The 57,671-nt window shown below is 70.8% G+C and carries 49 protein-coding genes, 1 rRNA gene and 3 pseudogenes; 31 read left to right on the top strand and 22 right to left on the bottom strand.

The window, feature by feature from the left end; translation table 11 throughout:
• Positions 1-96: 96 nt before the first annotated feature.
• Positions 97-2,121, top strand: coding sequence for a cellulase family glycosylhydrolase (locus tag CUT39_RS08185; RefSeq protein WP_198586967.1), 2,025 nt, complete (start codon positions 97-99; stop codon positions 2,119-2,121).
• A gap of 131 nt (positions 2,122-2,252) precedes the next feature.
• Positions 2,253-3,257 (top strand): SDR family oxidoreductase, encoded by a 1,005-nt coding sequence (locus CUT39_RS21095; RefSeq protein ID WP_100445484.1) that lies wholly within the window; start codon positions 2,253-2,255, stop codon positions 3,255-3,257.
• A 3-nt stretch (positions 3,258-3,260) separates the two neighbouring features.
• Here CUT39_RS21095 and CUT39_RS21090 read toward each other — a convergent pair.
• A pseudogene (locus CUT39_RS21090) lies at positions 3,261-4,181 on the bottom strand (S66 peptidase family protein); the annotation flags it as partial.
• Between the two features lie 2 nt (positions 4,182-4,183).
• Positions 4,184-6,154, bottom strand: a complete 1,971-nt coding sequence (locus tag CUT39_RS08170) for a prolyl oligopeptidase family serine peptidase (RefSeq protein WP_100445499.1) — start codon at positions 6,152-6,154, stop codon at positions 4,184-4,186.
• 191 nt (positions 6,155-6,345) lie between these two features.
• Between CUT39_RS08170 and CUT39_RS08165 the strand changes: the two genes are divergently transcribed.
• From CUT39_RS08165 to glpK, 3 genes are all read left to right on the top strand, one after another.
• Positions 6,346-7,062, top strand: coding sequence for a hypothetical protein (locus CUT39_RS08165; protein WP_157930547.1), 717 nt, complete (start codon positions 6,346-6,348; stop codon positions 7,060-7,062).
• 7 nt (positions 7,063-7,069) lie between these two features.
• The gene (locus CUT39_RS08160) at positions 7,070-8,392 is read left to right on the top strand and encodes a DNA polymerase Y subunit UmuC family protein (RefSeq protein WP_100445482.1); all 1,323 of its coding nucleotides are present in this window, start codon (positions 7,070-7,072) and stop codon (positions 8,390-8,392) included.
• An 80-nt stretch (positions 8,393-8,472) separates the two neighbouring features.
• Positions 8,473-9,999 carry a glycerol kinase GlpK gene (glpK, locus tag CUT39_RS08155; RefSeq protein WP_100445481.1) on the top strand — a complete coding sequence of 509 codons (1,527 nt, stop codon included), beginning with the start codon at positions 8,473-8,475 and terminating at the stop codon, positions 9,997-9,999.
• On the opposite strand, the gene CUT39_RS08150 is transcribed toward glpK, so the two are convergent.
• Positions 9,996-10,529 carry an ArsR/SmtB family transcription factor gene (locus tag CUT39_RS08150; RefSeq protein WP_198586965.1) on the bottom strand — a complete coding sequence of 178 codons (534 nt, stop codon included), beginning with the start codon at positions 10,527-10,529 and terminating at the stop codon, positions 9,996-9,998. The two genes, glpK and CUT39_RS08150, sit on opposite strands and share 4 nt — an antisense overlap.
• 61 nt (positions 10,530-10,590) lie before the next feature.
• On the opposite strand from CUT39_RS08150, the gene CUT39_RS08145 reads away from it, so the two are divergent.
• A complete protein-coding gene (locus CUT39_RS08145) occupies positions 10,591-11,868 on the top strand; it encodes an MFS transporter (RefSeq protein WP_100445480.1) in 1,278 nt (425 codons plus the stop codon).
• A 177-nt stretch (positions 11,869-12,045) separates the two neighbouring features.
• On the opposite strand, the pseudogene CUT39_RS21085 reads toward CUT39_RS08145, so the two are convergent.
• The 4 genes and pseudogenes from CUT39_RS21085 to CUT39_RS08125 all read right to left on the bottom strand — a co-directional run.
• Positions 12,046-13,173: pseudogene (locus CUT39_RS21085) on the bottom strand (FAD-dependent oxidoreductase); the annotation flags it as partial.
• Positions 13,174-13,184: 11 nt separating this feature from the next.
• Positions 13,185-13,442, bottom strand: a complete 258-nt coding sequence (locus tag CUT39_RS08135; RefSeq protein ID WP_100445479.1) for a (2Fe-2S)-binding protein — start codon at positions 13,440-13,442, stop codon at positions 13,185-13,187.
• A 43-nt stretch (positions 13,443-13,485) separates the two neighbouring features.
• On the bottom strand, positions 13,486-14,667 hold the full coding sequence (locus CUT39_RS08130; RefSeq protein ID WP_100445497.1) for an NAD(P)/FAD-dependent oxidoreductase: 1,182 nt from the start codon (positions 14,665-14,667) through the stop codon (positions 13,486-13,488).
• Between the two features lie 78 nt (positions 14,668-14,745).
• A complete protein-coding gene (locus tag CUT39_RS08125) occupies positions 14,746-16,662 on the bottom strand; it encodes an elongation factor G (protein ID WP_100445478.1) in 1,917 nt (638 codons plus the stop codon).
• A gap of 179 nt (positions 16,663-16,841) precedes the next feature.
• Between CUT39_RS08125 and CUT39_RS08120 the strand changes: the two genes are divergently transcribed.
• Complete coding sequence (locus tag CUT39_RS08120) at positions 16,842-18,059, top strand: serpin family protein (protein WP_100445477.1); 1,218 nt, start codon at positions 16,842-16,844, stop codon at positions 18,057-18,059.
• A 1-nt stretch (position 18,060) separates the two neighbouring features.
• Here the strand turns inward: CUT39_RS08120 and CUT39_RS08115 are convergent, their stop codons facing one another.
• Entirely contained in the window at positions 18,061-18,699 is a 639-nt protein-coding gene (locus CUT39_RS08115; protein WP_100445476.1) for a DinB family protein, read from the bottom strand.
• A 169-nt stretch (positions 18,700-18,868) separates the two neighbouring features.
• Here CUT39_RS08115 and CUT39_RS08110 point away from each other — a divergent pair, with 169 nt between their 5' ends.
• Positions 18,869-19,306, top strand: a complete 438-nt coding sequence (locus CUT39_RS08110; protein ID WP_100445475.1) for a MarR family winged helix-turn-helix transcriptional regulator — start codon at positions 18,869-18,871, stop codon at positions 19,304-19,306.
• 23 nt (positions 19,307-19,329) lie between these two features.
• Here the strand turns inward: CUT39_RS08110 and CUT39_RS08105 are convergent, their stop codons facing one another.
• A complete protein-coding gene (locus CUT39_RS08105; protein ID WP_100445474.1) occupies positions 19,330-20,169 on the bottom strand; it encodes a BKACE family enzyme in 840 nt (279 codons plus the stop codon).
• Entirely contained in the window at positions 20,166-21,647 is a 1,482-nt protein-coding gene (locus CUT39_RS08100; protein ID WP_232805660.1) for a KamA family radical SAM protein, read from the bottom strand. The genes CUT39_RS08105 and CUT39_RS08100 overlap by 4 nt, the downstream gene beginning before the upstream one ends.
• 153 nt (positions 21,648-21,800) lie before the next feature.
• Between CUT39_RS08100 and kdd the strand changes: the two genes are divergently transcribed.
• The 6 genes and pseudogenes from kdd (at position 21,801) to CUT39_RS08070 (ending at position 27,438) form a co-directional block, all read left to right on the top strand.
• Positions 21,801-22,859 (top strand): L-erythro-3,5-diaminohexanoate dehydrogenase, encoded by a 1,059-nt coding sequence (gene kdd, locus CUT39_RS08095; protein ID WP_100445472.1) that lies wholly within the window; start codon positions 21,801-21,803, stop codon positions 22,857-22,859.
• A complete protein-coding gene (kamD, locus tag CUT39_RS08090) occupies positions 22,856-24,433 on the top strand; it encodes a lysine 5,6-aminomutase subunit alpha (protein ID WP_100445471.1) in 1,578 nt (525 codons plus the stop codon). The genes kdd and kamD overlap by 4 nt, the downstream gene beginning before the upstream one ends.
• Positions 24,430-25,179 (top strand): lysine 5,6-aminomutase subunit beta, encoded by a 750-nt coding sequence (kamE, locus tag CUT39_RS08085; RefSeq protein ID WP_100445470.1) that lies wholly within the window; start codon positions 24,430-24,432, stop codon positions 25,177-25,179. Before kamD ends, kamE begins: the two co-directional genes overlap by 4 nt.
• Positions 25,176-25,556 (top strand): 3-aminobutyryl-CoA ammonia lyase, encoded by a 381-nt coding sequence (gene kal, locus CUT39_RS08080; RefSeq protein ID WP_100445469.1) that lies wholly within the window; start codon positions 25,176-25,178, stop codon positions 25,554-25,556. The genes kamE and kal overlap by 4 nt, the downstream gene beginning before the upstream one ends.
• Positions 25,553-26,890 (top strand): annotated as a pseudogene (locus tag CUT39_RS08075) (glutamate mutase L); the annotation flags it as partial. The gene kal and the pseudogene CUT39_RS08075, both read left to right, overlap by 4 nt.
• Positions 26,891-27,003: 113 nt before the next feature.
• On the top strand, positions 27,004-27,438 hold the full coding sequence (locus tag CUT39_RS08070; protein ID WP_100445468.1) for a CBS domain-containing protein: 435 nt from the start codon (positions 27,004-27,006) through the stop codon (positions 27,436-27,438).
• Between the two features lie 6 nt (positions 27,439-27,444).
• On the opposite strand, the gene tnpA is transcribed toward CUT39_RS08070, so the two are convergent.
• Entirely contained in the window at positions 27,445-27,876 is a 432-nt protein-coding gene (tnpA, locus tag CUT39_RS08065) for an IS200/IS605 family transposase (RefSeq protein WP_100445467.1), read from the bottom strand.
• Between the two features lie 23 nt (positions 27,877-27,899).
• Here tnpA and CUT39_RS08060 point away from each other — a divergent pair, with 23 nt between their 5' ends.
• The 3 genes from CUT39_RS08060 to CUT39_RS08050 all read left to right on the top strand — a co-directional run bounded on the left by CUT39_RS08060 (position 27,900) and on the right by CUT39_RS08050 (position 31,553).
• Complete coding sequence (locus CUT39_RS08060; protein ID WP_198586963.1) at positions 27,900-29,063, top strand: RNA-guided endonuclease InsQ/TnpB family protein; 1,164 nt, start codon at positions 27,900-27,902, stop codon at positions 29,061-29,063.
• Between the two features lie 195 nt (positions 29,064-29,258).
• Positions 29,259-30,464 carry a glycosyltransferase gene (locus CUT39_RS08055; protein ID WP_100445466.1) on the top strand — a complete coding sequence of 402 codons (1,206 nt, stop codon included), beginning with the start codon at positions 29,259-29,261 and terminating at the stop codon, positions 30,462-30,464.
• Between the two features lie 198 nt (positions 30,465-30,662).
• Positions 30,663-31,553, top strand: coding sequence for a transglutaminase-like domain-containing protein (locus tag CUT39_RS08050; protein ID WP_157930545.1), 891 nt, complete (start codon positions 30,663-30,665; stop codon positions 31,551-31,553).
• Positions 31,554-31,568: 15 nt separating this feature from the next.
• Here CUT39_RS08050 and CUT39_RS08045 read toward each other — a convergent pair whose 3' ends face one another.
• The 4 genes from CUT39_RS08045 to CUT39_RS08030 are packed head-to-tail and all read right to left on the bottom strand — an operon-like array spanning position 31,569 to position 34,206.
• On the bottom strand, positions 31,569-32,189 hold the full coding sequence (locus CUT39_RS08045) for a DNA-3-methyladenine glycosylase I (protein ID WP_100445464.1): 621 nt from the start codon (positions 32,187-32,189) through the stop codon (positions 31,569-31,571).
• Between the two features lie 4 nt (positions 32,190-32,193).
• Positions 32,194-32,481, bottom strand: coding sequence for a YciI family protein (locus tag CUT39_RS08040; RefSeq protein ID WP_100445463.1), 288 nt, complete (start codon positions 32,479-32,481; stop codon positions 32,194-32,196).
• A gap of 52 nt (positions 32,482-32,533) precedes the next feature.
• Positions 32,534-33,112 (bottom strand): TetR/AcrR family transcriptional regulator, encoded by a 579-nt coding sequence (locus tag CUT39_RS08035; RefSeq protein ID WP_100445462.1) that lies wholly within the window; start codon positions 33,110-33,112, stop codon positions 32,534-32,536.
• Positions 33,109-34,206 carry an alkene reductase gene (locus CUT39_RS08030; RefSeq protein ID WP_100445461.1) on the bottom strand — a complete coding sequence of 366 codons (1,098 nt, stop codon included), beginning with the start codon at positions 34,204-34,206 and terminating at the stop codon, positions 33,109-33,111. Before CUT39_RS08030 ends, CUT39_RS08035 begins: the two co-directional genes overlap by 4 nt.
• A 243-nt stretch (positions 34,207-34,449) precedes the next feature.
• Here CUT39_RS08030 and CUT39_RS08025 point away from each other — a divergent pair, with 243 nt between their 5' ends.
• From CUT39_RS08025 to CUT39_RS08010, 4 genes are all read left to right on the top strand, one after another.
• The gene (locus CUT39_RS08025; protein ID WP_100445460.1) at positions 34,450-35,415 is read left to right on the top strand and encodes a serine hydrolase; all 966 of its coding nucleotides are present in this window, start codon (positions 34,450-34,452) and stop codon (positions 35,413-35,415) included.
• A gap of 101 nt (positions 35,416-35,516) precedes the next feature.
• Positions 35,517-36,002 (top strand): cation:proton antiporter regulatory subunit, encoded by a 486-nt coding sequence (locus CUT39_RS08020; protein ID WP_100445459.1) that lies wholly within the window; start codon positions 35,517-35,519, stop codon positions 36,000-36,002.
• Positions 36,003-36,004: 2 nt separating this feature from the next.
• Positions 36,005-37,210, top strand: coding sequence for a cation:proton antiporter (locus CUT39_RS08015; protein ID WP_100445458.1), 1,206 nt, complete (start codon positions 36,005-36,007; stop codon positions 37,208-37,210).
• 32 nt (positions 37,211-37,242) lie between these two features.
• The gene (locus CUT39_RS08010) at positions 37,243-38,565 is read left to right on the top strand and encodes a M20/M25/M40 family metallo-hydrolase (protein ID WP_100445457.1); all 1,323 of its coding nucleotides are present in this window, start codon (positions 37,243-37,245) and stop codon (positions 38,563-38,565) included.
• Between the two features lie 12 nt (positions 38,566-38,577).
• Here CUT39_RS08010 and CUT39_RS08005 read toward each other — a convergent pair whose 3' ends face one another.
• Complete coding sequence (locus CUT39_RS08005) at positions 38,578-39,414, bottom strand: AraC family transcriptional regulator (RefSeq protein WP_100445456.1); 837 nt, start codon at positions 39,412-39,414, stop codon at positions 38,578-38,580.
• A gap of 74 nt (positions 39,415-39,488) precedes the next feature.
• On the opposite strand from CUT39_RS08005, the gene CUT39_RS08000 reads away from it, so the two are divergent.
• On the top strand, positions 39,489-39,971 hold the full coding sequence (locus tag CUT39_RS08000; protein ID WP_100445455.1) for a VOC family protein: 483 nt from the start codon (positions 39,489-39,491) through the stop codon (positions 39,969-39,971).
• Here the strand turns inward: CUT39_RS08000 and CUT39_RS07995 are convergent.
• The gene (locus tag CUT39_RS07995) at positions 39,965-40,939 is read right to left on the bottom strand and encodes an aldo/keto reductase (RefSeq protein WP_100445454.1); all 975 of its coding nucleotides are present in this window, start codon (positions 40,937-40,939) and stop codon (positions 39,965-39,967) included. The genes CUT39_RS08000 and CUT39_RS07995 overlap by 7 nt on opposite strands.
• A 206-nt stretch (positions 40,940-41,145) precedes the next feature.
• Between CUT39_RS07995 and CUT39_RS07990 the strand changes: the two genes are divergently transcribed.
• The 4 genes from CUT39_RS07990 to CUT39_RS07975 are packed head-to-tail and all read left to right on the top strand — an operon-like array spanning position 41,146 to position 45,925.
• The gene (locus CUT39_RS07990) at positions 41,146-41,964 is read left to right on the top strand and encodes an undecaprenyl-diphosphate phosphatase (RefSeq protein ID WP_100445453.1); all 819 of its coding nucleotides are present in this window, start codon (positions 41,146-41,148) and stop codon (positions 41,962-41,964) included.
• Between the two features lie 47 nt (positions 41,965-42,011).
• Complete coding sequence (mshC, locus tag CUT39_RS07985) at positions 42,012-43,292, top strand: cysteine--1-D-myo-inosityl 2-amino-2-deoxy-alpha-D-glucopyranoside ligase (RefSeq protein WP_100445452.1); 1,281 nt, start codon at positions 42,012-42,014, stop codon at positions 43,290-43,292.
• Between the two features lie 36 nt (positions 43,293-43,328).
• Complete coding sequence (locus tag CUT39_RS07980; protein WP_100445451.1) at positions 43,329-44,981, top strand: enoyl-CoA hydratase-related protein; 1,653 nt, start codon at positions 43,329-43,331, stop codon at positions 44,979-44,981.
• 53 nt (positions 44,982-45,034) lie between these two features.
• Entirely contained in the window at positions 45,035-45,925 is an 891-nt protein-coding gene (locus tag CUT39_RS07975) for a phenylalanine 4-monooxygenase (protein ID WP_100445450.1), read from the top strand.
• Here the strand turns inward: CUT39_RS07975 and CUT39_RS07970 are convergent.
• Positions 45,922-46,557, bottom strand: a complete 636-nt coding sequence (locus CUT39_RS07970) for a pyridoxamine 5'-phosphate oxidase family protein (protein ID WP_100445449.1) — start codon at positions 46,555-46,557, stop codon at positions 45,922-45,924. The genes CUT39_RS07975 and CUT39_RS07970 overlap by 4 nt on opposite strands.
• Positions 46,558-46,601: 44 nt before the next feature.
• Positions 46,602-46,742, bottom strand: a complete 141-nt coding sequence (locus CUT39_RS20695; protein WP_198586962.1) for a hypothetical protein — start codon at positions 46,740-46,742, stop codon at positions 46,602-46,604.
• Between the two features lie 101 nt (positions 46,743-46,843).
• On the opposite strand from CUT39_RS20695, the gene metH reads away from it, so the two are divergent.
• The 3 genes from metH to CUT39_RS07955 all read left to right on the top strand — a co-directional run bounded on the left by metH (position 46,844) and on the right by CUT39_RS07955 (position 51,679).
• On the top strand, positions 46,844-50,371 hold the full coding sequence (metH, locus tag CUT39_RS07965; RefSeq protein ID WP_100445448.1) for a methionine synthase: 3,528 nt from the start codon (positions 46,844-46,846) through the stop codon (positions 50,369-50,371).
• 23 nt (positions 50,372-50,394) lie between these two features.
• Positions 50,395-50,952, top strand: coding sequence for a thymidine kinase (locus CUT39_RS07960; RefSeq protein ID WP_100445447.1), 558 nt, complete (start codon positions 50,395-50,397; stop codon positions 50,950-50,952).
• 91 nt (positions 50,953-51,043) lie between these two features.
• The gene (locus tag CUT39_RS07955) at positions 51,044-51,679 is read left to right on the top strand and encodes an HAD family hydrolase (RefSeq protein ID WP_408611122.1); all 636 of its coding nucleotides are present in this window, start codon (positions 51,044-51,046) and stop codon (positions 51,677-51,679) included.
• A 19-nt stretch (positions 51,680-51,698) separates the two neighbouring features.
• On the opposite strand, the gene CUT39_RS07950 is transcribed toward CUT39_RS07955, so the two are convergent.
• On the bottom strand, positions 51,699-52,553 hold the full coding sequence (locus CUT39_RS07950; protein ID WP_100445446.1) for a helix-turn-helix transcriptional regulator: 855 nt from the start codon (positions 52,551-52,553) through the stop codon (positions 51,699-51,701).
• A gap of 132 nt (positions 52,554-52,685) precedes the next feature.
• On the opposite strand from CUT39_RS07950, the gene CUT39_RS07945 reads away from it, so the two are divergent.
• On the top strand, positions 52,686-53,438 hold the full coding sequence (locus tag CUT39_RS07945; RefSeq protein WP_100445494.1) for an NAD(P)H-dependent oxidoreductase: 753 nt from the start codon (positions 52,686-52,688) through the stop codon (positions 53,436-53,438).
• Positions 53,439-53,528: 90 nt separating this feature from the next.
• On the opposite strand, the gene CUT39_RS07940 is transcribed toward CUT39_RS07945, so the two are convergent.
• The gene (locus tag CUT39_RS07940; RefSeq protein ID WP_100445445.1) at positions 53,529-54,824 is read right to left on the bottom strand and encodes a KamA family radical SAM protein; all 1,296 of its coding nucleotides are present in this window, start codon (positions 54,822-54,824) and stop codon (positions 53,529-53,531) included.
• Between the two features lie 213 nt (positions 54,825-55,037).
• On the bottom strand, positions 55,038-55,463 hold the full coding sequence (locus CUT39_RS07935; protein WP_100445444.1) for an OsmC family peroxiredoxin: 426 nt from the start codon (positions 55,461-55,463) through the stop codon (positions 55,038-55,040).
• Positions 55,464-56,121: 658 nt separating this feature from the next.
• On the opposite strand from CUT39_RS07935, the gene CUT39_RS07930 reads away from it, so the two are divergent.
• A 16S ribosomal RNA gene (locus CUT39_RS07930) occupies positions 56,122-57,660 on the top strand.
• The last annotated feature ends 11 nt before the right edge of the window (positions 57,661-57,671 follow it).

Raw genomic sequence — 57,671 nt, 5'->3', positions numbered from 1 at the left:
GGCGTCGCGCCTCGAACCGCTCACCGATGACTAAGGAGTGCAATGCAAGCTGTGCTGCGAGCCCGAAGGCGGCTCATCCTCATACTTTCATCCACTGTGGCCCTAATAGCGGGGCTCGGGATCGTCACGCCGATGATCGCCCAGGCCGCCGCCGGCTGCGAGGTGGACTACCGCGTCCAGCACGAGTGGCCCGGCGGCTTCACCGCCAACGTGGACATCACCAACCTCGGCGAGCCGATCGACGGCTGGGAGCTGACCTGGACGTTCCCCGACGGCCAAGAGGTCAGCTCGGCCTGGAACGCCACCGTCACCTCCTCCGGCGGCCAGCAGACCGCCGTGGACGCCGGCTACAACGGCCACATCGCCTCGAACGGCTCGACCTCCTTCGGCTTCAACGGCTCCTGGTCGGGCAGCAACACCGACCCGACCGACTTCGCCCTCAACGGCACCGTCTGCGACGGGGACGTCGACGACCCGACCACCTCGCCGACCACCACCGCGCCGACCACCACGCCGCCGCCCGACGACGACACCGACGCCGCCGAGACCGTCGCGGCGATGCAGCCGGGCTGGAACCTCGGCAACTCGCTCGACTCGGTGGGCGAGGACGAGACCGCCTGGGGCAACCCGCGGATCACCCAGGACCTGATCCAGAACATCAGCGACGAGGGCTTCAACAGCATCCGCATCCCAGTCACCTGGGACGACCACCAGGGCCCGGCACCCGACTACGCCATCGAGTCGGACTACCTGGACCGGGTCGAAGAGGTCGTGGGCTGGGCGCTCGACGCCGACCTGTACGTGCTGATCAACATCCACCACGACTCGTGGATCTGGATGGCCGACATGCAGAACAACCGCGCCGAGGTCATGGACCGCTACGAGGTGATCTGGAACGAACTGGCCGACCGGTTCCGGGACGCCCCGCCGGAGCTGCTGTTCGAGAGCGTCAACGAACCGCAGTTCGACAACGTCGACGACGCCACCGGCGACGACCTGCTCGACGAGCTCAACGTCGCCTTCCACGACATCGTGCGCGGCTCGGGCGGCGGCAACGCCGACCGCGTGCTCGTCCTGCCGACGCTGCACACCAACGCCGAGCAGGAGCGTCTCGACGCGCTGGTCGACACCATCGACTCGCTCGACGACCCGAACATCGCCGCGACCGTCCACTACTACGGCTTCTGGCCCTTCAGCGTGAACGTCGCCGGCTACACCACCTTCGACGACGAGGTCCGCCAGGACGTGATCGACAACTTCGACCGGGTCCGCGACACCTTTGTGAACCAAGGGGTCCCGGTCATCATCGGCGAGTACGGCCTGCTCGGCTTCGACGCCCACACCGGCACCATCGAGCAGGGCGAGAAGCTGAAGTTCTTCGAGTTCGTCGGCCACTACGCCAACGAGACCGACATCACCCTGCAACTGTGGGACAACGGGCAGCACTTCGGACGCACCTCCTTCGAGTGGAGCGACCCCGAGCTGTACGAGATGCTGGAGGCGAGCTGGACCGGCCGCTCCGGCACCGCCTCGACCGACCAGGTCTTCGTCGAACGCTCCGGCACCATCGGCGACGCCGACCTCACGCTCAACCTGAACGGCACCGCGTTCGAGGGCCTGCGCGAGGGCGGCACCCCGCTGGAGGAGGGCGCCGACTACACCGTCTCGGGCGACCAGCTCACCATCACCGCCTCGGCCCTGGAGCGGCTGGTCGGTTCGCAGGACTACGGCGTCAACGCCGACCTGTACGCCGAGTTCTCGCAGGGCGCGCCGTGGCGGATCAGCATCGTCTCCTACGACGTGCCGGTCCTCCAGGACGCCTCGGGACCGACCGACTCCTTCGCGATCCCGACGCAGTTCAACGGCGACCAGCTCGCCACCATGGAGGCGGTCTACGAGGACGGTGCCAACGCCGGCCCGCACGACTGGACCTCCTACAAGGAGTTCGCCCAGGCCTTCCAGCCCGACCGGGACGCCGGCCAGATCGAGCTGACGTCCGACTTCTTCGACGAGGTCGACGACGACCGGGCGGTGACGCTCACCTTCCACTTCTGGAGCGGCGAGACCGTCACCTACCAGGTCACCGAGTCCGGCGGCAACGTCACCGGCTCGGCCTCTTAGTCCGCGGTACGCCTCTCACCCGGGCCGCGGCGGCTCCGGCCGCCGCGGCCCCGCCCCGTCCGCCGGCCTGCGCGATAAGCTGGCGCGGGCCGCCGGAGCGGCGCGGCCGTCGAGCAGCGAAGGAGCGGAGCATGTCGAACCTGAAGGTCCTGTTCATCGGCGGCAGCGGCGCCATCAGCACCTCGTGCGTGCACGAGGCGGTCGGCCAGGGCATGGACGTGACGGTCCTGAACCGCGGCGAGAGCAGGATCCGGCGACTGCCCGACGGCATCACTCGCCTCAGGGCCGACGCGAACGACCCCGACTCGGTGCTCGAGGCGATCGGCGAGGCCCGCTTCGACGCCGTCGTCAACTGGGTCAACTTCGTCCCCGAGCAGGTGCGGCGCGACATCGACCTGTACGCCGACCGTACCGACCAGTACCTGTTCATCAGCTCCGCCTCGGCCTACCAGACCCCGCCGACGCGCATGCCGGTCACCGAGTCGACGCCGCTGAAGAACCCCCACTGGCAGTATTCGCGCGACAAGATCGCATGCGAGGAGCTGCTGGTCGAGGCCTACCGCGACCGGGACTTCCCGATGACGATCGTGCGACCCTCCCACACCTACGACCAGACCCTGCTGCCCTGCGAGGGCGGCTGGACCGCCGTCGAGCGGATGCGCGCGGGCAGGCCCGTCGTCGTCCACGGCGACGGCACATCACTGTGGACGCTCACGCATGCGCGCGACTTCGCCGTCGGCTTCGTCGGCCTGCTCGGCAAGGAGGCCGCGATCGGCGAGGCCTTCCACATCACCGGCGACGAGGCCCCGACCTGGGACCGGATCTTCCGCGACCTCGCCGCGGCCGCCGGGGTCGGCGACCCCGAGCTCGTCCACGTCCCGACCGACGCCATCGCCGCCTCCGACCCCGACTGGGGCGCCGGCCTCATCGGCGACAAGTCGCACACGATGCTCTTCGACAACTCCAAACTCAAGTCCCTCGTCCCCGAGTTCGGCCTGCGGCCCACGCCGTTCCGGCTGGGCGCCCGCGAGATCGTCGACTGGTACGACGCCCACCCCGAGCAGCGGACGGTCGACCCGGAGCTGGACGCCCTCATGGACCGCCTGATCGAGGCCCACCGGCCCCGCGCCCTCTAACCTGAGCGCCGGGACCTCGTACGTGAGCGTCCCGGCGTCCGCGTCCAGCACCGCCGGCAGGCCCAGCGGCACGGTCAGCGCCGGTCGGCAGTGGCCGAACCCGAAGTCCTCGACGACCGGGACGCCCAAGTCGCCCAAGCGGTCGAGCGCCACCGCCCGCAGGGCCCCGACCGAGTCGCCGCCGTCCCACGGCCCGAGCGCGACACCGGCGAGGCCGTCGAGCCGCCCGGCGCGGCGCAACTGCGTCAGCAGCCGGTCGAGCCGGTACGCCTCCTCCCCGGTCTCCTCCAGGATGAGCAGGCCGCCCGCGGCGTCCGGGCGCGACTCCGGCCCGCCGACGCCGGCGGCGAGCAGGCTCGCGTTGCCGCCGAACGTGATGCCCGAGGCCCGCCCCGGCACCAGCGGCCGGGCGTCGGGCGGCGCGAGCCGCCGCACCGGTTCGGGATCGAACAGCGTCCGCCGCAGGTGCTCCCGGGTCGCGGCGTCGTCGACGAAGGTCGACCAGGCCGGCATCGGGGCGTGCAGCGTCGCCCGGCCGAGCCGGAGCGCGATCGCCTCGTGCACGGCGGTGACGTCGCTGAAGCCCGTGAACACCTTGGGTCCGGCCGTCGCGAGTGCCTCCCAGTCGAGCAGGTCGAGCATGCGCTGGCAGCCGTAGCCGCCGCGCGCGGCGAACACGGCCGCGAACGACTCCTCGCACCAGGCCCGCCGGAAGTCGTCGGCGCGGTCGGCGTCGGTGCCGGCCAGGAACGAGTGCCGCGGATGGGCGTCGAGCACGTGCGGCATCGTCTCGACCTCCAGGCCCCAGCCGCGGAGGACGTCCAGGCCCAGTTCGAGCAGGTCCGGCGGCACCGGGCCGGCCGGGGCGACGATCGCCGCCCGGTCGCCCCGCCGGAGGCGGCGGGGCCGGGCCAGGGGCTCCATGCTCACGTCCGCAGCTCCAACGCCGCCGCCTCGGGGGCGTCGAACCCGAAGGTCCGGGCGTAGAGCCCGAACTCGGATCGGACGGCGCTGACGATGCTGGACTCCATCCGGAAGCCGTGCTGCTCGCCCTCGTAGGCCAGGTAGGCGTGCGGCACGCCCCGGCCCCGGAGGCGCTCCAGGAATCGCTCGCAGTTCTCCGGCGGGCAGATCGCGTCCTCCAGGCCCTGCAGCAGGACGAACGGCGCCGAGATCCGGTCGGTGTGGTTGACCGGCGAGCGGTCGCGGTACCGCTCGGGCACCTCCTCGTAGGGCCCGACCAGCGACTCCAGGTACCGCGATTCGAAGTCGTGGGTGCCGATGCCGAGCCAGCCGGCCAGGTCGAGGATGGGGAACATGATGGCCGCGCACGCGTAGAGCCCTTCGGCCGCCGGGGAGGTCAGCGACGCGGCCGCGGTCCAGCCGCCCGCGCTGCCGCCGCGCACCGCCAGGCGCTCGCCGTCGGCGGTGCCCTCGGCCGCCAGCGCCCGGGCCACCGCGGCGCAGTCCTCGACGTCGACCACGCCCCACCGGCCGCGCAGCCGGTTCCGGTACTCCCGGCCGTAGCCGGTCGAACCGCCGTAGTCGACCTCGACCACGCCGATGCCGCGGGAGGTGAAGTAGGCGATCTCCAGGTCGAGCACCGACCGGTGGCTCCCGGTCGGGCCGCCGTGGACCCAGACCGCGAACGGGGGCGGCTCGCCTTCGGGGCCTTCGAAGTCCGGGTTGCGGGGCCGGTGGACCGAGGCGTGGACGTCGCGTCCGCCCGGACCGGCGAAGGTCCGGTGCTCGGGCTCGGGGTAGTAGGCCGGGTCGACCCGGTCGACGTGCTCGCGGCCGACCACTTCGGCCGTGCCGGCGCCGTCCCAGGCGACGATCTCGTAGTCGCGGCTCGGGCCGCCGGCCAGGCCGATGATCCGCCCGCCGTTGGAGACGAGCGTCGGGGCCCATTCGGTCCAGGGGCCCGGCGCGTCGGTCACCGTTCCGGTGGCGGGGTCGAGGAGGCCGAGGCGGGCCTCGCCGCGCCCGTGGATGCAGGCGATGCGGCCGTCGTCGAGGACCTCGAACCACTGCGAACCGATCGTCCACAGCGGTCCTGCGAATTCCTCCTCGGCCGGGTGCAGCCCGACCGCCCGGCCCGAGTCGGGGTCGAGCCGGTACAGGTTCCACCAGCCGGTCCGGTCGCTCGCGACCACCAGCGATCCGTCCGGGGCCCACTCGGCCTGGGGGATCGACTCCTCGCGCCCGCCGGCGACGGTGCGCGCGTCCTCGAATGCGCCCGCGTCGGTCACGGCCGCCGTCCGCAGCTCCGTGCCGTCCCAGGGCATGTCCGGGTGGTTCCAGGCGATCCACACCGCCCGCTTCCGGTCGGGGGAGATCCGCGGCCCGGTGGTGAACCGGTAGCGGTCGCCGGTCAGCTCCCGGAGCGCCCCGCGGTCGGCGGCGGCCGACCCGTCCAGCGGCACGGCCGCGATCGTCCGCCGCACGTCGGTCGGCCGCTCGCCGGTGAACTCCTCCATCGCCGCCCAGACCTCGCCGCGCCCGGGGTCGAGCGCCATGTCGCACCAGCGCAGGCCGCCGGGAATCCGCGGCACCGGCGTCAGCGGCGCCGGGTCGGCCTCCGAGCCGGGCTCGTAGCGGTAGAGCCGCTGGTCGTCGAAGTTCGAGAACACGATGAGCGATTCGCTCCCGACCCACGGGGCACCGCCGTACTCGTGGACGCGGTTGCGCACGTTCCACGGTTCGGGCAGCACCGCCCGCGGCCCGTCCGCGCCGGGGCGGACCAGTGCCCGCCGCCCGCCCTCGGAGGGGCGCGGCTCGGTCCACCAGACCTCGTCGCCGACCCGGCCGAGGAACGCCGGCCGCCCGTCGGCGCGCGCCACCAGTTCGGCGGTGACCTGGGACCGCCAGGCTCCGTAGGTTGCGATGGTCACGATGTCGGTCCTCTCCTCGAGCGGATGCGTCCCGTGCGCCAGTGTGCCGCCGCCGGCACCGCGTCGGCGCCCCCGGTGGTGTCGGTGGGCACGCATACTCTGAGACCCATCAGACAGGAGTTCGATCTTGCGTCCGCCCCCCGGTTCGGTATGTTGAACTCATACACACGTTCGATATTGTCACGGGGGTCGAAGTGTTGGAGAGGACCGTTCCGGCCGAGCTGGCCGCCGAGTACGGGCTGCGGTTCGCCGGGGAGCTCAAGGCCGCCGCCGAGCCGTCGGCACCGGCGCCGGCCTCCTCCCGCCACACCCTGCCGGTCACCCCCGACCTCTCCGGACTCCTGCCCTACGGCGGCCTGTCGACGGTGACCGCGCTCCCGGCCGCCCGGACCGGGGCCACCTCGCTGCTGTGGCGGCTGCTGGCGGGCCCCAGCCAGGCGGGGGCCTGGTGCGCGGTGGTCGGCCTGCCCGGCCTCTATCCGCTGGCGGCGCGCTCGGCCGGGGTCGACCTGGACCGCCTGGCGCTGGTCGAGGCCGACCGCGGGCAGGTGCCCGACGCGGCCGGTGCGCTGGCGGCCGGCGTACCGGTGCTGGTGGTGCCCAGCGCGGGCTTCACCCCGAAGCAGATGCGCCGCCTGGCCGCCAAGAGCCACCGCTCGGGCACCGCGATCGTGTGGTGGGAGACCCGGGCCGTGGACGCGGCCGACGCCCGGCTCGAGGTCGCGGCGGTGCACTGGCAGGGCCTGCGGGCGGGCTCCGGACGCCGCTACGGGACCGGCCGCCTCACCGGCTGCGAGCTGGAGGTCGCCGCCCGGTGGCGCGCCGGCGGGAAGCACCGGGCCCGGATCCGCCCCTACGGCGGGGTCCCGCCCGGCAACGTCGTCGACCTGGGCCTGCGGACCCGTGGTTAGGACGCTGGTGGCGCGGCTGCCGGACTGGGAGGACGAGGACGCGGCCTCCTTCGAACCGGTCCTGGACGCGCTCGACCTGCTCACCCCCTACGTCGAGGTGCTCGGTCCCGGTTGCGCCGCCATGCCGCTGCGCCGCCTGGCCGGCGACGAGGCCGCCTTCTGCGAGCGGCTCATCGACACCGTCGCCGGCCTGGTCGACCGGGACTGCCAGACCGGCGTCGCCGACGGCCTGCTCGCGGCCGCACTGGCCGCCCGCTCGGGCCGGATCGTCCGGCCCGGCCGCGACGCCGAATTCCTCGCCCCCTTCGACATCGCCGCCCTCCGTCACACCGGCCTGGTCGACGCCGGCACCTGCGAGACCCTCCGCCGCCTGGGGATCGACACCCTCGGCGCCTTCGCGGCCCTGCCCGCCGCGGCCGTGGCCGAGCGGTTCGGCGCGGCGGCCCGCCGCGCCCGGTCCCTCGCGGCCGGGGGAGGCGCCCGGCCGCTCGTGCCCCGCCGGACCCCGCCCGAGTTCACCGTCGCCGTCGAGGCCGAAGAGCCCTACGAGACGGTCGAGCAGGCCGCCTTCGCCGCCCGGCCCTTGGCCGAACGGCTGCTGGCCGACCTCGGCCGCCGCAACCTCACCTGCACCCGCGTCACCGTCACCGCCCGCACCGCCGGCGGCCGGGTCCGCGAACGCACCTGGCAGTTCGATCCGGCCGGACCCGCGACCGAACTGGCCCGCCGCGTCCGTTGGCAGCTCGAAGGCTGGCTCTCGGGCGAGGAGGCTGACGCCCTGTCCGCGCTCGAACTCGCCGCCGACGGAATGCTCGGCCTGGTCGACGCCGGACGGGGCCTGTGGGACTCCAAGGACGCCGCCACCGTCCGCGCCGAGGCCGCGCTCCGCCACGCCCAGGGTCTGCTCGGCCCCGACGCCGTCGTGCTCGCCACCGAGACCGACGGCCGCGACCTGCACGAGCGGTGCCGCCTCGTTCCCTGGGGCGCCGGGAGCGCCCTGGCCCGCTCCGGTCCGTGGCCGGGCGCCCTGCCCGACCCCCTGCCGGCATTGACCGGGACCGACGAACCGGTCGCGGTGCTGGACGCGGCCGGGGTGCCGGTCTCGGCCCCCGCCCGCGGCGGCCTGTCGGCCGTCCCCGCGCTGGTCTCCCTCGGCGACCGCCGCGTCCCGGTCATCGCCTGGGCCGGCCCCTGGCCGGTGGTCGAGCGCTGGTGGGACCCTCAGACCGCCCGCCGCTACACCCGGCTCCAGGTGGTGCTCGGCGACGGCCGCGCCGCGCTGCTCCACGCCGAGCACCGGCGGTGGAGGATCGCCGGCTGGTACGACTGACGGGCTCTATAACGTGGACGCCGTGCGGGCCGCCACACCGTGGGCCGGGCCGCCTTGACGACGAGGTTCAGGAGCAGAGCATGACCGATCCACGCGGGACGGGGCCGTTCGTCGCGGCCATCGACCAGGGCACGACCTCCAGCCGCTGCATCGTCTTCGACCGCGGCGGCCGCACCGTCGCGGTCGACCAGACCGAGCACCGGCAGATCTTCCCCGGCCCCGGCTGGGTCGAGCACGACGCCGCCGAGATCTGGACCAACGTCCAAGCGGTCGTGGCCGGCGCCGTGGCGGCGGCCGGAATCTCCCGCGACGACGTCGCCGCGATCGGCGTCACCAACCAGCGCGAGACGACCCTGCTGTGGGACAAGCGCACCGGCGAGCCGGTGCACAACGCGGTCGTCTGGCAGGACACCCGCACCGACGACCTCTGCCGCGAGCTCGGCGGCCCGTCCGGCCAGGACCGCTTCCGCCGCCGGACCGGCCTGCCGCTGGCCACCTACTTCGCCGGTCCCAAGATCGCCTGGCTGCTGGACAACGTCGACGGGCTCCGCGAGCGGGCCGAGGCCGGGGAGCTCCTGTTCGGCACCATGGACTCCTGGGTCATCTGGAACCTCACCGGCGGCCCGCGCGGCGGCGTCCACGTCACCGACGCCACCAACGCCTCCCGGACCCTGATGATGGACCTCGACGGCCTCGAATGGGACGAGGACATCGCCGCCGAGATGGGCGTCCCGGTCCGGATCCTGCCCGAGATCCGCTCCTCTTCGGAGGTCTACGGCCGCGTCGCCGGCGGCGCCCTCGAGGGCGTACCGGTCGCCTCGGCGCTCGGCGACCAGCAGGCCGCCCTGTTCGGACAGACCTGCTACGGCGCCGGCGACGCCAAGTCCACCTACGGCACCGGCACGTTCATGCTCATGAACACCGGCGACAAACCCATCCGCTCCGAGTCCGGCCTGCTCACCACCGTCGGCTACCGCATCGGCGAGGCCGACCCCGTCTACGCCCTCGAAGGCGCCATCGCCGTCACCGGCGCCCTGGTGCAGTGGATGCGCGACCAGATGGGGATGATCGGCACCGCCGCCGAGATCGAGCCCCTCGCCGCCTCGGTCGAGGACAACGGCGGCGCCTACTTCGTGCCGGCCTTCTCCGGCCTCTTCGCCCCCTACTGGCGCTCGGACGCCCGCGGCGTCATCGCCGGGCTCACCCGGTACGTCACCAAGGCCCACCTCGCCCGCGCCGTCCTGGAGGCCACCGCCTGGCAGACCCGCGAGATCGCCGACGCGATGGCCGCCGACTCCGGCGTCCAGCCCTCCGAGCTCAAAGTGGACGGCGGCATGACCGAGAACGACCTGCTCATGCAGATCCTGGCCGACGTCGTCGACGCCCCGGTGGTGCGGCCGGTGGTCGCCGAGACCACCTGCCTCGGCGCCGCCTACGCCGCCGGTCTCGCCGTCGGCTTCTGGGAGTCCACCGACGACCTGCGCGCCAACTGGCGCCGCGACGCCGAATGGACCCCGCGGATGGACCCGGCCGTCCGCGAACGCGAATACCGCAACTGGCTCAAGGCCGTCGAACGGACCATGGGCTGGAACGAACCGCAGGCCTAATCGCGGCCGGGGTCGGGGTGGATCGCCAGGAAGACCGAGTACGGGTGCCCCCGGCCGCTCGGCTCCCGGGCGGCCAGCTCGTCGAGCAGCTCCTTGATCCGCTCCTTCAGCTCGGCGTACTCCTCGTCGGTCAGCCGCAGCCCGAGCCGCGAGATGTCGACCGTCCCCGGGTCCGGTAGCTGCCCCACCTCGGTGAGGAAGGCGTCGAGCATCGCGCTGCTCAACTGCGGGTACCGGTCGCCGAACCGCAGCCGCCAGGACTTGCGCGTCGCCAGGTACGGGACCTCCCGCGCCCCGCGGGCCCCGGAGCGCTCCTCCTGCGCCTCCAGGAAACCGGTCGAGACCAGCTTGCGAACGTGGTGCAGCACCGTGGCGGGGTTCGCCTCGAGCCGGGTCGCGATCTCCTTGTTCGTCAGCGGCTCGTCCAGGCACATCCGCAGGATCCGGATCCGCACCCCCGAGGCGAGCGCCTTCGCCTCGGCCTCGGTCGCCAACTGGCGCGGATCGTCTTGGTCGCTCTCCTCTGCCACGCCCTCATGGTAACGGCACCGTCGATTGACTAATCCCAATCGATCGGGAATACTCAATCGTATGGCAACCGCCCCCACCCGGCCGCCCCGCGGCGGCCTGCTCCGCGACCGCGACTTCCGCGGGCTGTTCCTCTCCACCACCGTCAGCCAGTTCGGCCAGCAGGTCACCGCCCTCGCACTCCCGCTGGTCGCCGTGCTCGCCCTCGAATCCGGCGAGCTCGAAGTCGGCGCCCTCTCGGCGCTGACCACCCTCGCCTTCCTCCTCATCGGCCTGCCCGCCGGCGCCTGGGTCGACCGGATGCGCCGCCGCCGCGTCCTCATCGCCGCCGACCTGGTGCGGGCCGCGATCCTGCTGACCGTCCCCCTCGCCTGGTGGACCGGCACGCTGACCATCTGGCAGTTGTTCGCGGTCGCCCTCGTCCTCGGCGTGTTCACCGTCTTCTTCGACGTCGCCTACCAGAGCTACCTGCCTCACCTGGTCGGCCGCGCCAACCTCGTCGAAGGCAACGCCAAGCTCGAGGCCGTCCGCTCGACCGCCGGTCTCGGCGGACCGGCGCTGGCCGGGCAGCTCATCGCCTGGCTCACCGCGCCGGTCGCGCTCGCGTTCGACGCGCTCGCCATGGGCGCCTCGGCCCTGTTCGTGGTCCGCATCCGCCGCCGAGAACCCGCCCCCGAGGTGCCCGCCGACGCGAAGCTCCTCGCCGACATCAGGGAGGGCCTGGCGTTCGTGCTCGGCCACCGGCTGCTGCGCGCCATCGTCGGCTGCACCGGCTGGTACAACCTCTGCTTCGCGGCCTTCATGGCCATGCTCGTGGTCTACCTGCCGCGTGACCTGGGTCTCGGCCCCGGGGCGATCGGCCTGCTCATGTCCATGTTCGGTCTCGGCGGCCTGCTGGGCGCGCTGGTGGTCCGGCGGGCCGCGGCATGGATCGGCGAAGGCCGCCTCATCTGGGTCTCGGTGGCCGCCACTGCGCCGTTCGCGCTGCTGGTCCCCGCCGCCGAGCCGGGATGGCGGATCTGGGCCGCGGGGGCGGGGATGGTCGTGATCGGCGTCAGCGTGGTCGTCTACAACGTCACTCAGGTGAGCTTCCGTCAGCGGGTCACCCCCGACCGCCTGCTGGGCCGCATGAACGCCACCGTCCGGTTCCTGGTCTGGGGCACGCAGCCGATCGGCGCCCTCATCGGCGGCGCCCTCGGCCACCTCTACGGGGCCGAGGGCGCACTGTGGATCGCCGCGCTCGCCGGATGCCTGGCGTTCCTGCCGCCGTTCCTGTCGCCGCTGCGAAGCATGCGCGACCTGCCGGAGTCGGCCGAACCCGAACGGCCGGCCCCCGTCTGACCGGGGCGGCCGCCGCGATAACGGTTCCGGCTCGACCCGCTCGGCCAGTTCGCCGAGCCGCACCGGCGCCGCCACCGGGCGCCGCGCGAACGCCTCGGCGGCCTCGGGCAGCTCCGCCAGTTCGGCGACGTTGCGGCCGCAGATCCGGCCCTGGCAGGACCCCAGACCGGCCCGGGTGGTCAGCTTCAGTGCCCGCGCCCCGCCGACGTCGCGCCCGGCGATAGACCGGCGCAGGTCGCCGTAGGCGACCTCCTCGCAGCGGCACACGATCGTGTCGTCGTCGAGCCACGTCCGCCAGCCCGGTCCGACCGGACAGGCCTCGGCGAGCGCGTCGGCGAACCTGCGGCCCGCCCGGGCCCGGCCCATCGCCCGCAGCGGCGGCTTCACCTTGGCGCCCAATCGTTTCGCGGCCGCCGCCCCGGCGACCGCACCCTGGTCGGCGGCCGGTTCGGCCCCGGCGATCCCGGTCAGGTCCCCGGCGGCGTACACGCCCGGCACCGACGTGGCCTGCACGGCGTCGACCGCCGCGAATCCGCCGCGCAGCTCGCAGCGCGCCGCCACCGCCAGCTCCACCTGCGGCGTGAACCCGAACCCGACCGCGACCGCGTCGACCTCGAAGCGTCGCTCGCTGTGCCCCAGCGGGATCCAGTTCCGGTCCAGCCGCGCGGTCAGCACCGCCCGCACCCGGTCGGACCCGTGGGCGGCGACCACCGCGCTCTGCGGCGAGAACGCCACCCCGTGGGCGACCAGGAAGGCCAGGTCCTTCGACAGCCCGCGGGACCTGCGCCGGCCCGCCAGCGCCCCGGCCGGGTGCGACACCCAGCCCCGCACCGGGTCGCCCGCCTCCAGGACGCCCACGACCCGCGCTCCGGCCTTGACCAGGGACACGGCGGCCGGCAGCAGGAACGGGCCGGTCCCGGCCACCATGACCCGGTCGCCGACCGCGACGCCCTGCTCCTCGGCCAAGGACCGCGCCGCCCCGGTGGTGAACACGCCGGGCAGGTCCCATCCGGGGAACGGCAGGACCCGGTCGTAGGAGCCGGTGGCCAGGACCAGCGCCTTGGTTTCGATCACCCGGCCGGTCCGGTCCGGGCCGTCGGCGGGCCCGGTGCGGATGTGGACGCGGTGGCCGCCCTCCGCGGTCGCCTCCAGCGCCCACACCGCCGATTCGGGCAGGTGCTCCACCTCGTCGGGTATGGACGAGCGGTCGCCGGGCCCGGCGGCCGCGTCGATGAGGACCACCTCGACCCCGGTGCGGGCGGCGGCCTTCGCCGCGGCCGTCCCGGCCGGTCCCGCCCCGACCACCACCACGCGCTTCACGGCCGCGTTCCTTCGTCGTCCTGCGACTGCACCCGGTCACCCTTGGTGAGGACGCGCACACAGGCCCGCACGTCCCGCACGCCGTTCACCCGGACCAGGCAGTCGTGGCAGACCCCGATGCCGCAGAACAGTCCGCGCGGGCGGCCCCGGACCCGGGTGGTGCGCCAGGAGTCGCGCCCCATCGCCAGCAGCAGACCGGCGACGGTCTGCCCCGGCATCGCCTCCGTCTCGATCCCGTCGACGCTTACTCTCATCGTCGATCCCGACTCCGCTCGACAACCTGTTCCGGCAGGGGCGTCAAGGGCCCACCTCCATCATGATCTCGGGCCGGTCGACCCGGTACGGACGCGGATCGACCGCGGGTTCGGCGCCGGTGAACAGATCGGCCAGGAGGCGGCCGGTGGCCGCGGCCAGGCCGATCCCGGCCCCTTCGTGGCCGGCGGCGTGCCACAGGCCCGGTACGCGCGGATCGGCGCCGATGACCGGGAGGCGGTCGGGGGTCCAGGGCCGGAAGCCGCCGTAGGCGCTCATGACGGTGGCCCGCGCCAGCGCCGGGAAGAGCCGGACGGCGCCGCGCGCCAGCGCCCGCAGCTCAGAGACCTCCAGGTTGTCGTCGAAGCCGGTGAACCGGCGGCTCGAACCGATCAGGACGGACCCGGACCGAGTGGACTCGACCACCGGCGAGGTCCGCACGCCGCCCTCGACGCCGGAGACGGCCTCGACGTAGCCGCAGTCGTAGACCTTGTGCCGCACGCGCTCCGGCAGCGGCGCGGTGACCAGGACCGTCCCGTGCCGGGGGACGACGTCGATGGGCGCTCCGGCGGCGATCGAGAACCGTCCGGCCCAAGGGCCGCAGGCGTTCACGACCGCCCCGCACGGCATGCCGTCGGTGCTGCGGCGGACGCCGACGGCCGCGCCGGAGTCGCTCGTGACCAGTCCGGTGGCCTCGACGCCGCCGCGGACCTCGCCGCCGCGGGCGCGCACGGCCGCCAGCATCGCGGTGGCGGCCGGCACGGGTTGGAGCCGAGCGTCGTCGGGGTAGCGGGCGGCGGCGGTCAGGTCGGCGGTGAGCAGCGGCTCGAGTTCGCGGGCCCGGTGAGGATCGAGGTCTTCGACGCGGAGTCCGGCCTCGCGCTGCCGGGCGGCGAAGGCCGCGAGTGATTCGGCGGATTCGCCGGTGGTGGCGACCGCCAGGCCGCCCGTGGGATCCCATTCGACGTCGCCGAGCCGATCCCCGAGCTCCTCGCGCAGGCGATCGAGCAGCCGGGGCCAGCGCCGCAGCGATTCCCGGCCCAGGTCGAGGCGCGGGCCGGGGGGCTTGTCGGAGACGAGCACGTCGCCCTCGCCGGAAGCGGTGGTCGCGTCGGCGGGGGCGCGCCGGTCGACGACGAGCACCCGCAGTCCGGCGGCGCTGAGTGCCTCGGCGCAGGCCGCGCCGATGATGCCGGCCCCGACCACGATGACGTCGGCGGATTCGATGCCGGTCACCTCCTCGCCTGGTCACGTGTGCTCTGCAATCAGATTGGCACAGCCGGCCCCCGGCTGGGGCGGTTCCGCTCAGGCGCGCTCGGGCGGCGTGCCGCGCACCGGCCGGTAGTGGTCCAGCTCGGTCACGAACACCGCCCGGCCCTGGGTCAGCGTCGGCAGGCGCGCCCGGAAGCCGTGGACCATCTCGGTCGCCATCGCGCCCCGCAGGTATCCGGTGCCCCCGGCCGCGAACCGGCCCTTGATCTGCGCCGCGCAGTCCCGCAGTGCGGCCAGTACCGCGTTGCCGGTCCCGCTGGGGAACTCCAGGTCGAAGCGGTTGACCGGTTCGTGCACCGTCGTGCCCGCCTCCTCCAGCATGCCCTCCAAGAGGAACCTGGTGACCTCCCGGAAGTCGCCGGCCTTGCTCACTCGTCCGATGTAGCCGGTGGCGGTGAGGGCCACCCGGCAGTCGGTCACCGCCCAGCCGTACCGTCCGCGCCGCAGCACCTGGTGCACCGTCGATTCGACGGCGTTGCGCAGCGCCCGCGTCAGCGATCCGCGCTCGACCTCCAGGACGTACCGCAGTCCCGAGCCCGGCTCGCCCGGTTCCAGTCGCAGGCCCACCGTCGCGATGTAGGGCGTGGTCTGCCACCGGCCGATCTCGTGCAGGGCCGTCACGGTCCGGTTCGGCCGCTCGATGTGGATCGCCCGGCTCTGCTCGAACTCGACCTCGATGCCGAACTCCTCGTCCAGCAGCGCGGCCACGACCTCCTTCTGCACCTCGCCGTAGAGGCGGACGGCGATGTGGTCGGCCAGCCCGTCGAGGTGCGGGTCCACCAGCGGATCGCGCTCGGCCAGGCTCGCCAGGGCCCGGTTGAGCCCGATCCGTTCGGCCGGGTCGACCGGGCGCACCACCGTCTCCAGTGTCGGCGGCGTGAACAGGCCGCCGTCGGCCAGCTCGGAGGCCGAGCCGATCGCGTCGCCGATCCTGATGTCGCTCAGGCCCCCGACCTTTGCGATGCCGCCGGGCGGGGCCGCGCCGCCCACCGTGCCGGCGCCGCGGTCGAACACCTCCACCGCCGTCACCTTGCCCGAGTGGGAAGTGACGGCGCCCTCGGCGTCCCTCCGGTAGGCGGTCACGCGCGCCCGCGGACGCAGTGTCCCGCTGCGCAGGCGCACATAGGCCAGTCGCCGCCCGGCGGACCCGTGTTCGACCTTGAACACCGTCCCCCTCGCCGGACCGCCGGGATCGGGCGCGGGCGTCGGCAGGAACCGCCTGATTCCTTCGGTCAGGGCCGGAACGCCGGCGCCGGTCACCGCCGATCCGAAGTAGACCGGATGTGCGGCGGTCCGCCGGGTCTGGGCCGCCAGTTCCGCCTCCCAGTCCAATCCGGCCGCCGGGTCGGACTGCTCCAGATAGGCGGCCAGGAACTCCTCGCTCCCCTCCGCCAGCACCTCGGCGGCCCGCTCGAACCGCTCCGGGCGCCCGAAGTCGTAGGGCCGCACCTCGGCTGCGGCGGTCCCGATGGCGCGCACCCCGCCCATCGGCAGGATGCCCGGCGCCAGCTTCCCGGCGATGTCGGCCAGCAGCTCGTCCTGCCGGGCGCCGGGGCGGTCGATCTTGTTGACGAACAGGATCGTCGGCACGCCCAGCCGCAGCAGCGTCCGCATCAGTGCCCGGGTCTGCGCCTGGACGCCCTCGACGGCCGAGACCACCAGGACCGCGCCGTCGAGGACGTGCAGCGCGCGTTCGACCTCGGCGATGAAATCGGTGTGCCCGGGCGTGTCGATCAGGTTGACGGTCAGGTCGCCGAGGGCGAACGCGACCACCGCCGACTGGATGGTGATCCCGCGGCGCCGCTCCAGCTCCGAGGAGTCGGTCTGGGTGCTGCCGCGGTCGACGCTGCCGATCCGGTCGATGATCCCGGCGTCGTACAGCAGCCGTTCGGTCAGACTGGTTTTACCGGCGTCGACGTGCGCGAGTATCCCCAGGTTCAAGAAGTTCACGGCGGTGCGAAGTCCTCACGTGGTCGATCCGGTGGCCTGGCGTGCGGCTCTCCGTGGTTCGGCGCATCGTGGTCTCCCGGTCCCCTTCTCGTCGGACTTCGATGGCAGGCAACCTAAACGATCGCGGACCGGCGCGCAAGCGATTTATCCCCGAGCGGTCCTGCGATAGAGTCCGAACCATGAGCTCCAGCAACGGCAAGACCACGCTCGAGCAAGCACTGCGGGCCGCGGAGATCGAGGCGGCCAACGAACTCACCCGCCGGTGGCTCACCTCGCGCGAGGAGGTGCCCGCGGCGGCCTCGGCGCTCGGCGTCTGGCCGCTGCTGACTGCGCTCGCGTGCGGCGCGACCGGCCTGACCCGCGAGGAGCTGCTCACCGCCGCCGGAGTGGACGCCGACCGCGCCGAGGAGGTCGCGGCCGCGCTCATAGGCGCCGCCGGGGCGGCGTCGGGCATCCGGCTCGCCCTGGGCGTCTGGGCCGGCTCCCGCCTGGCCCTCGACCCCGACTGGACCGCCGCGCTCCCGGCCGAGGCGGTCGGCTCGCTCACCGGCGAGGCCGAAGCCGACAAGGCCGAGCTCGACGCCTGGGCCTCCCGGAACACCGACGGCATGATCGATCGGATGCCGGTCGACCTCGGGGACAAGGTCGACCTGCTGCTGGCCGGCGCCCTGCTGGTCGACACGGCGTGGGTCACCGAGTTCCGCGACCTGCCGCGCCGCTTCCGCTCCGGCCCGTGGGCCGATCTGGGGCAGTGCCGGGCCCTGGAGGCCACCGTCTTCGACGACGTGCTCCGCGTGACCGACGAGGCGTCGGTCCTCACCGTGCCCGGCCGCGACGACATCGACGTGCTGCTGGCGCTCGGCCGGGACGACCTCTCGCCCCACCAGGTGCTGTCGTCGGCCGTCGACGCCGCGGGCGACCCGGACTGGGGCCGTTCGGCCGCCACCGAGCTGGCGGTGGGGGAGCGGGCTCCGGGCGTCGCGGTCACCGAGTACCGGCATCACGAGCCGCAGCAGGGGCCGGAGGTCGCCGTCGAGGCGGTCCGGTTCTCGGTCGCGGCCGACCTCGACCTGTTCGAGGACGCGGCCGCGCTCGGCCTGGTCCGGGCGTCCGATGAGGACAGCGCTGATTTCGAGCGGCTGGCGGCGCAGCGGACCTACGTGAGCCAGGCCAGGCAGGCCTGCACCGCCGTCTTCAGCGCCACCGGGTTCAAGGCCGCCGCCGTCACCACCGTCGCGATGGCCTTGGCCGGCGCCGCCGTGCCGCCGAAGGCCCGGCACCGCCGCGTCCGGGCCACGTTCGGTATCGACCGGCCCTTCGCCTATCTGGCCCGGCACCGCCCTTCGGGGCTGATCCTCGTCGCCGGCTGGGTCGACGAACCCGAACTCGAGGACTGATCTAGCGTTCGCCTTCGGGAGCGGCCCACCAGCGCCACTTGGCCTGCCTCGGGTGCCCGGGCAGCGAGCCTCTGCCGGTGGCCCACAGCAGGGTCGGCCACGGCTCGGCACCGGTCGGGGCGTCCGGGAAGAGCCTGCCGAGCACCCGCTCGCACAGTTCGGCGGGCGGGCGCCACGCCAGGTCGAGCCCGCTGCTGACGTCCTCGGTGTGCACCAGGATCTCGACCACGCCCATGGCCGCGAAGCCTTCGGGGTCGGCGATACCCATGGAGTGAAAAGCCCGGACGTCCTCGGGCGCGGTGCGGACCACGGCGCTCAGCAGACCCGCGGCGGCCTCCAGCACCTGCAGCAGCCCCGGCGGCCCGGCGCTGCGGTCGGCGACCAGCGCGGACTCCGGTCCGCCGCTGCGGCGCGGCTCGACCAGGACCGGCACGTCCCGGTTCAGCGGGGGATGCCGCGGCCCCATCTGGAAGGCGTAGGCGAGGAGCACGTCGGCGATGTGATCGACCGTCTCCCAGCAGGTCCACTTCAGCGGGCCCGCCCGGTAGTCCCAGGCGTCGGTCTCCGCCCGCTGGAGCAGGTATACGGCCACGTCGACCGCCAGGTCGACATCGGCGGCCGTTACCCGAGAAGTGTTCACTGCTGCACCATACCGGAGTCCGGCGCCCCGTCCGAGGCTCGCGAACGGTCGCCCGGCCCGGGTTTCGCACCTGGTCGGCACCGGGCATCCCGATCACCTCGACTACGGTTGTCGCATCGGCGGGCGCTGAGCCGCCTGCGACCGCCTCAGCAACACGAAAGTAAGCGCCATGGATACGCCCAAGCCGATCGGATACTGGCTCAAGCACCTTCACAACCTCATGGAACGCCACTTCGAGGCCAGCCTCGAGGGCTTGAACCTGGGCCGCCGCCACTGGCAGGTGCTCAACGTGCTCTACGTGGGCGCGCGCACCCCCGACGACCTGGACGAGGCCCTGGAGCCGTTCTGGGACGGCGAGGGCATCGCGCTCGAGGAGGTCCTCGACGGATCGGACGGCCTGGTGACCCGCGGCTGGGTCAAGCGGGGACCGATCCTGCTGAGCCTCACCGACGACGGGTTCGACGCCTACCAGAGGGTCGCGGCCCGGATCGACCGGGCCCGCGAGACCATCCTCACCGGGTTGAGCCCCGAGCAGTACGCCGAGACCATCCGCAACCTCTCCATCATGTCCGAGAACATCGAACGGTCCCTGCGCAAGCCGCGCTGAGCCGCAGAACAGGGCCGGGCAGGTCAGTCGGCGTCGCGCAGGCCCAGCAGCCTGCGGGCCTCGGCGGCCGCCATCGGCGGGCGCTGCGCCAGTTCGGCGGCCTCGGCCGCCCGGCGCACCAACTGGCCGTTGCCGGTCACCGGCGTCCGCCGCGCGAACGACACCGTGTCCTCCATGCCCACCCGCAGGTGCCCGCCGTGGGCCAGCGAGGCCAGCATGACCGGCAGCGTCGTCCTGCCGATTCCCGTGGCCGAGAACGTGGTCCCCTCCGGCAGGTACCGCCGGACCGCCTCGGCGAAAGCGGTCACCGTCGCCGCGTCCCCGGCCGCTCCTCCGGGCACGCCCAGCACGAAGTCGACGTGCACGTGAGCGCCGAACGGCAGCCCGTGCCGCTCGAGCAGGCGCTCCAGCGACGGCAGGTGGCCCAGGTCGAACAACTCGTACTCGGGGACCACCGCCCGGTCCCGCATCCGCTCGTGCAGCTCCACGATGAACTCCCAGCGGTTCATGAACACGCCGTCGCCGAAATTCACCGTGCCCATGGTGCACGAGGCCATGTCCGGGGCCGCCTCGAGCACCGCGAGGCGATCACCCTCCGCATCGGTGACCGCCCCGCCGGTCGAGAGCTGCACGACCAGATTCGTCGATTCGCGCAGCGCCGCAACCGTATCGCGCAGCCGACCCAGGTCCAGAGTGGGTCCGGACGCGTCGTCGCGGATGTGCACGTGGACCATCGCCGCCCCGGCGCGCTCGCACTCGATCGCGGCCGACACCAGTTCCTCGAGCGTGGTCGGCAGCGCCGGGACCTGCTCCTTGTCGACCTCGGCCCCGGTCGGCGCCACGGTGATGAGCGTCCCGCTCATGGTCGGGCCCCGGTCGGCCGGTCCTGCTTCTCGCTGGCCTCGCGCGAGCGCGCCGCCGCCTCGTCCCCGGCGGCCCTGACCTCCTCGGGCGGATCCATGCGCCGCCACCACTCCCGGCCGGCCCGGGGGAGGGTGTCGATCGGGTCGTAGTACGGGTAGCGGCGGGTCAGCGCGTCGGGGTCGTCGGCCTCCAGGCTGGTCCGGTAGTTCTTGGTCCAGTAGGAGATGCCCAGCTCCCGGTCGTATTCGGACAACTGGTGGACCCAGCGCTTGCCGACCATCGGCACGTCGCAGATGATCCGGGGCGTGGCGTAGCCGGGGAGGTAGCCCATGAGCGCGTGCTGCAGGTCCTGCGCCCGCGCCACCGAGGTCCGCCAGTGCTCGGAGTTGGGGATCATGTCGCACATGTAGAAGTAGTACGGCAGGATGTTCGCCTCGCCCTGCATCGCGAAGCAGAGGTCCAGCAGCGCCTCGGGCGAGTCGTTGACCCCGCGCATGAGCACGCCCTGGTTGCGCACGTCCCGCACGCCCGCCTCCAGCATCGCCGCCGCGGCCCTCGCCACGGCCGGGGTCACGGAGTTGACGTGGTTGACGTGGGTGTGGATCGCGAGGTTCACGCCCTGCTCGGCGGCGCGTTTGGCGACCCGGCCCATGCCGTCGACGATCTCGTCCTGCAGCCAGTGCTGCGGCAGGCCCATGAGCGCCTTGGTCGCCAACCGGATGTCGCGGATGGTCTCGATCTCCAGCAGCGCGTCCAGGAACCGCTCCAGTTGCTTCCACGGCATGTTGGCCACGTCGCCGCCGGAGACGACCACGTCGCGCACGCCCGGGTGCTCCCGGAGGTAGTCCAGGATCGCCGTCTGCCGGTCGACCGGTTTGAGCGCCATGCGCCGCTTGTCGACCGTCGGGGTGGAGTTGCCGACCAGGTCCATGCGGGTGCAGTGCCCGCAGTACTGCGGGCAGGTCGACAGGAGCTCGGCCAGCACCTTGGTGGGGTAGCGGTGGGTCAGGCCCTCGACCGCCCACATATCGTGCTCGTGCAGCGAGTCGCGGGTGGCGAACGGGTGCGAGGGCCACTCGGCCAGCCGGTCGGAGGCCACCGGGAGCATGTAGCGGCGGATCGGGTCGGCGTAGAACGCCTCGGTCCACGACCCGGGCGCGGTCTCCTCGGCCTCCGGCACCATCGTGTTGAGCATCTGGGGCGGCAGCAGCATCGACATCGTCGCCCGCTCGCGCATGTCGCGGTCGAGGTCGTCGTAGAACCCGTCGGCGAGCCGGTCGCCCATCAGCGACCGCAACTGCTTCACGTTCTTGACGCAGTGCGCCCGCTGCCACTGCGCCGAGGCCCACTCCTCGGAGGTGACGTCCCGCCACCCGGGGAACCGCGACCAGTCGGGCTCGGCGAGGATCCTCCGCCGGTACTGGTACGGCTGCTCGATCACGGCGGGTCGTTGATCACCGCTGGTTCGGTCGGTCACGTTCGCACCTCCATGTCCGGGATGTTGTCCCGGCGCGTTTCGGGAACGGCGGTTGGCCGTCTTGTGACGAGGATAACCTTCCGTTACAGTTGAGCGCTAGGTCTCGCATATTGAGATCCTATAAAAATCCTCACAAACGGAAGGGCGGCAACGATGTCGACAGGCTCACCGGTCGGCTCGCACCGAGTCGTCAGTCCCGCCGGGGCGCTGCCACAAGCGGCGGACCGGCTGGACGACCAACCCGATATCGCCGATAACGAAGTCCGCGTCAGCGTCGAACGCCTCAACCTCGACGCCGCCTCCTACCGGCGGCTCCGCACCGACCACGCCGGCGACGGCGACGCCGTCCGCGCCGAAGTCCGCGACATCGTCGAACGGCGCGGCAAGATGCACAACCCGCGCACCGGCTCCGGCGGCATGCTCATCGGCACCGTCGACGCCGTAGGCGAACGCTCGCCCCTCGGACTCCGGGCCGGCCAGAGGATCGCCACCCTCGTCTCCCTCACGCTGACCCCCCTCCGCATCTACGACGGCCTCGAACGCTGGGACGGCCTCACCGAACAGGTACCCACCTCGGGCCACGCCATCCTCTTCGCCCGCTCCATCGCCGCCGCCCTCCCCGGCGACCTGCCCGAGGCGCTGTCGCTCGCCGTGTTCGACGTCTGCGGCGCCCCCGCCCTGGTCCGCCGCGTCGTCGCCCGCCGCTCCAACCCCGCGCACGCGCCCGCGACCGTCGCCGTCCTCGGCGCGGCCGGCAAATCCGGCTCCCTGTCCCTTGCCGCCGCCCGCGACGCCCGCGCCGCCACCGTCCTGGGCATCGTCCGCGACCGCGACGAGGCCGCCGAACTCGAGGCCGCCGGCCTCGCCGACCGCATCGCCGTCGCCGACGCCACCGAACCGCTCGCGCTGGCCGAGACCGTCACCGGCGCCCTCGACGGCCGCGGCGCCGACGTCACCGTCGTCTGCGCCGACGTCCCCGGCTGCGAACACGGCGCGATCCTGTCGACCGCCGCCGGCGGCACCGTCGTGTTCTTCTCCATGGCCACCTCGTTCCCCGCCGCCGCGCTCGGCGCCGAAGGGCTCGCCGCCGACGTCGAGATGCTCATCGGCAACGGCTACGTCCCCGGCCACGCCGCCTACGCCCTCCACCTGATGCGGCACCAGCCCGGTCTGCGCGACCTGCTCACCCGCCGGACGGAGGCCGCCGCATGACCGCCCGTCCGCTCCTGAGGCTCGACCCCGACCTGGTCGAGCGCGCCCGCCGCCTCGCCGGACGGGCCGGCCGGCCCGTGGTCGACATGGCCCGGACCCACACCACCGTCTCGGTCGAGCGCGCCACCCTCCGCCTGGCCGGGCTCACCGGCGCCGACGCCGACGGCATCCCTTGGGTCAACCGCCTGGTCGACGCCGTCGCCGACCAGGTCGGCATCGGACACGGCGTCGCCGGACCGGTCTTCGCCGCCCTCGCCGGCGCCGAGCACCCCGACCTGCTGCGCCTGGCCCACGCCGCGGCCGCAGGCGGCGTCAAGTTCGAACCGCCCACCGGCCCGACCGCCGCAGCCGCCCGCGAGACCGCCCGCGCCGCCGTCGCCGGCGGCATCGAACGCATCGACGCCCAGCGGCGGGCCCGCACCGAACTGGTCGACCGGGTCGGCGACCCGCCCCAGCGGCCCTGGATCTACCTCATCGTCGCCACCGGAGACATCTACGAGGACATCCCCCAGGCCCAGGCCGCCGCCAAGGCCGGGGCCGACATCATCGCCGTCATCCGCTCCACCGGGCAGTCCCTGCTCGACTACGTCCCCGAAGGCGCCACCCGCGAAGGCTTCGCCGGCACCTACGCCACCGGCGAGAACTTCCGGCTCATGCGCGCGGCGCTCGACGAGACCTCCCGCGAGATCGGACGGTACGTGCGGCTGTGCAACTACGCCTCCGGCCTGTGCATGCCCGAGATCGCCGCCCTGGCCGGCCTCAACCGCCTCGACATGATGCTCAACGACTGCATGTACGGCATCCTGTTCCGCGACATCAACCCCGTCCGCACCTTCATCGACCAGCGGTTCTCCCGCCAAGTACATGCCCGCGCGGGCATCATCATCAACACCGGCGAGGACAACTACCTCACCACCGCCGACGCGGTCGAGGCCGCCCACACCGTCACCGTCTCCCAGTTGCTCAACGAATACTTCGCCCACGAGGCCGGACTCCCCGACCGGCTCCTCGGCCTCGGGCACGCCTTCGAGATCGACCCCGACGTCCCCGAGTCGTTCCGGCTCGAACTGGCCCACGCCCTGCTGGCCCGCGGGCTGTTCCCCGACGTACCGCTGAAGTGGATGCCGCCGACCCGGCACATGAGCGGCGACGTGTTCCGCGGCAACCTCCTCGACGGCTTCTTCAACCTCGCCGGCGTCATGACCGGACAATCGATCCTCCTGGTGGGCATGATGACCGAAGCGGTCGTCACCCCCTGGCTGTCCGACCGCGACATCGCGCTGCAGAACGTCCGCTACGTCCTGAACGCCTGCTCGGGCCTGGTCGAGGACTTCCGCCCGCCCGCCGACGGCTTCATCGCCGACCGCGCCGACCGGGTCCTCCGCGAAGCGGTCGACCTCCTCGAACGCATCGTCGACGACGGACTGCTGGGCGCGATCGCCGACGGCACCTTCGGCATCATGAAGCGACCGGCCGACGGCGGCCGCGGCCTCGAAGGCGTGGCCGAACGCGCCGAGGACTACTTCAACCCCGCCGCCGAGATCCTCGACGCCGAACGGGAGGCGGCCCGATGACCCGGATCGTCCGCCCCTACGGCGACACCGGCGGCGACGGCATGGTGCAGCTCTCGTTCACCCTGCCGGTGCCGCACGACAAGCGCGCCGAAGGCGCCGCCGCCCAACTCGCCTCCAAAATGGGCATCGACAGTGCGATGGTCGTCCACGCCAGGCAGATCGACCGCGATCACACGTTCTTCGTCGTCTACGGCGCCGCCCGCCACCTGGTGAACCTCGACGAGGTCGACGTCGTCGAACGCGACTTCCCGGTCCTGAACCCCAAGCAGGTCAACGAACTGGTCAAGGAGCGGCTCGGCCGCAAGCTCTGCGTGGTCGGCGCCTGCATCGGCACCGACGCCCACACCGTCGGCATCGACGCGATCCTCAACATCAAGGGCGTCGCCGGGGAGAAGGGCCTGGAGTACTACCGCGAACTGCGCGTGGTCAACCTCGGCGCCCAAGTCGCCGTCCCCGACCTGGCCAACCGCGCGGTCGAAGAGTCCGCCGACGCGGTCCTGGTCAGCCAGGTCGTGACCCAGAAGGACGCCCACCTCCACAACACCCGGGAAATGGCCGCCGCCTTCCGCGAGGCGCTCCCGCCCGGGCGCCGGCCCCTGCTCGTCGCCGGCGGCCCCCGATTCGACGAACGCTCGGCCGCCGAACTCGGCGTCGACCGCGTCTTCTCCCGCGGCACCACCCCGGGCGAAGTCGCCTCCTACCTGGTCCACCGCCTCATCACCACCGAGAGGGAGCCGATCGCATGAACGACCACGACGGACTCAGCGTCACCCACCGCGCCTACATCCCCCACGGCCGCGCCCACTACGGCGGCGGCCTGGTCGACGGGGCCTACGCGCTGGCCGTGTTCGGCGACGTCGCGACCGAGATCTGCATCAGGACCGACGGCGACGAGGGCCTGTTCGCCTCCTACTCCGACGTCCAGTTCAAGGCCGCCGTCCGCGCCGGCGACGTGGTCGAGGCGACCGGGACGGTCACGCGCACCGGCAACCGCAGCCGCACGATCGAGTTCACCCTCCGGGTCGTCTGCCGCTCCGACCCCGAGCGGAGCGGATCGGCGGCGTCGGCGCTGGACGAACCGATCCTGGCGACCACCGCCACCGGCACCGTCGTGGTGCCGTGAACGAGGTCGTCGCCTGCGTCGACGTCGGCTCCACCTACACCAAGGCCGCGGCCGTCGACGCCGAATCCGGCGGCCTGCTCGGGACCGCCTCGCATCCGACCACGCTCGGAACCGACGTGATGGACGGCCTCGACCGGGCCGTCCGGGCGGCGGTCCCAAGCCGTGCGCGGGCGGTCGAGACCCTGGTGTGCTCCTCGGCGGGCGGCGGCCTGCGCCTGGGAGTGGTCGGCAGCGAGCCCCTGGTGACGGCCAGGGCCGCTCACCGCGCCGGCCTCTCGGCGGGGGCCAGAGTGGTGCGCGTCTGCGCCGGCGACATCGGGCAGGCCGACTGGAACGCCCTGGCCGAGGCCCGACCGGACGTGCTGCTGCTGGCCGGCGGCACCGACGGCGGCGACCAGACGGCACTGCGCGCCAACGCCGCGGCGTTGGCCGCCACGGGGATCCGGGTCCCGGTGGTCCTCGCGGGCAACCGCGACGCGGCCGACGACCTCCACCGGCTCCTGACCGACGCCGGATTCGACGCCACCTGCGCCGGCAACGTCCTCCCGCGCATCGGCGACCTCGACCCGGCACCGGCCCGGACCGCGCTCCGCGACCTCTTCCTGCGCCACGTCATGGCCGGCAAGCACCTTTCGGTCCGCGCCGACTTCACCGGCCTGGTGAAAGCCCCGACCCCCGACGCGGTCCTGACCGGCATCGAACTCCTCGGCGACCTGCTCGGCGAAGACCTGCTGGCCGTCGACGTCGGGGGCGCGACCACCGACGTCTACTCGGTCCTCACTCCCGACCCCGAGCTGAGCGGACCCCGCACCGAGGTGGCCGGAACCGCCTGGCGCTCGCGAACGGTCGAAGGCGACCTCGGGATCCGGCACACCGCCACCGGCATCGTCGCAGCCGCCGAGACCGGCGACCTGGAGCCGAGCCCGGCCCTGCGCGACGCCGCCCGGCGCCGAAGCGACCGGCCCGACCTCCGCGCCGAAACCGCGGACGAGCGGGCGACCGACGACCTGCTGAGCGCGCTCGCGGCCCGCGTGGCGGTGGGTCGCCACGCCCGCGGCGAACGCATCGGCGGGCCGATCGAGCCGCTGCGAGGCGGGAAGGACCTCGCGGCCGTGAAACTGGTGATCGGCTCCGGGGGAGCGCTGCGGCTCGATCCGGCCGCGGCCGAGTCCTGGGTCCGCGAAGCGGTCTGCGAGTACACCTCGGGCGGCTTCCGGCCGCCGCCGGCGGCGGCCCGGGTCGTCGTCGACGCGGACCACGTCCTCGCCCCGGCCGGCCTCCTAGCAGCCGACGGCCGCCGAGCGGCCGCGACACGACTCCTCCGCGCGGAGCTGGTCGAACGCTCGCACGCCGATGCGACCGCACCGGACGAACGATTTGGGCTGTTATGCCGGGCCCGGCGGCGGTATCCTCAGGTGACACCCGAGGGAACTGGGGGAGGGGCGCCATGCGAATCAGCGACATACTGCGTTCCAAGGGGTCGGCCGTGGTCACCATTCGCCCCGAGGAGTCGGTGCGTACCCTGCTGGCCGAGCTCGCCGAGCACAACCTCGGTGCGCTGGTGGTGAGCACCGACGGCTACACGGTCGACGGCATCGTATCGGAGCGCGACGTGGTCAGGGCGCTGCACGCCGATCCCGGCCTGCACGACGCGCCGGTCTCCCGGATCATGACCGGCGACGTGCGCACCTGCTCGTTCGACGACTCGATCGACGACCTGATGGTGCTGATGACCGACCAGCGCGTCCGGCACGTCCCCGTCCTCGCCGGCAACGGCGTCCTCGCCGGCATCGTGAGCATCGGCGATGTCGTCAAGGGCCGCATCGGAGAGCTGGAATTCGAGATGGAGCAGCTCGAAGGCTACATCTCCAACTCGGGCTGACCTGGCCTATGACTCGGGCCGTTTCTGGTTCTCGATGTACTCCTTGATGATCGCCAGCGGTGCACCCCCGCACGAGGCGGCGAAGTAGGACGGTGACCAGAAGTGGTCGCCCCAAAGATACTGGCGGATATGGGCGCTGAACTCCTTGCGGAGCAGGCGCGCGGAAACCCCTTTGAGTGATCCGACGAGAGTGGAAAGGGTCAGACTGGGCGGGTAGTGGACGAGCAGGTGCACGTGATCGGTTGCACCGTTGAACTCGGCCAGTTCGGCCCCGAACTTGTCACAGGTGTCGCGCATGATCTGCTCGCATCTGGTCAGGATCGCGTCCGTGAACACCGATCGCCGATGCTTCGGATTGAAGACCAAGTGCGCGTGGAGGTTGAAGACAACGTGTCTTCCCCTGCGTATATTCGGGTCTGGCTCCCATCGAGGTGACATAGACAGAACGCTATCCTGGAGTCGTGAAGCAGGTCGTGGTGGTGAAACTGGTCCCGGACGCGGCCTCGCGTGCGGTGCTGGTCGAGACGCTGCGGGTGTGCAATGCCGAGGCGAACCGGATCGCCGCCATCGCGTTCGCGCACCGTGACACCGAGACCGGGCGGATCGAGCGCGAGTACGCACTCAGGGGCCGGGTCTATGCCGAGGCGAAGGCCACCGGGATCGGCTCCCAGCTCGCGCAGCACGTAGTCAAGAAGGTCTGCGACGCGTATCGGACGGTGTATGCCCAGGCCCGATCCGGCCTGCTGCGCGGGCGGCGTGCCGCGAAAGCGCTGGCCAAACCGGTGGCGTTCCGTGCCGGGGCCGCGCAGCCGTTCGACGACCGGTGCCTGTCGTGGGACCTGGAGGCGCGGACCGTGTCGATCCGGGCCGCTGAGGGGCGGCGGCGGGGTATCGGTTTCGCCTGCTCGAAGCAGGACCTGAAGGTCTTGAGGGCGCACCGGCAGGGCGAGTCGGACCTGTTCGAACGCGACGGCGAGCTGTACCTGGCCGCGACGGTCGAGGTGCCCGAGACTGATGAGCAGTTCGAGCCGGTCGACTTCATCGGGGTCGATCGGGGCATCGTCAACCTCGCCACCACCTCCGATGGCGACAACTATCAAGGCAAGGGCCTGGAACGCTACCGGCGCCGGATGGCCCGGGCACGGGCCGAATTGCAAGCCAAGGCCACCAAGGCCGCGAAGCGGAAACTCAAGCAGCGTGCCCGCAGGGAGCGGCGGCACGCGAGCCATGTGAATCACAGGATATCGAAAGAGATCGTGTCGGCGGCCGAACGCACCGGTCGCGGGATCGCCCTGGAGGACCTTGAGGGCATCCGCGAGCGGGTACGGCTCACCCGGTCCCAGCGCGGCAGGATCTCGAACTGGCCGTTCTACCAGTTGGCGCAACACATCGCGTACAAGGCGAAGCGGGCGGGTGTGCCGGTCGTCGTCGTGGACGCCCGGCACACCTCACAGAGGTGCCCGCTGTGCTACCACGCCGAACGTGCCAACCGAAGATCGAGAGACAGATTTGAATGTCGTGGGTGCGGTCTCGCTGGACCGGCCGACGCCATAGCCGCCGTGAACGTGCGTGCACGTGGCCGGATGGCTTGGGCTGTGAGTCAAGGGTCCCGAGTGGCCGCATAGCGGCCGCGATCTACCCGACCACGTCGCAGCCAGCGACGGCGGACGAGGTACAAACCTCCGGACTCATCCGGAGGCCACTTGACAATATACCCCACGGGTTTCGAAGGCCGGGGTACCGCCTTCGTTTTCGCAGTTCACGAAGGGTGCAGAATCGTTTCTCGGAATCAGGAACAACGACGGTTTCGGGAGATCGAAATGCGTGTGATGCTGACGACCATCGGATCGCGCGGCGACGTCCAACCACTGGTGGCGTTCGCGGCCCGGCTGCGCGAACTCGGGGCGGACGTGGTGATGTGCGCCCCGCCGGACCCCGAGTTCGAAGAACTGCTGGCCCGATACGGGGTCGAACCGGTGCCCCTCGGCCAAGCGGCCCGCCCCATGATCAGCGCCGACAAGCCCAGACTCTCCGACGCGCCCAAGATCGCGGCCCGGATGGTCGCCGACCAGTACGACACCGTCATCGAGGCCGGGGAGGGCTGCGACGCGATCGTGGCGACCGGCATGACGCCTGCCGGCGTGCGACTGGCCGCCGAGCGGCTGGACATCCGCTACCGGCACGCCTGCTCCATCCCGCGAGTCCTGCCCTCGCCGCACCACGCGCCGCTGCCCAGGCCGGGAAAGCCGTTCCCCGAGGGCGAGACCGACAACGAGGTGCTGTGGGCGATCGACGCCGAGAACCTGCAGCACCTCTACGGCGTGCCGCTCAACCGCATACGGGCCCGGCTGGGACTGGAGCCGATCGAGGACGTCCGCGGGTACGTCTACACCGACCGGCCGTGGCTGGCCTCCGATCCGGTTCTCGGGCCGTGGCCCGAGACCGAGGGCCTCGACGTCGTGCAGACCGGCGCGTGGATCCTGCCCGACGAGCGCCCGCTCCCGGACGACCTCGAGGCGTTTCTGGACTCCGGGGAGCCGCCGGTCTACATCGGTTTCGGTTCCATGCCGTGGCTGTCGACGAAGAACGCCGCGCAGTCGGCCATGCGGCTGGTCCGCGACCAGGGACGCCGGGCGATCGTCTCGCGCGGGTGGGCCGACCTGGGCCTGCTCGAGGACGGCGACGACTGGTTCGCCCTCGGCGAGGCCAACCACCGGAAGCTGTTCCCGCGGGTGGCCGCGGTCGTGCATCACGGCGGGGCGGGGACCACCACGACCGCCGCGGCGGCGGGGGCGCCGCAGGTGGTGGTGCCCCAGATCGCCGACCAGCCGTACTGGTCCGAACGGGTGGCCCGACTGGGCATCGGCGCCGGTCTCGACACCGCGGAGCCGACCGTCGAGGCGTTCGCGGCCGCCCTGGAGTCGGCGTTGGACCCGCGGACCGTCGCCCGGGCGCGGGCCGTCGGCGGCGAGGTCCGCACGGACGGGGCCGAAACCGCGGCGAGGCTGCTGGTCGGCGCGTCCTGAACGGTGCTCGGCTCCGGGGCCGCGCGGTCCCGGCCTGAGCCGCGCAGGCGCCTGCATGAGACGTGACCGGAACACGGCACTGCGGTGCTCGACGAGAGCAGACGGGCGGCGGCCGCCGAAGCGGACGAGCCGTCGCCCGCCGCCCCCGAAAGAGAGGACATCTCAGTATGCTGCGGGAAGCCACTGAAGGAGGCCCCCGTGACCGATCAGGACACCCTCGCCCACTACACCCGTCCCGGCCGCCTCACCGGCGCCGGAGCCCACCACGACGCCCTCCGCGCACTCCCGGCCGACGTCCCGGCGCTGTTCGAGGCCGTCCAAGGGCTGGTGATCCACGAATACCTCCCGGACCTCTACGGGCTCGACCGCGAACCCGGATACACCGAGACCGCCCACCTGCGATCCGTCGAGCACATCCTCGGCCGGCTCCTGGCCGATGGGCGCCCCCTGACCGAACGCCGCGAACCGGCCGACCGGTTCGGCGGTTGCTGCTGCCACTTCACCGTCATCGCCGTGGCCGCCCTCCGCGCCCACGGCGTCCCCGCCCGAGCCCGCTGCGGCTTCGCCACCTACTTCCAGCCCGACTGGTACGAAGACCACTGGGTCGTCGAGCGATGGGACGCCGACCGGTCCGAATGGATCCTGAGCGACCCCCAGATCGACTCCGTCCAGAAGTCCGGACTCCCGGTCGCGATCGACCCGCTCCGCCTCACCCGGGACGAGTTCGTCGTCGGTGGCGAGGCGTGGCGGCGCTACCGCGAGGGCCGGCTCGATCCCGACCACTGCGGCTTCGCCGCCCACAGGGAGTTCGGCGGCTTGCACTGGATCGTCAACGACCACCTCAAGGACGTCGCCGCGCTGGCCGGCATGGAGATGCTGCCCTGGGACTTCTGGGGTCCCATGGTGCCGCCCGGAGGGTCGGTGGACGCCGAACCGGCCGGCCTGCTGGATCGGCTCGCCTCGCTTACCGCCGACCCCGAGACGGCCGCCGACGTGCGCGCCGTCTACGAATCCGAGCCGCGCCTCCAGGTCCCCGAGCAGGTGAACAACTTCGTGCTCGACCGGATCGAGCCGGTCGTGGCTCCCTGATCGACCGGCTCCCCGTCACCGGCCGCGGTCGGTCTCGAGTCGGGGCGGGGTGAACGCCCTGCGGCGGTCGGCCGCTTCGGGGCGGAACGCGCAGCCGGACTCGTGGTCGTTGACAAGACCCATGGCCTGCATGAATGCGAACGCGGTGGTGGGGCCGACGAATCGCCAGCCGCGCTTTTTGAGATCGCGGGACAGGGCCGCCGATTCCGGTGACGTCGATCGGGATTGCGGCGGCTCGGCCTGGTTCGGGTCCGGCTCGTAGCTCCAGAGATAGGCCGCCAGCGAACCGTGGGCCGCGATCAGTTCGAGGGCGCGTCCGGCATTGTTGACGACCGCTTCGATCTTGCCCCGGTGGCGCACGATGCCGGGGTCGTGCAGCAGCCGGTCGACATCGGCCTCGGTGAACCCGCCGATCGCGTTGCAGTCGAAGTCGGCGAAGGCCGCGCGGAAGCCCGGTCGTTTCGCGAGGATGGTGCGCCAACTGAGTCCTGACTGGAACGCCTCGAGGCTCAGTTTCTCGAACAGTGCGGTGTCGTCGTCGACCGGGAAGCCCCATTCGGTGTCGTGGTATGCGAGGAACTCCGGGGCTCCCGCCGCCCATCGGCATCGGGGGCGGCCGTCCGGGCCGGTGAACATCCGATCAGGCCTCCTGCAGGAATCCGAGGCGTTCGTCGACCCGGCCGGGAGCGATCTCGATGATGTCCGGTTCGGCGATGCGGTGGGCGACCAGCGGGTCGTCGTCGAGGCGCCGCTCGAGTTCGGTTCGGCTGAGCCGGTGGGCGATCACCGCGCCGCCGGTCGCGGATTCGAGGTTGCCGGTCAGCAGGAAGACCCGGTCGGCGAAGCCGTCGGCGATCCACTGCAGGTGGGCGTGCATGTGCTCGGCGGCCTTGGCCTTGTCGCCGATGCGCAATAGGACAATGAACATGATTCGGATTCCCGTTCTGTCGGTGTGTTCGGTTGCGGTGGCCCCTGCGGGCTCATTCGTGTGCGACCGTTTCGAGCGTCCGGAGCCAGGCGCGAAGGTCGGCCACCTCGCGCTGCACGAACGCCCGGTCCTGGTAGGCGTTGGAGAGGGTGGCGATGCCCTGGCTGGCCGAGAGCACTCGCATGGCCAGTTCGTCGGCGTCGTCCGCTTGGCCGAGTCGGACGAACTGGTCGCGCAGCCAGGTCCGGAACAGCGTCAAGATCTCGACGGCCTCGTCGCGGCAGGGGTGGGCGAGCTTGGCGAGCTCGGTGGTGAGGGTCCCGACCGGGCAGCCGTATCGCTCGATGTCGGGGCCGTTGACCGTGACGATGTCGATGTATCGCTCGATCCGCCCGCGAGCGGTCGGTTCTTCGGCCTCCCAGCGCCGCAGCATGTCCCGCTTGGATTGCAGGCGGGCCTCGATCACGGCGCGGAGGACCTCGGCCATGGTCTTGAAGTGGTAGTAGATGTTGCCCTTCGAGATCTCGACGGCGCGGGCGATGTCGGTGAACGAGGTGTGCTCGAAGCCTCGACGATAGAAGAGGTCGTCGGCGGCGTGCACGATCTGTTCTCGAGTGATGCTGGTGGTCATCGTGTTCCTCCCTGTCGGTCGGTGCCGTAGACCGGGTAGTCGGTGTAGCCGGTCGATCCGCCCTGGTAGAACGTCGCCGAGTCCGGCCGGTTGAGCGGCAGGCCCTCGCGGTAGCGGGCGACGAGGTCCGGATTGGCCAGGAAGGGTGCGCCGAAGGCCACCAGGTCGGCGTGGCCGGATCGGACCGCCCTCCGGGCGCGATCGAGATCGTAGCCGTTGTTGGCGATGTAGACGCCGTTGTACGACCGTCGCAGGGCGGCGTAGTCGACCGGCCCGCCGCCTCCGCCCATGTCGCCTTCGAGGAGGTGCAGGTAGGCGAGCCGGTGGCGATCGCTGAGACGCCGGAGAACGTGGTCGAAGTGCCGTTGCGGATCGGAATCGGAGATCGAGTTGAAGCTGTTGTCCGGGCTGAGGCGAAGGCCGACCCGGTCGGTCGGCCATGTTCGCGTCACCGCGTCGAGTACCTCCTCGAGCAGCCGCATCCGGTTCTCCACGCTCCCGCCGTACCGGTCGGAGCGGCGATTGGTCCGGTCGCGCAGGAACTGGTCGAGCAGGTACCCGTTCGCGCCGTGCACCTCGATCCCGTCGAATCCAGCCTCGGCGGCCAGTCGCGCGGCCGTCGAGAACTCGGTGACCACCTCGCCGATCCGGTCGGCCTCGAGCGCGCGCGGGGTCACGAACTCCCGCATGCCCTCGTAGGTGATCGCGTTGCCGGACGGTTTGATCGGAGACGGCGCCACCGGCGCGGCCCCGCCCGGCAGCATGCTGGGGTGGGAGATCCGTCCGCAGTGCTGGAGCTGGGCGAAGATGCGGCCCCCGGATTCGTGGACGGCGTCGGTCACCGCCCGCCAGGATTCCATCTGGTCCTGCTCGTAGAGGCCCGGTGTGTAGGGGTAGCCCACGCCCATGGGCGAGATCGGGATCGACTCCGACACGATCAGCCCGGCGGTCGCGCGCTGCCGGTAGTAGGCGGCCATCATGGCCGTGGCGCGCCCCCGGCGGTCGGCCCGGTTGCGGGTCATCGGCGCCATCGCGAGCCGATTCGGCACCTTCAGGTCGCCCACGACGGTCGGCTCGAACAGATCGGCGGTCACAGTTGCCTCCAGTGGTATTCCGATCGCGGTTAGGACGGTCGTCCTACCGACGGCTTCGAAGTCTAGGACGGACGTCCTAGACTGTCAAGTCAGCCGGCGCGGGCACCGATTCGAGTCCCATGAGGCGGACGGATCGACGAAGATCCGCCTACAGAGGCCGATAGCCGGGCCAACCTGTACAAGACGCCGCGCGTCATATAGCTTGATTGCACCAAATGTATTGGGGTGCAACGGAAGGACACGATGCAGCGACGCGGTGTGTTCAAGTTCGGCGCGGGCCTGACGGCCCTCGGCGCCACGGTCGGTGCGGGGACGGGGTGCGCACTGGTGGACACCGTGCCGCTGGAACCCGACCCCGTCTACGACGCGGCGGGCGCCGCCGACCGCATCCGGCGGATCTTCGAGGCCGAATCGACCCGCGCCGGCGGGACCTGGCAGGCGAAGATCACCCTCCTCGACGGCGCCGAGCGGACCGCCGCCGTCGACACCGACTCCGGCGCCCGGAGGACCGCCGCCAGCGTCAACAAGCTCGGCATCGCCGTGGCCGTGCTCGACAAGGTCGACCGCGGCGAACTCGCCCTCGACGACCGGATCACCCTCGACCCCGACCTGGTCATCGAAGGCTCGGGCCTGTACTTCCACCAGACCGCCTACGGCGACGAGCTCACGGTCGCGAACGTCCTGGTCACCCTCCTGATGCCCTCCGACAATACCGCGGTGCGGCTGTGCGGGCTGCTCTGCGCGCCCGAGGAGGTCAACCGGACCCTCGAAGCCAAGGGCTTCACCGACACCCGCGTCGTCCCCAGCGACAGCGACCCGAACCGCATGGGACTGGGCGAGACCACCCCCGCCGAGACCACCGACCTGCTCGTCCGCCTCGCCGGAGGCGACCTGCTCTCGCAGGCCGCCGGCGGCTTCCTGCTCGGCATCCTCCGAGGACTGTCCGGCTACCACGACGGCTTCCGGCGCAACATGTCCTCGGCCGAACGCTCCCGCATCGCCCTGAAGTACGGCGCCGACGGCCCGACCCGCAACGAGTCCGGCCTCGTCTTCGGCGACGACGGCGCGCCGGTCCTGGTCTACTCCCTGATGGCACAGCTCGACGGCCACCACGACGACTACGGCGCCACCCACCCGGCCGTCCAGGCCCACGCCGCCATGGGCCGCCGCATCCTCGACGTCCTCGACCGGATCGAGCCCTCCGCCTGACGACCGCGACCGGCCGGAGCGAGCACTCACCGGCCGATGGGCCGCCGCGCCGCGCTGGGGTACCGTTCCCTTCGTACCGACGACGAAGGAGTTGACCGACCGTGGACGTGGAGCGCACCGAACTGCCCGGCATCGGTGTCCGGTTCGAGTTCGAGACGAAACGGGGCGTGCACCTCGGCATCGTCGCCCACCGTGAGGGCCGCCGCGACTTCATCCTCTACGACCCCGACGATCCGGACTCGGCCCTGGAGTGCATCGTCCTCGACGCCGACGAGTCGGCCTCGGTGGGGGAGCTGCTCGGCGGCGCACGCATCGTCGAGAAGCTCAACCGCCTGCACCACGAGATCGACAACCTCGTTTCACGGCAGGTGAAGGTCGGCGCCACCAGCCCGTACGCCGACCGGCCGCTCGGCGACACCCGCGCCAGGACCCGCACCGGCGCCTCGATCGTCGCGATCGTCCGCGACGACGGGGTCGAGACCGGCCCGGCCCCCTCGGAGCCCCTCCGTGTGGGCGACCGGCTGGTCACCATCGGCACCGAGGAGGCCGTGGACCAAGTCGACCGCATCCTGCGCGGGCGCGAGTAGTCATGCACCACCTCGTCGAAATCTTCCTGCAGTTGGGGCTGCTGATCCTGGGCCTGGGCATCCTGGGCGCGGTCGCCGGCCGCTTCGGGATTTCGGCCATCCCCCTCTACCTGCTCGCGGGGCTGGCCTTCGGTACCGGCGGCCTCCACGACCTCGAACAGATCGCGAGCTTTCTCGACATCGGGGCCGAGATCGGGATCGTCCTGCTCCTGTTCACCCTCGGCCTCGAATACACCCCGCGCGAACTGCTCGGCACCATGCGCACCTCCTGGAGGGGCGCGATCGTCGATCTGGTCCTCAACGCCTCCCCCGGGGTGATCTGCGCGCTCCTGCTCGGCTGGGGGCCGCTGGCCGCGGTCGTATTCGGCGGGGTCACCTACATCTCCTCCTCGGGCATCATCGCCAAGGTCGTGTCCGATCTGGGCTGGCTCGGCAACCGCGAGACGCCGACCGTGCTCTCGCTGCTCGTGGCCGAGGATCTGGTGATGGCGATCTACCTGCCGATCGTCACCACCGTCCTGGCCGGGTTGGCGTTCGCGCAGGCGGCCTGGGGCCTGGCGCTGGCGCTGCTGGCGGTCGGCGCGGCGTTCTTCGTCGCCGCCCGCGGAGGCACCATGCTGTCGAGGTTCCTCGACTCTCCCAGCGACGAGATCCTCATGCTCAAGGTCCTGGGCGTCATCCTGGTCGTCGCCGGGCTGGCCGAACAGGTCCACGTCTCGGCCGCCGTCGGCGCCTTCTTCGTCGGCATCGCGCTCTCCGGCGACGTCTCCCACACCGCCGAACGCACCCTGGAACCGCTCAAGAACCTGTTCGCGGCGGTATTCTTCGTGAACTTCGGACTGCAGACCGACCCGAGGTCACTGCCGCCCGTGCTCGCGATCGCCGCGCTGCTGGCGGTGGTGACGATCGGCACGAAGTTCGCCACCGCCTGGTGGGCCGCCCGCCACTCCGGGGCGGCGTTCACCGGCCGATTGCGCGCCGGTCTGGTCCTGCTGCCGCGCGGGGAGTTCTCCATCGTGATCGCCGGTCTCGGCGTCGCCGCCGGGCTCGATTCGGAATTGGGCGCCATGGCCGCCGCCTACGTGCTGATCATGGCCGCCGTCGGCCCGCTCGCTCCGCGGCTGGCCGACCCGATCTCGGCCAAACGCCGGGCCCGGATGCGCGCCCGCCGCTTGAAGGCGGGCGCGACCACCGGCCCCGCGGCGTGATACGCGGGCACGCGGCTTGATAGAAATCAACGATGGCTGAAACCGCGAACCCGCCCCGCCCCACCGACGAGGTCGTCGACATCGCCCGCGACCTCATCCGCATCGACACCACCAACACCGGCGATCCCGACACCTCCAAAGGGGAGCGGGCCGCCGCCGAATACGTGGCCGAGAAGCTCGCCGAGGTCGGCCTGGAGCCGACCATCTACGAGTCCCTGCCGGGCCGCGCCACGGTGGCCGCCCGCTATCCGGGCGCCGACCGCGACCGCGGGGCCCTGCTGCTCCACGGCCACCTCGACGTCGTCCCCGCCGAGGCCGGCGAGTGGAGCGTCGACCCGTTCGCCGGAGAGATCATCGACGGCTACCTGTGGGGCCGGGGCGCGGTCGACATGAAGGACTTCGACGCGATGCTGCTGGCGGTCGTCCGCGCCTGGCGGCACGCCGGGAAGGTCCCGCCGCGGGACCTGGTGCTGCTGTTCACCGCCGACGAGGAGGCCGGCTCCGACCATGGCGCCCGCTTCATGGTCGAGCAGCACCGCGAAGTCTTCGAAGGGGTCACCGAAGCGGTCGGCGAGGTCGGCGGTTTCTCGGTGACCCTGAGCAACGACCTGCGCGTCTACGTCGTCCAGACCGCCGAGAAGGGCCTGGACTGGCTGCGGCTGCGCGCCTCCGGCCGCCCCGGGCACGGTTCGATGCTCCACGACGACAACGCCGTCACCCGCCTGTCCCGCGCGGTCGCCGACATCGGACGGCACGAATTCCCGGTCGAGATGACCCCCACCGTCCGCCAGTTCCTGGAGTCGGTCTCGGAGATCACCGGCGTGGAGTTCGACCCCGACGAGCCCGACGAGACGGTCGCCAAGCTCGGCCCGGTCGCGCGGCTGGTCGGGGCCACGCTCCGCAACACCGCCAACCCGACCCGCCTGGAGGCGGGCTACAAGACCAACGTCATCCCCTCCGGCGCCGAGGCCGTGCTCGACTGCCGCTCACTGCCGGGACGCAACGACGAACTGGAGGAGACGCTCCGCGAACTGGCTGGCGAGGGCATCGAATTCGACTACGAGATCCGCCAGCCCGGCATCGAGACCTCGTTCGACGGCCCGCTGGTCGATGCGATGGCCGGGGCCATCCGCATGTCCGACCCGGGCGCGGCGACCGTCCCGTACATGCTCTCGGGCGGCACCGACGGCAAGGCCTTCGCCTCGATCGGCATCCGCTGCTTCGGGTTCGCACCGCTGAAACTGCCGGCCGACCTGGACTTCACCGCCCTGTTCCACGGCATCGACGAGCGGGTCCCGATCGACGGCCTCGAGTTCGGCGTCTCCACCATGCACCGCTTCCTGTCCCAGGTTTAGGAACGGCGACCCTCACCGCTGCGCCGTGACCAGCGCTCGACCGGCCGAGGCGCACTGGGCCGCGTACTCCGCCGGAGGCGAGCCGATCAGGTCCTTGAAGTCGTGCGTGAAATGGGCCTGGTCGGACCAGCCCAGCTCCGCGGCGAGCCTCGCCAGGTCGACCTCGGGATCGGCCGCGAGCCGGTCGGCGGCGTCATGCATCCGGTACCGGCGGATCAGCCATTTCGGGCCCAGCCCGACGTAGGACCGGAACAGCCGCTGGAGCGCCTTGGGCGTCGTGGCGAACCGATCGGCCACCTGGCCGACCCGGGTGATGCCCCGGTCGCCCAGCATCGCCGCCACGATCTCCAGCAGCAGCTCGTAGCGCCGGTCGCGCCGCGGTGGCGTCCGCGCGGTCAGGAACTCCGTGACCACCTCGATCGCCGCCCGGTCGCCCCCGTCCACCACACTCGAGTGCAGGTGGTCGACCTCCGGACCGAACACCGTGCGGGCCGAGACCGTCCAGTCGGCGAAGGAGGCCCACGACCGCCCGGTGAAGGCGACGAAGCCGCCGGGCCGGAACTTGACCCCGAAGACCCGCCCCTCGCCGGAGAGCGGGTGCCGCGAGACGGCCGTCCCCGGGCCGTGGACCTCGGCGCCGAGCACCGGCATGAAACTGAGATTGACGCACGGGTGGGGGATGACCACCGACTCGTACGAGGCGCCCTCGGGAAGCGCCCAGTGGACCGCCCAGAACCGCTCCACGTACGCCCCCAGCCCGCCCTCGACCGGGTATCTGCGCAGGTCGATGTGCTGTGCGGCCTCCTGCGGCCGCAGCACGCCCTTGTCGCTCGCGGTCGGTCCTCCCATGAAGTGAATCCTAGGCCGCGGGTACGTCGCCTTTTTACAAGCGCGCTCGAGGCGTCCCGGCACAGACTGGCCCCATGAGCGAAACCGATGTCGACCCGATCCCCGAGGGATACCACACGATCACGCCGTTCATCGCCTGCAACGAGGCGGCCGGAGCCGTCGACTGGTACCGGCGGGTCTTCGACGCCGAAGTCCTGACCCGCAACGACGGCCCGGACGGCTCGGTCATGCACTGCGAGCTCCGGATCGGCGACTCGATCCTGCAGCTCGGCGACCCGAACCCCGCGTTCGGGCTGGCCGCGCCCGATCCCGAGCAGGCCACGGCCACGCTGGTGCTGTACGTGCCCGACGTCGACGCGGTCTACGCCCGCGCCGTCGAGGCCGGAGCGACCGTCCGCGAGGAACCGGCTGAGTTCCTCACCGGCGACCGCTTCGCCACCGTCGCCGACCCGTTCGGCCGTCGCTGGACGATCATGACCCGCGTCGAGGACGTCTCCCGCGAGGAGGGCGAACGGCGCGTCAACGAATGGATCGCCTCCATGAGCGGCGGTCAGTAGGACTCCGGGTAACCCACCTGCGGCGCCGACACGTCGTCGAGGGCCAGCCGGATCTCCGGGGGCAGGAACAACTGCTCCGCGGCCAGGGACGCCCGAAGCTGCGTAGCGTTGCGCGCGCCCACGATCGCGCCGGCCACCCCCGGTTGGTCCCGCACCCACGCCAGCGCGACCTCGAGGGGACTCACCCCGAGCCCGTCGGCGGCGGTCGCGACCGCCTCCACGATCCCGGCCGACCGCTCGTCCAGATAGGTCTGCGCGAACCGCGCCCACTGCGCCGAGGCCGCCCGCGAGTCCGAGGGCCGCCCGTACCGGTACTTGCCGGTCAGCACCCCGCGCCCCAGCGGCGACCACGCGAGCACGCCCAGCTCCATCGCCAGGCACGCCGGCAGGACCTCCCGCTCGATGCCGCGCTGCAGCAGCGAGTACTCGACCTCCGAGGCGACGACCGGGGTGCGGCCCGGCCAGGCGTGCTGCCACGCGCACGCCCGCGCCGTCTGCCAACCGGTGTGATTGGACACCCCGACGTAGCGGACCTTCCCACTGGTGACGGCCGCGTCCAGAGCCCCCATCGTCTCCTCCAGCGGCGTGTCGGGGTCGTGGACGTGCAGCAGCCACAGGTCGATGTAGTCGGTGCCGAGCCGGCGCAGCGAGTGCTCCAGGGACCGCACCAGCCACCCGCGGGAGGTGTCGCGCTTGCGCTCCGAGCCGTCGGTGCGCACCCCCGCCTTGGTGGCGATCTGGATCTCGCTGCGGGCCACCACTTTGCCGATGAGCTGACCGATCGCGGCCTCGGCCGTGCCCTGCCCGAACACGTCGGCGGTGTCGACCAGCGTTCCGCCGGCCTCCACGAAGGTCTGGAGCTGCGCCGCGGCGTCCTCCAACCCGGCCTCATCGGTGGTCCAGGTCATCGTCCCCAGCCCGAGGGAGGAGACCTCGATGCCGCTGCGTCCAAGTGGTCGGCGTTCCATGACCACACAAGTTACATCGAACGGTCCTCCGAAAGACACGCCCGGGACCGGCGAACGCCTCGGCCGTACGTCCGAGACGATCGCGTCCCATCCGCCTCCGGACCCGGGTCGGCCGACCCGCACCGACCCGCCGGGCGGCGTCAGGTGGATCGCCCGAGCGCTGGGCGGCTAGGCTGTCGGACGGCAAAAGCTGAAGGGAACGCGACTTGGAAATCTGGCAGGCTTTCGTCCTGGGGATCGTCGAAGGACTCACCGAATTCCTCCCGGTCTCCTCCACCGGGCACATCGCCGTGTTCTCGGCCTTCATCGGCCTCGACCCCGCCGCCTCGGAGGTCATCGCCTTCAACGCCGTCATCCAGGGCGGGGCGATCCTGGCGCTCCTGGTCTACTTCTTCGCCGACATCGTCGCGATCGTCAAGGGCTTCTTCGTCGGCCTGTTCGACCGCGATCGCCGCGGCAAGGACTACCGCATGGGCTGGTACGTCATCATCGGCTCGGTCCCGATCGTCATCGTCGGCCTGCTGGTCGAGGACCACATCGACCGCGTGTTCAACCTCTACGCGGTCGGCATCGGCGCCATCGGCTGGTCGTTCGTGATGTGGTTCGCCGAGCACGCCGCCACCCAGCAGCGCAGCGAGGGCCACATCAACCTCAAAGACGCCCTCTTCGTCGGCGGCCTCCAGGTCCTGTCGCTGTTCCCCGGCGTCTCCCGCTCCGGCGCGACCATGACCGCCGGACTCCTGCGCGACCTCGACCGCCCCACCGCGACCCGCTTCGCCTTCTTCCTCGGCATCCCGGCCCTCGTCGGCGCCGGCGTCCTGGAGATGGAGGACGCCGTCGGCGGCGACCTGCCGCTCGGATCCCTCATCGTCGGCATCGTCGTCTCCGCGGTGGTCGCCTACGTCTCGGTCGCCTGGCTGATGAGGTTCGTCGCCGGTCACACGTTCATGCCGTTCGTCTGGTACCGCATCGCCTTCGGCGTGACCGTCATCGGCATCGCCGCCGCCGGCCTCGTCCCCGCATAGCGGCCGAGCGCTGGCCGGGCGCGGCGGCGCGAACTACGATCGCCAGCATGGAATCCTGGACCGCGCCCGACGTACCCACCCTGCCCGGCCACGGCCCCGACCTGCGGCTGCACGACACCTCCAGCGACGCCAAGCGCCCGACCGTCCCGGCCGGCGCCCACAGCGCCGCCATGTACGTGTGCGGGATCACGCCGTACGACGCGACGCACCTGGGGCACGCCGCCACCTTCATCACCTTCGACCTGGTCCACCGGTACTGGCTCGACCAAGGCCTCGAGGTCCGCTCGGTCCAGAACGTCACCGACGTCGACGAACCGCTGTTCGAGCGCGCCGAACGAGACGGCACCGACTGGCAGGTCCTGGGCCTGCGCGAGACCGCCCTCTACCGCGAGGACATGGAATCCCTCCGCGTGCTCCCACCGACCCACTTCGTCGGCGCCGTCGAATCCATACCCGCGATCGGCAAGGCCGTGGCCCAGCTCCTGGAATCCGGCCACGCCTACCGCCACGCCTCCGGCGACATCTACTACGACATCGCCGCCGACCCCGCCTTCGGCTCGGAGTCGAACTACGACCGCGAGACCATGCTCCGCTTCTCCCGCGAACGCGGCGGCGACCCCGATCGCGAAGGCAAGCGCGACGCGCTCGACCCGATCCTGTGGAACACCCCCCGGCCCGGAGAACCGTCCTGGGACTCCCCGGTCGGGCCCGGCCGCCCCGGCTGGCACATCGAATGCGCGGGCATCGCCCTCGAATACCTCGGCGAGACCGTCGACGTCCAGGGCGGCGGCACCGACCTGATCTACCCGCACCACGAGATGTCGGCCGCCCACGCCGAGTCGCTGACCGGCCGCCGGCCCTTCGCCCGCACCTACGTCCACACCGGCATGATCGGCCTCGACGGCGAGAAGATGTCCAAGTCCCTGGGCAACCTCGTGTTCGTCTCCAAGCTCCGCGCCGAAGGGGCCGACCCTGCCTCGGTGCGCCTGGCGGTCCTGGCCGGCCACTACCGCGCCGACCGGCAGTGGAGCGCCGCGCTGCTGGCCGAGGCCGAACTGCGGCTCGGCCGCTGGCGCGAGGCCGTCTCCCGCGAACTGGCCGTACCCGCCGGCGCCATGCTGAACGCCGTCCGCGCCCACCTGGCCGACGATCTGGACACCGCAAGTGCACTGTCCGCAGTCGACCGATGGGCCGCCGAGACCCTTTCCGCTGGTGGCGAGGACCCGTCCGCGCCCGCGCTGGCCCGCGACACGATCGAAGGACTCCTCGGAATAGACTGCTCGCGATTATTGTGCGAATTGTCGAGACTCGGTACGCTCTGGTACTGAGCGTGGCCGACTCCACACGCGCCAGAGGAGTCGCAATTGAAAATCCTGCTGCTGGTGTCGGCCTTCAACGGCCTCACCCAGCGTGTCTGGTGTTCCCTCCGTGAACAGGGGCACGAGGTCGGTGTCGAACTCGCACCGGCCTTCGGCACGCCCGAAGCACTGACCCGAACCGTCGAGCAGACCGACCCCGACCTGATTCTCTGCCCGTTCCTCAAACACCGCGTGCCCGAAGGGGTCTGGCAGCGGTGGACCACCGTCGTCATCCACCCCGGACCGGTGGGCGACCGCGGACCGTCCTCACTCGACCACGCCATCCGCGACCGCAGGCCCCGGTGGGGCGTGACCGCCCTGTCGGCGGTCGAGGAGATGGACGCCGGCCCCGTGTGGGCCACCGCCGCCTTCGAGATGCCCCCGGCGATCTCCAAGAGCGCCCTCTACAACAGTTTGGTGGCCGACGCCGCCCTCGAATGCGTCGACACCACCGTCCGCAAGTTCGCCTCCGGCTCCGGCCCGGTCCCGGCCGCCGAGCACCCGCGCGAGATCCCCGGCACCGGCGAGGCGCCGCTGCTGCGCCGCAAGTCCTTCGAACTCGACTGGAACGCCCCCGCCTCGGAGCTGGAGCGGCTGGTCAACGCCGCCGACGGCGCCCCGGGCGCCCCGGTCGACCTCCGAGGGCGGCCCTACTGCCTCTACGACGCGGCCGCCTCCGACGAACCGCACGACGCCGCACCCGGCACCGTCGTGGGCCGCAACCTCGAAGCGATCGCCGTCGCCTGCGGCCGAGGCGTCCTGTGGTTCGGCTACGCCGCCCGACTCGAACGCAAACGGGGCCCCAAACTCCCCGCCACGATGGTCGTCGACGCCGACGGCGCCCCGTTCCTGCCCGCCCCGGCCGCCCTCGCCGAGACCGCCTACCGGCGCGAAGGCGACATCGGCTACCTGACCGTCCGCTCCTACAACGGCGCCATGCACACCGAGCAGTGCCGCCGCCTCGCCGCCGCGGTCGAGAAGGCACTCACCGAGGACACCCGGCTGCTGGTCCTCACCGGCACCGAGCACACCTTCTCCAACGGCATCCACCTCGGCGTCATCGACGCCGCCCCCGACCCGGCCGCCGAAGCCTGGGCCAACATCTGCGCCATCGACGAGCTCTGCGTGGCCCTGGCCTCGGCCGACCAACTCACCGTCGCCGCCTTCAGCGCCAACGCCGGGGCCGGCGGCGTCATGGCCGGACTGTGCGCCGACATCACCGTCGCCCGCGACGGCGTCGTCCTCAACCCCTACTACGACATGGGCATCTTCGGCTCCGAACTCCACACCTGGTCGGTCGCGAGCCGCATCGGCGAGGGACCGGCCGCCCGGCTCCTGACCGAGAAGCTCCCCGTGTCGGTGCGCCAGGCCGCCCAGAACGGCCTCATCGGCGCCGTCGGCCCCCGCGACTGGTCGGAATTCCAGAGCTGGCTCCGCGCCGTCGCCGCCGGCTACAACGAGCCGATCAGCCGCGGCCGCATGTTCGCCGCCAAGGAGCGCCGCCGCTCGGCGGCCAAGCCCCTCTCGTACTACCAGACCATCGAGCTGGCCGAGATGGCCCGCGACTGCTTCGACGACCGCCACGGCTTCGCGGCCAAACGCCGCGACTTCATCTCCAAGGCCGCCCCGGCCCGGACCCCGGCCAAGCTCCGGTTCTGACCGTCCGTGGCGGCCTCGTTGACAGGTCGCCACGGACCTGGTGAACTGGCTATATGTTCGAAGAAGGGCAATATTTCGCGCCGGTCAACACCGACGCAGACGGATCGGTCGTCGTCGAACTGGGTGAGAACCACCCGGGCTTCGCCGACGCCGGATACCGCGAACGGCGCAACGCCATCGCGGCACTCGCATTGGACTGGGAGCCCGGCCAACCGCTGCCGGTCGTCTCCTACACCGATGCCGAACACGAGATCTGGCGGCTGGTCAGTGCGGAACTGGCCGTCAAGCACCGGCAACTGGCCGCACGCGAATACCTGGAGGGCAGCGACCGCCTCAAACTCCCGGCCGACCACGTTCCGCAACTGGCGGAGGTCTCGCAGATGCTGGAACCGCTCACCGGCTTCAGCTACGTGCCCGCCGCGGGCCTGGTCCCGCTGCGCGAGTTCTACGGGGTGCTCGAGGACGGCAAATTTCACGCCACCCAGTACATCCGGCACCACTCGGTACCGTTCTACACGCCCGAACCGGACGTGATCCACGAGGTCATCGGCCACGCGAACGCCCTGGCCAACGACCGCTACGCGGCGCTCTACCGCGTCGCCGGGGACGCGGCCCGCCGCGTCGAAGGCGACGAGGCGCTGGAATTCGTGTCCCGGGTCTTCTGGTTCACCCTGGAGTTCGGCCTCATCCGCGAATCCGACGGTCTCAAGGCCTACGGCGCCGGCATCCTCTCCTCCTACGGCGAGATCGACGAGTTCCGCGACATGACGATCCTGCCGCTGGACCTCCCGACGATGGGCACCATCGACTACGACATCACCAAATACCAGGACAAACTGTTCGAAGCCGCGTCGATGGACCAGCTCGAGGACGTCGTGGGGGAGTTCTGGGCCCACTGCGACGACGATTCGATCGCCCGCCTCAAGGCGGAGGCCACCGGCTAGTAGAGCTGCTTCTCGTACTCCTCGCCGTAGTACCGGTGCAGCTCCTCCAAGGTCTCGGAGACCGACTGGGTCTCCTTGACCATCTGGGCGTGCGGCGGCAGCGCGTCGGGATCCCACGACTCGGGCCGCCACAGATCGGCTCGCATGAACGACTTGCCGCAGTGGAGGAAGATCGTGTCGATCTCCACCACCAGCGCCAGGATCGGCCGGTGCCCCTTGACGACCATGTCGTCGAAGAAGGGGGCGTCCGCGACGATCCTGGCGCGCCCGTTGATCCGGAGCGTCTCGTTGCGGCCCGGCACCAGCGACAGCAGTCCGACGTGCGGGTTGGACAGCACGTTGTGGTAGCCGTCGACCCGCCGGTTGCCCTTGCGCTCGGGCACGGCGACCGTCGTGTCGTCGAGGACGTGGACGAGCCCGGCCGGGTCGCCCTTGGGTGAGGCGTCGCAGTTGCCGTCGGCGTCGGCGGTGGCGACGACGCAGAACGGGGAGGCCGCCAGCCACTCCCGGTCGCGCCGGTGGAGCCGGGGGCGCTCCTTGGTCGCGGCCCGGGGCTTGACATCGCCGACGATGCGGCGCAGCTCTTCCGGGTCGGCAACAGTGGTCCACTTGCTAGTGTCCGCGTTGTCCATGCTCGTCCCTTCCGGACTGGGGAGTCGGCGCCGATGCTACGCGGTCACGGCTGTCCGGAGCCACCCCGATCCCGTCGCTCGTCGGCGTCCGCGATGCCGTCACGCACGCCCAAGCGCACGACCCAATACAGGAAATAGCAGGCGATCAGGAAGAACAACAGATAAATGAGGGCGGGATAGAGCATCACACCATCGTAGGACGCAGGTTGTGATATTCGCCCGACAGCACGTCCAAACAGTGATACGTGCTTCCCGCCTCCCGGCACGCCCCAGTACCCTGGACGGCGTGTCCGCGCAGAACCGCTTCCTGGAGGCCCTGTCCCGCCGCGTCGTGATCGCCGACGGAGGCATGGGCACCATGCTGCAGTCCTTCGACCCCACCCTGGACGACTACGACGGCTACGAAGGCCTGTCGGACATGCTGTGCCTCACCCGCCCGGACATCGTCCTGGGAATCCACGACGCCTACCTCGCCGCCGGCGCCGACTGCGTCGAGACCAACAGCTTCAACGCCAACTACGGCGGCCTGATCGAATACGGCATCACCGAACGCGCCCGCGAACTGGGCCGCGCCGCCGCCGAGCTGGCCCGCCGCAAGGCCGACGAGTACGCCACGCCCGAACGGCCGCGCTTCGTGCTCGGCTCCATGGGCGGCGGCACCCGCCTGCCGACCCTCGGACACGCCCCCTACGCGACCCTGCGCGACCACTACGCCGAATGCTCGGCCGGGCTGATCGACGGCGGCGCCGACGCCATCCTCGTCGAGACCGCCCAGGACCTCCTGCAGGCCAAGGCCGCCGTCATCGGCGCGGGGCGCGCGAACGCCGAGCTCGGCACGAACGTCCCGGTCATCGCCCAGGTCACCGTCGAGACCACCGGCACCATGCTGGTCGGCGGCGAGATCGGCGCCGCCCTCACGAGCCTGGCCGCCCTGGACATCGACCTCATCGGCCTCAACTGCGCCACCGGCCCGGCCGAGATGACCGAGCACATCCGATACCTCTCGCGCCACTCGCCGGTCCCGATCTCGGTCATGCCCAACGCCGGCCTGCCCCAGCTCGGCACCGACGGCGCGGTCTACCCGCTCACCCCGTCCGAGTTGGCCGACGCCCACGAGGAGTTCGTCACCCGCTACGGGGTCGGCCTGGTCGGCGGCTGCTGCGGCACCACCCCCGAGCACATCCGCGCCGTCCGCGAGCGCCTCGACGGCGCCGAGCCCGCCCCGCGCGAACCGGTCCGCGAGCCGGGCGTGTCCTCCTCCTATCACCACGTCCCCTTCAAGCAGGACGCCACCATCCTCAACGTCGGCGAACGCACCAACGCCAACGGTTCCAAGGCGTTCCGCCAGGCCATGCTCGCCGCCGACTGGGACAGGTGCGTCGAGATCGCCCGCGAGCAGACCCGCGGCGGCTCCCACCTGCTCGACCTGTGCGTCGACTACGTCGGCCGCGACGGCGCCGAGGACATGCGCGTCCTCGCCTCCCGCTTCGCCACCGCCTCGACCCTGCCGATCATGCTCGACTCCACCGAGCCGAACGTCATCGAAGCCGGCCTCGAGGCCCTCGGCGGGCGATGCATCATCAACTCGGTCAACTTCGAAGACGGCGACGGCCCCGACTCCAGGTACCGGCGCGTCATGCCCATCATCGCCGAGCACGGCGCCGGCGTCGTCGCCCTCTGCATCGACGAGGACGGCCAGGCCCGCGACCGCGACTGGAAGGTCCGCGTCGCCACCCGCCTCATCGAGGACCTCACCGGAAACTGGGGCCTGGACATCGAGGACATCTTCGTCGACGCCCTGACCTTCCCCATCTCCACCGGCCAGGAGGAGACCCGCCGCGACGGCATCGAGACCATCGAAGCCATCCGCGAGATCGCCCGCCGCTACCCGGGCGTCAACTTCACCCTCGGCGTCTCCAACATCTCCTTCGGCCTCAACCCCGCCGCCCGCCAGGTCCTCAACTCCGTGTTCCTCAACGAATGCGTCGAAGCCGGGCTGACCAGCGCCATCGTTCACTCCAGCAAGATCCTCCCGATGGCCTCCATCCCCGACGAGCAGCGCGAAGCCGCCCTCGACATGGTCTACGACCGTCGCACCGAGGGCTACGACCCGCTCCAGAAACTCATCGAACTGTTCGACGGCGTCAGCCTCGCCGGCACCAGGGAGGCCCGCGCCGAAGCCCTGGCCGCCCTCCCGCTCGGCGAGCGCCTCTCCCAGCGCATCGTCGACGGCGACAAGGACGGCCTCGGCACCGACCTCGACGCCGCCCTCGCCGAAGGCCGCACCGCCCTCGACATCGTCAACGACCACCTCCTCGAAGGCATGAAGATCGTCGGCGACCGCTTCGGCGCCGGCCAGATGCAACTGCCGTTCGTACTCCAGTCCGCCGAGGTCATGAAAGCCGCCGTCGCCCATCTCGAGCCGCACATGGACAGGACCGACGACGACGGCAAGGGCACCGTCGTCCTGGCCACCGTCCGCGGCGACGTCCACGACATCGGCAAGAACCTGGTCGACATCATCCTGTCCAACAACGGCTACACCGTCGTCAACCTCGGCATCAAACAGCCCATCAACGCCATCCTCGACGCCGCCGAAGAACACGACGCCGACGTCATCGGCATGAGCGGACTCCTGGTCAAATCGACCGTCATCATGAAGGACAACCTCGCCGAGATGATGGCGCGCGGCCTCCACAGCCGCTGGACGGTCCTCCTCGGCGGCGCCGCCCTCACCCGCTCCTACGTCGAAGACGACCTCCGCGGCATGTTCGACGGCGGCGACGTCCACTACGCCCGCGACGCCTTCGAAGGCCTGTCGCTGATGGACCGCGTCATGGCCGCCCGCCGCGGCGAAGGCGGCCCCGTCATCGACTCCGACCGGGCCGAGAAGATCGCCAAGCGACGGGAGCGCCGCGCCCGCCAGGCCACCATGGTCGCCGACACCCTGCCCGACCTGGACGACACCTCGGTCCGCTCCGACGTCGCCACCGACGCCGACCTGCCCACCCCGCCGTTCCACGGCTCCCGCGTGGTCAAGGGCCTCCCGCTCGCCGACTACTCGGCCATGCTCGACGAACGCGCCACCTTCCTCGGCCAATGGGGCCTCAAACCCACGCGCGGCGACGGACCCTCCTACGAAGAACTGGTCGAGACCGAAGGTCGCCCGCGGCTGCGCTACTGGCTCGACCGTCTCGCCACCGACAACGTCCTCGAAGCCAAGGTCGTCTACGGCTACCTGCCGTGCTACTCCGAAGGCAACACCCTCGTCGTCCTCGACGAGAACGGCCACTCCGAGCGGGCCCGCTTCACCTTCCCCAGGCAGCGGCGCGACCGCCGCCTGTGCCTGGCAGACTTCTTCCGCACCAAGGACGGCCAAGAACTCGACGTGCTCGGCCTGCAACTGGTCACCCTCGGCTCCAAGGTCTCCCAATACACCAACGACCTGTTCGAAGCCAACGCCTACCGCGACTACCTCGAAGTCCACGGCCTCACCGTGCAACTCACCGAGGCGCTCGCCGAATACTGGCACCGCCGCATCCGCCGCGAATGGGTCCTGCCCGGCGGATCCACCGTCGCCGACGCCGACCCCGCCGACCTCCAGGGCATCCTCGAGGTCGACTTCCGCGGCTGCCGCTACTCCTTCGGCTACCCCGCCTGCCCCGAGCTGTCCGACCGCGCCACCCTCGTCGACCTCCTCGGCGCCGACCGCATCGGCGTCGAACTGTCCGAAGGCGACCAGCTCCACCCCGAGCAGTCCACCGACGCCATAGTCCTGCACCACCCGGAGGCCAGCTACTTCAACGCCAAATGACCCGACAAGGCACACTGACGCCCATGTCGAACGAACTGGTCGCCTACCTCGGGGTCATGGACGCCGGAAAATCCACCCTCGCGCTGCAGTACCACCACTCCCTCGGCGAAAGCGGAGTGCTCTACACCTCGATGGACCGCAGCGGCGAGGGCGTCATCTCCAGCCGTATCGGACTCAGCCACAAAGCCCGAGAAGTCACCCCCGACCTCGACGTCTACGACGACCTGGCCGAGATCCGCCCGCCCTACGTCGTGGTCGACGAAGTCCAGTTCCTCACCGCCCCCAAACAGATCAACCACCTCGCCGACGCCGTCGACGGACTCGACCTCGACGTGTACGCCTTCGGCCTCAAGACCGACTTCCTCGGCCGACTCTTCCCCGCCTCCCAACGCCTGATCGAACTGGCCGACCGCGTCGAAGAACTCCCGGTGCGCGTCAACTGCTGGTGCGGCGAACGCGGCACCCACAACGCCCGCGTCCGAGACGGCGTCATGGTCTTCTCCGGCGACGTGGTCGAGATCGGCGACATGGACAGCTACACCGTCCTGTGCCGCCGCCACCACCGCGCCGGACTCGCCTGATCTGTGAGCCGCCTCGCGACAGTCCGGTAAACCGACCGGCCGCACCGGTCCCCGCCGTACCGTTGCAGACGTGACCCGATTTCCACACGCCGTGCTCTTCGACATGGACGGCACCCTCGTCGACTCCGAGCCCCGCTGGGACATCGCCCTCCACGAACTCGCGCGCCTGCTCGGCGGGGACCTCGCCCCCGAAGTGCGCGCCCGAATGGTCGGCACCAACGAAGGCGCCTCGGTGGTCCTGCTCCTCGAAAGCCTCGACCAGCCCCTCGAAAAAGCCCCCGAATACCAGGCCTGGGTGCGCCGGCGGATGCGCGAACTGTTCGGCGAAGGAGTCCCCTGGAAACCCGGCGCACGCGAGCTGCTCACCGAGGTACGCACCGCGGGCCTGCCCACCGCCCTGGTCACCTCGACTCCGCGCGAACTGACCGACATCATCCTCGACCAACTCGGCCACGAGAACTTCGACGTCACCATCTGCGGCGACGAGGTCGAACACAAGAAACCCGACCCGGAGCCCTACCTGACCACCGCCGACAAGCTCGGGGTCGACATCGACCGCTGCGTGGTCCTCGAAGACTCCGTCACCGGAGTCAGCTCGGCGCTGGCCGCCGGCGCGGTCACCCTCGCCATCCCCAGCGAAGTCACGCTCCCCGGCGACCTCCAGGTCCGGACTCTCGAGTCCCTGTCCGGCATCGACCTCGCCTACCTGCGCGGCCTCACCGCCTGACCCCGAGCGCCGCCCTGGGTCAGACCTCCCGGCCCGACCCCAGCAGCCGCAACTTGTCGAAATCGTCGGTCCCCGGCGACGCCGTCAGCGTCACCAGCATCTGACCGCTGCCGTCGGCGACCCGGAACTGCTCCTTGTGCAGCGTCAGCGGCCCCACGATCGGATGCTCGAACCTCATCGTGCCGACGTAGGAATCCTTCACCTCGGCCCGCGCCCACAGCTCGCTGAACGACCGGTGCCGGACCGACAGTTCGCCGATCAGCGCCGCCAACTCCTTGTCCTCGGAGAACAGCGCCGCGACCTTCCGCAACTGCGCCACCGCCTCCGCCGCGCACGTCTCCCACGCAGGGAAGAACGGCCGCGAATCGTCGTCGAACAGCAGCTTCGCCAGATTCGCCCGCCGCGACACCGGCCACCCCAGCGGCTCGTACAGCGCCCGCGACGCCTCGTTCGCGACCAGCACCTCCATGCGGTGGTTCTGCAGCAGCGCCGGAAACCCGTCGATCGCCTGCAGCATCGTCCGCAACTCCGGCCGGACCTCGGCGGAAGGATGATCGGGCTCCAACCGCGTGTAGCCCGCCAACCGGTGCAGATGCTCCCGGGTGGTCTCATCCAGCCGCAATGCCCGGGCGACCGCGTCCAGCACCTGATCGGACGGCCGCTTCGCACGACCCTGCTCCAAACGGGTGTAGTAGTCGACGCTCACCCCGGCCAGCAGCGCCAGCTCCTCGCGCCGCAACCCCGGCACCCGCCGCCGCGAATCACCGGGCAGACCCACCTCCGCCGGGTGTACCCGCGCCCGGCGCGCCTGCAGGAACTTGCCCAGATCGGCGACGTCCTCGAGCCGATGGATCTCTACCGCCTCGGGTTCCATGCGGACCACCTCCGCCCGCAAGTATTCCGCCCTGTAGCGCGAAGTGCCCAGCCCTGTCAGTCCTAGGAACGAACGACCCCGGGTCGAACAGGCGTCTGGCTACCGGAGTCGAACCGCACCAACATGGAACCCATGCACGTTCACATCGTCTACGCACACCCGTCGACCGGTTCGCTCAACGCCGCACTCCGCGACGAGGCGATCCGCACGCTCGAAGCCCGGGGACACAGCACCACCCTCAGCGACCTCTACGCGATGAAGTGGAAGCCCGTGGCCGACTACGACGATCTCGGACCGGTCACGGACGAAAACTTCATGGAGGCCTCCGGCGAGGCCCACCGGTCCGGCACGCTGTCGGACGACATCCGCCGGGAGCAGCAGTTGCTCCTGGACGCAGACGCGGTGATCCTCCAGTTCCCGCTGTGGTGGTTCACCATGCCGGCCATCATGAAGGGCTGGGTCGACCGGGTCCTGACCAACGGCTTCGGCTACGGCACCGTACGCGGCTGGCGTCGCTACGGCGAAGGCGTGCTGGCCGGCAAGCACGGCCTGGCCATCGTGACCACCGGCGCCGCCGAGGCCCACATGTCCGACCGCGGCATCAACGGCAGCATCGACGACCTGCTCTTCCCGATCAACCACGGCATCTTCTTCTACACCGGGATGGACGCGCTGCCGCCGGTCCACATCGCCGGCGCGGTCCGGCTCGACGAGGACGGCTACCGAGCGGGGGTGGAGCGCCTGCGGCGGCGCCTCGAGGCGCTGGAGGAGACCGAGCCGATCGCCTATCGCGCCCAGCGCGGCGGCGACTACGACGAGCATCGCCGCCTCAAACCGGGCTTGGAGCGCCCCGGCGCCTCGGGCTTCGACCTGCACATCGCCTAGGCGAACGAAAGCCGGAGCGGTCCGATGACCGCTCCGGCCTTCGCATGCCGGTTGTTGCGAGGGCCTACCGGTACCGCCCCCGGTACTCGGCTACGCCTCGAACGGGAACTTGTCGGCGAACGCCGGCTTCAGGTCGTCGACCCAGACCGCGTTCTCGTCGAACTTCGCGAAGAACGGGCGGCCGACGATCTCCGGGTCCCGAGCCTGGAGCATGCGCAGCGCGAAGACCTTCTCGCCGTTGATCTCGGTGACGCCGTCGACCGTGACCTTGCCGGGCGTGGCCGACATCGACGGGCCGCGGACGGTCCTGCACAGGCCCGACACCCGGCTGAACCCGTCCCGGTAGATCTCCCAGGCCCGCCACAGCGGCACCGAGAAGTAGTCCTGCGGGCCCGTGTCGCGCTCGACGAACATGTAGTAGGGGATCATCCCCATCTTGTGCTGGGTCCGCCACATGTCGGCCCACTGGTCGGCGTCGTCGTTGATGGTGCGGATCAGCGGCGCCTGCGTCCGGATGGTGGCCCCGGTCGCCTGGATGCGGCGGACCGCCTCCTGGACGATCTCGGGCTCGAGCTCCTTGTGGTGGGAGAAGTGGGCCATGAACGCCAGGTCCCGTCCCGATTTGACGACCTCCTCGAACAGCCGGAGCGTGGCGTCGGCGTCCGGGTCGGTGACGAATCGCTGCGGCCAGTAGGCCAGCGCCTTCGATCCGATCCGAATCGACTCCACGTGGTCCAACTCCAGCAGCGGGTCGATGTAGCGGCGGAGCACCGTCTCGCCCATGATCATGGGGTCGCCGCCGGTCAGCAGGATGCTGCTCACCTCCGGGTGGCGGGCCACGTAGCCGGTCATCTCGTCGACGTCGTTGTTGGCGATCTTGAGGTCGTCGAGGCCCACGAACTGCGCCCACCGGAAACAGTAGGTGCAGTAGGCGTGGCAGGTCTGCCCCTGTTGGGGGAAGAACAGCACCGTCTCCTTGTACTTGTGCTGCAGTCCCTGGACGACGTCCTCGCCGGCCTTGGGGATGTTGAGTTGGATCTGCCCAGCGGGGTGGGGATTGAGCTTGTACCGGATCTGATTGGCCGCGGTCGTGATCTCCTGTTTCGAAGCGCCCTGCGTCAGCAGCTCGGCGATGTGATCGACATCGTCGGCCGGCAGCATGTCCTCCTGCGGGAAGACCAGCCTGAACATCGGGTCGTCGAACGCGTTGTCCCAGTCGATGAGCTCATCGACGACGTAGGTGTTGGTGCGGAACGGCAGCACCGACGCCACCGCCCTCGTCCGGAGCCGCTGCTCCTCGGTCATGCGCGCGCGCTTCAGCAACTCGTCGAGGTGACGGATGGTGTAGGCGCGGAATCGCCGACCGGCGCTCTCGGGAGTAGTCACGACGAACTCGACCTCCTCTACGGTGTGAGTTTTTCAAGCTGGGCAGACAGGCATAGTTACAAACATGTGCGCGAAACCAACATCCACCGCGTCGGTCCGCAAGCTGGACCACATGCGGAGACCGACTTCATGACCCGGAGGTCACGAATGGTGCACCTGCTGCCTTCGCGCACAGTGTGTGTCCGGTATGAAGTTTTAGAGTAATTCTCGACCCTAGCTCAGGTTGACCTCAACCGTGATCGGCACCGACTTGAGCGCCTGGCTGACGGGGCAGCCTTCCTTGGCGCCGTCGGCGACCTTGTTGAACTCGTCGGCGTCGATCCCCGGCACGCTGGCGCGGACGGTCAGAGCGATTCCGGTGATGCCGGTGCCCGGCGTGAAGTCGACTGCGGCCTCCGAGACGATCTCATCCGGCGTGTATCCGGCCTTGCCCAGCGCGCCCGACAGCGCCATGGAGAAGCAGGAGGCGTGAGCGGCGGCGATGAGCTCCTCGGGGCTCGTCTTGCCCTCGGGCTCATTCGCACGGGACGCCCACGTCACGTCGGTGTCCGGCAGACCGGATGAAACGAAGCTGGTGACTCCGCCCCCTCCCTGGAGGTCGCCGGTCCAACGAGTGGTTGCGTTGCGAGTGACTGACATGCCTTCTCCTCTGAATCGCGCAGTTGCTAGTGCTCGCAGGCTAACAGCCGAACCTGGACGCGAACGATCGTCCGCGCCGCCGGCCGGGCATGCGCGCCGGTCGTGGGAATCCGGCGAGCGGCTTGATGTCTGCGCAGCTCACGGGTATCGTGGAAGGCAAGACGTACCCCCCTGGTTTGCACCCCTTCAGGGGTGTGTATATTTGTCTCTGCCCGCGGGGAACGGGACAGCCGGAGAGGCTGGCCCGGAGATCAAGGCGGAGATACGCGACAGATCGCAAGAGCGCTGGCGCGGTCCGTGGATCGAAGCGCGGGAATCACCTGAGACTTGATAGAGGCTCGGCTGGCTGTTGCCAAGGTTACGTTTCCTGGGTTAGACGGTGCAGGGCAGAGCTGCTAATTTAGTCGGGTTGCTCCGGCCAAGGCCGATCTGAGTAGTTTCAGTATCGCTTGGTTGTGGCGTGTTGTTTGAGAACTCAACAGGGTGTTTGGATGGTCAGCGTGCGGGCTGGCTGGGCTGTTCCTGGTGTTGTGCTGGGGGTGGTTTGGTTGGTTTGTTTGACTGTCTTTTCCTTTTGGAATCGGTCAGGTCTGCTTCGATGCATGCTTTGATGCTGGCTGCTGCTGCGGTTGTGGTGGTGGTTGGTGTTGTTTGGTTTTGGTTGGAGAGTTTGATCCTGGCTCAGGACGAACGCTGGCGGCGTGCTTCACACATGCAAGTCGAACGGAAAGGCCTGCCTTTGGGTGGGTACTCGAGTGGCGAACGGGTGAGTAACACGTGGGTGACCTGTCCCTGGCTCTGGGATAACCGTTGGAAACGGCGGCTAATACCGGATGTGACTGCTGGATGCATGTTCAGTGGTGGAAAGCTTTGGCGGCTGGGGTGGGGCTCGCGGCCTATCAGCTGGTTGGTGGGGTGATGGCCTACCAAGGCGGTGACGGGTAGCCGGCCTGAGAGGGCGGTCGGTCACATTGGGACTGAGATACGGCCCAGACTCCTACGGGAGGCAGCAGTGGGGAATTTTGCACAATGGGCGGAAGCCTGATGCAGCGACGCCGCGTGAGGGATGACGGCTTTCGGGTTGTAAACCTCTTTTGTTCGCGACGAAGCCGGTCGTGTTCGGTCGGTGACGGTAGTGTTCGAATAAGCGCCGGCTAACTACGTGCCAGCAGCCGCGGTAAGACGTAGGGCGCGAGCGTTGTCCGGATTTATTGGGCGTAAAGGGCTCGTAGGCGGCTCGTCGCGTCTGTCGTGAAAAGCCATGGCTTAACTGTGGTCGTGCGGTGGATACGGGCGGGCTTGAGGCAAGTAGGGGAGACTGGAATTCTACGTGTAGCGGTGAAATGCGCAGATATGTGGAGGAACACCGGTGGCGAAGGCGGGTCTCTGGGCTTGTGCTGACGCTGAGGAGCGAAAGCGTGGGGAGCGAACAGGATTAGATACCCTGGTAGTCCATGCTGTAAACGGTGGGCGCTAGGTGTGGGGGCACGTTTGTGGTCTCTGTGCCGTAGCTAACGCATTAAGCGCCCCGCCTGGGGAGTACGGCCGCAAGGCTAAAACTCAAAGGAATTGACGGGGGCCCGCACAAGCGGCGGAGCATGCGGATTAATTCGATGCAACGCGAAGAACCTTACCTGGGTTTGACATCACCCCGATGGCTGTGGAGACGCAGTGTCCTTCGGGCGGGGTGACAGGTGGTGCATGGCTGTCGTCAGCTCGTGTCGTGAGATGTTGGGTTAAGTCCCGCAACGAGCGCAACCCTTGCCCCATGTTGCCAGCACGTAGTGGTGGGGACTCGTGGGGGACTGCCGGGGTTAACTCGGAGGAAGGTGGGGATGAGGTCAAGTCATCATGCCCCTTATGTCCAGGGCTTCACGCATGCTACATTGGCCGGTACAGCGGGTGGCGATACCGTGAGGTGGAGCGAATCTCTGTAAAGCCGGTCGTGGTTCGGATTCGAGTCTGCAACTCGGCTCGATGAAGGTGGAGTCGCTAGTAATCGCAGATCAGCAACGCTGCGGTGAATGCGTTCCCGGGCCTTGTACACACCGCCCGTCACGTCATGAAAGTTGGCAACACCCGAAGCCTGCGGCCCAACCGCTTTGTGCGGGGGGAGTGGTCGAAGGTGGGGCTGGCGATTAGGACGAAGTCGTAACAAGGTAGCCGTACCGGAAGGTGCGGCTGGATCACCTCCTTTCTAAGGAGTCC

Source organism: Glycomyces xiaoerkulensis, from assembly GCF_002798405.1.
GTDB classification, from domain to species: domain Bacteria; phylum Actinomycetota; class Actinomycetes; order Mycobacteriales; family Micromonosporaceae; genus Glycomyces; species Glycomyces xiaoerkulensis.
The sequence above is the reverse complement of the archived record's forward strand: the minus strand, read 5'-3'. Positions and strand labels throughout refer to the sequence as shown.

Excerpts from the sequence above, each read along its gene's own strand:
- CUT39_RS07945 (WP_100445494.1), top strand. The coding sequence starts at position 52,686 with ATGCACGTTCACATCGTCTACGCACACCCGTCGACCGGTTCGCTCAAC.
- CUT39_RS08055 (WP_100445466.1), top strand. The coding sequence starts at position 29,259 with ATGCGTGTGATGCTGACGACCATCGGATCGCGCGGCGACGTCCAACCA.
- CUT39_RS07960 (WP_100445447.1), top strand. The coding sequence starts at position 50,395 with ATGTCGAACGAACTGGTCGCCTACCTCGGGGTCATGGACGCCGGAAAA.
- CUT39_RS07950 (WP_100445446.1), bottom strand. The coding sequence starts at position 52,553 with ATGGAACCCGAGGCGGTAGAGATCCATCGGCTCGAGGACGTCGCCGAT.
- CUT39_RS07970 (WP_100445449.1), bottom strand. The coding sequence starts at position 46,557 with ATGGACAACGCGGACACTAGCAAGTGGACCACTGTTGCCGACCCGGAA.
- kamD (WP_100445471.1), top strand. The coding sequence starts at position 22,856 with ATGACCGCCCGTCCGCTCCTGAGGCTCGACCCCGACCTGGTCGAGCGC.
- CUT39_RS08145 (WP_100445480.1), top strand. The coding sequence starts at position 10,591 with ATGGCAACCGCCCCCACCCGGCCGCCCCGCGGCGGCCTGCTCCGCGAC.
- tnpA (WP_100445467.1), bottom strand. The coding sequence starts at position 27,876 with ATGTCACCTCGATGGGAGCCAGACCCGAATATACGCAGGGGAAGACAC.
- mshC (WP_100445452.1), top strand. The coding sequence starts at position 42,012 with ATGGAATCCTGGACCGCGCCCGACGTACCCACCCTGCCCGGCCACGGC.
- CUT39_RS08045 (WP_100445464.1), bottom strand. The coding sequence starts at position 32,189 with ATGTTCACCGGCCCGGACGGCCGCCCCCGATGCCGATGGGCGGCGGGA.
- CUT39_RS08010 (WP_100445457.1), top strand. The coding sequence starts at position 37,243 with ATGGCTGAAACCGCGAACCCGCCCCGCCCCACCGACGAGGTCGTCGAC.
- kal (WP_100445469.1), top strand. The coding sequence starts at position 25,176 with ATGAACGACCACGACGGACTCAGCGTCACCCACCGCGCCTACATCCCC.
- CUT39_RS08070 (WP_100445468.1), top strand. The coding sequence starts at position 27,004 with ATGCGAATCAGCGACATACTGCGTTCCAAGGGGTCGGCCGTGGTCACC.
- CUT39_RS08135 (WP_100445479.1), bottom strand. The coding sequence starts at position 13,442 with ATGAGAGTAAGCGTCGACGGGATCGAGACGGAGGCGATGCCGGGGCAG.
- kamE (WP_100445470.1), top strand. The coding sequence starts at position 24,430 with ATGACCCGGATCGTCCGCCCCTACGGCGACACCGGCGGCGACGGCATG.
- CUT39_RS07935 (WP_100445444.1), bottom strand. The coding sequence starts at position 55,463 with ATGTCAGTCACTCGCAACGCAACCACTCGTTGGACCGGCGACCTCCAG.
- CUT39_RS07975 (WP_100445450.1), top strand. The coding sequence starts at position 45,035 with ATGTTCGAAGAAGGGCAATATTTCGCGCCGGTCAACACCGACGCAGAC.
- glpK (WP_100445481.1), top strand. The coding sequence starts at position 8,473 with ATGACCGATCCACGCGGGACGGGGCCGTTCGTCGCGGCCATCGACCAG.
- CUT39_RS08025 (WP_100445460.1), top strand. The coding sequence starts at position 34,450 with ATGCAGCGACGCGGTGTGTTCAAGTTCGGCGCGGGCCTGACGGCCCTC.
- CUT39_RS08120 (WP_100445477.1), top strand. The coding sequence starts at position 16,842 with ATGAGCTCCAGCAACGGCAAGACCACGCTCGAGCAAGCACTGCGGGCC.
- CUT39_RS21095 (WP_100445484.1), top strand. The coding sequence starts at position 2,253 with ATGTCGAACCTGAAGGTCCTGTTCATCGGCGGCAGCGGCGCCATCAGC.
- CUT39_RS07995 (WP_100445454.1), bottom strand. The coding sequence starts at position 40,939 with ATGGAACGCCGACCACTTGGACGCAGCGGCATCGAGGTCTCCTCCCTC.
- CUT39_RS08000 (WP_100445455.1), top strand. The coding sequence starts at position 39,489 with ATGAGCGAAACCGATGTCGACCCGATCCCCGAGGGATACCACACGATC.
- CUT39_RS08040 (WP_100445463.1), bottom strand. The coding sequence starts at position 32,481 with ATGTTCATTGTCCTATTGCGCATCGGCGACAAGGCCAAGGCCGCCGAG.
- CUT39_RS08110 (WP_100445475.1), top strand. The coding sequence starts at position 18,869 with ATGGATACGCCCAAGCCGATCGGATACTGGCTCAAGCACCTTCACAAC.
- CUT39_RS08035 (WP_100445462.1), bottom strand. The coding sequence starts at position 33,112 with ATGACCACCAGCATCACTCGAGAACAGATCGTGCACGCCGCCGACGAC.
- CUT39_RS08105 (WP_100445474.1), bottom strand. The coding sequence starts at position 20,169 with ATGAGCGGGACGCTCATCACCGTGGCGCCGACCGGGGCCGAGGTCGAC.
- kdd (WP_100445472.1), top strand. The coding sequence starts at position 21,801 with ATGTCGACAGGCTCACCGGTCGGCTCGCACCGAGTCGTCAGTCCCGCC.
- CUT39_RS08015 (WP_100445458.1), top strand. The coding sequence starts at position 36,005 with ATGCACCACCTCGTCGAAATCTTCCTGCAGTTGGGGCTGCTGATCCTG.
- CUT39_RS08005 (WP_100445456.1), bottom strand. The coding sequence starts at position 39,414 with ATGGGAGGACCGACCGCGAGCGACAAGGGCGTGCTGCGGCCGCAGGAG.
- CUT39_RS20695 (WP_198586962.1), bottom strand. The coding sequence starts at position 46,742 with ATGCTCTATCCCGCCCTCATTTATCTGTTGTTCTTCCTGATCGCCTGC.